Here is a 56813-nt window from a genome sequence, read left to right on the forward strand (position 1 = left end):
CTACACACTCACTGGTGATCAGTGGCGGAAGTGGCGCATGCCGGTAAACACCATCGCGATGCCAGCTTCGTCGGCAGCGGCGATGACTTCAGCATCACGCATCGAACCCCCTGGCTGGATAACCGCGGTGATACCGACTTTAGCTGCATTGTCGATGCCATCACGGAACGGGAAGAACGCGTCCGAGGCCATGACCGCACCCTGCACCTGCAGGCCAGCATGCTCGGCCTTGATTGCAGCGATACGGGCCGAGTTGACGCGGCTCATCTGGCCGGCGCCGACGCCGATGGTCTGGCGCTGCTTGGCGTAGACGATGGCGTTGGATTTGACGAACTTGGCCACTTTCCAGGCGAAGATCAGGTCGTGGATTTCTTGCTCGCTCGGCGCGCGCTGGGTGACGATCTTCAGGTCGTCAGCGCCAATCATGCCGATATCGCGGCTCTGTACCAGCAGGCCGCCGTTGACGCGCTTGAAGTCCCAACCGGCAGCACGCTCGGCTGGCCACTCGCCGCACTCGAGCAGACGCACGTTCTGCTTGGCCGCGACCACGTCACGGGCAGCTTGGGAGATTTTCGGCGCGATGATCACTTCGACGAACTGACGCTCGACGATGGCTTTGGCGGTCTCGCCATCGAGCTCGCGGTTGAAGGCGATGATGCCGCCGAAAGCCGACTCGGTGTCGGTGGCGTAGGCCAGCTCGTAGGCCTGGCGGATGCCGCCTTCGTTTTCCGGGACCACGGCAACGCCGCATGGGTTGGCGTGCTTGACGATCACACAGGCCGGCTTGACGAAGCTCTTCACACATTCCAGCGCGGCATCGGTGTCGGCGACGTTGTTGAACGACAGCTCTTTGCCCTGCAACTGAACGGCAGTCGAGATGCTCGCCTCGCCCTTGTTCGCTTCAACGTAGAACGCCGCGCTCTGGTGCGGGTTCTCGCCGTAGCGCATTTCCTGGGCTTTGACGAACTGGCTGTTGAAGGTGCGCGGGAAGGCGCTGCGCTCTTGCGTCGACAGGGTGTCTTTGGCCTGGTCGATGGTGCCCATGTAGTTGGCGATCATGCCGTCGTAGGCGGCAGTGTGCTCGAATGCCTTGAGCATCAGGTCGAAGCGCTGGGCGTAGGTCAGGCCACCGGCCTTGAGGCTTTCGAGTACTTGGCTGTAGTCGCTGGCGTTGACCACGATGGCCACGTCTTTGTGGTTCTTGGCCGCCGAGCGGACCATGGTCGGGCCGCCGATGTCGATGTTCTCGATCGCGGTCGGCAGGTCGCAGCCTGGCTTGGCGATGGTGGCTTCGAACGGGTACAGGTTGACCGCAACCAGGTCGATCGGCTTGATGCCGTGCTCGTTCATGATGGCGTCGTCAGTGCCGCGACGGCCGAGGATGCCGCCGTGGATTTTCGGGTGCAGGGTCTTGACCCGGCCGTCCATCATTTCGGCGAAGCCGGTGTAGTCGGCCACTTCCACCGCGTCGACGCCGTTGTCCTTGAGCAGCTTGTAGGTGCCACCGGTGGACAGGATCTCGACACCGAGCTGTTGCAGCTCACGAGCGAATTCGAGGATACCGGTCTTGTCGGAGACGCTGATCAGGGCGCGGCGGATCGGCAGGCGGGTAGTCTGGTCGGTCATTTCGGATTCCATAACGCGGTGGAGTCAGCAAAAAAGGCGCCTCCTTCGGGAGCCGCCTTTTCTGATTGGGATTCTGGCTTTACAACAAGTCGTACTGCTTGAGCTTCTTGCGCAGGGTGCCTCGGTTGAGTCCGAGCATCTCGCTGGCCTTGGTCTGGTTACCCTTGACGTAGTTCATCACACTTTCGAGCAGCGGCGCCTCGACCTCCGAGAGCACCAGGTTGTACACGTCCGTGACGGAAGCGCCTTCGAGGTGGGCGAAGTAGTTATGCAGCGCCTTCTCGACGCTGTCGCGAAGGGTCTGGCCCTCCTCGCTTGGCGTATTGAGGTGCTGTTTGAGGTTGGCGTTGTCGCTCACGGGCGTTGTTCCACTCACTAAAGTCTCGGTCATCATCGTCATGCGGCCACCCCTTGTTCGTCCTTTGTTTCAAGGCTCTGTCGACATTCGCGAAAGAACTCGCGAACGTTGGCGCACTGCGCTTGTGTCTCATCCAAAGCGTTGAACCGGGAGCGAAACTCCTTGCCGCCGGGTCGTGTTGCCAGGTACCAGCCAACGTGCTTGCGGGCGATACGTACGCCCATCACATCGCCATAGAAGGCATGCAACGCGGCCAGGTGCTCCAGCAGAATGCGTTCCACCTCGTCCAGCTCGGGAGCTGGCAGGTGTTGGCCGGTCCGCAGGTAATGCTCGATCTCGCGGAAGATCCACGGCCGCCCTTGGGCGGCACGGCCGATCAGCAGGCCGTCGGCACCGGTGGCGTCGAGCACCAGTCGGGCCTTTTCTGGCGAGGTTACATCGCCGTTGGCAAACACCGGGATCGACACCGCCTGCTTGATCGCAGCGATGGTGTCGTACTCGGCTTCGCCGGTGTACAGGTCGGCGCGTGTGCGGCCATGCACCGCAAGCGCCTGGATGCCAGCCTGCTCGGCGATCTTCGCCACGTTCAGGCCGTTCTTGTTCGCCCGGTCCCAGCCGGTACGAATCTTCAGCGTCACCGGGACCTCTACTGCGCCGACCACGGCATGGAGGATCTCGCTGACCAAGGCTTCATCTCTCAATAAAGCAGAGCCTGCGGCCTTGTTGCAGACTTTTTTTGCCGGGCAGCCCATGTTGATATCGATGATCTGGGCGCCCGCCTCGACATTGGCCAGGGCCGCCGCTGCCATCATCTGCGCATCACCGCCGGCGATCTGTACCGAGCGTGGCTCGGGATCGCCTTCATGGATGCGGCGCAGACGCGACTTGCGGCTGTCCCACAGGCTCATGTCGCTGCTGACCATTTCCGAGACCACCATGCCTGCGCCGAGGCGTTGGCAAAGTGTGCGGAAAGGTTGGTCCGTAACCCCGGCCATGGGCGCAAGGATCAGGTTGTTTCGCAGTGTATAAGGGCCGATGCGTACCGCCGACATAGGTGTTCCCTGTTGTGGGGCCGAATCATTGGAGTTCGAAAAAGGGTTGGCATAATACCCGCTCTCGATGACCGGATAAAGATGAATCTGGATAAAATCTGAACAGCTGCGGCCTTATGCCCCTGGGTTTGGGACAGCCCTCCGGCGCCGGTAAACCGGCGACCGGGTAGGGTGGTTATTCCGGAGAGCGGAAGCTGAGGCTGTAGTTCACCGCCTTCGGGCCTGGGTCGAGGATATCCAGGGCGATGTGGATGGGCGTCTGGCTGGGCATTTCGCCACGACCGGCCAATTCGCCGGAGAGGTATTCGCTGGGTTTGAAGCGACGGCTGGCAATCAATTGACCGTTGAGGTCGGCGAAGCGCAGCTCCAGCAGCGGGAAGGGCTGGGAGAATGGCGCGCGGTTGTAAATGATTGCATCGACGATCAGGGCACCTTTGAAGTCCGGGTGGCTGCGTACTACCAGGTTACTGCTCTTGATCCGGGCGATATCGACCCGAGTGGGCACTTGGCAGCCGACCAGCGGACACAGCTGCTGGAACCACGGGCGGTACTGATCCTGACGGGCCATCTCGTCGAAATGGAACCAGACATACTGGAACGCCAGCAGCCCGGCAGCGAGCAAGGTCAGGGTGCCCCACAGCAGGCGCTTGGCCCAATTGGCCTTGGGCTTTTGCCAGTCCAGTTGCAACGGGTCGTCGACCACATCGATCAACGGCTCCTTGCGCCGCGTGGCGCGGGCACTGAGGCCGGGTTCGATGCGTTCGTTGCGTTCGTTGCGAGCTGGGTCGAGGTCGTCGTCGGCATGGGCCGAGAGGTGCTCGCTGCGCATTTCTTCGTCGAGCGCGGATATGCCTTTTTCCGTCAGCTCGTCGTCATCGCGCGCGGCCAGCCGGTCGTGCAGATGGAGTTCAGGCTCAGGCTCTTTCAGGGCAATGGTCGGTTGCTGACGAGCCGGTTCGTCGTCGGCTTCCAGGTCCAGGCTCAGGGTTGGCTCGGTGCGTTCGCCGGGGGCCGGTTCCAGGTCCAGTGGTTGTGCCTCGATCAACGGCGGCTGTGGCTCGAGCAGCGCCGGGAGCTCTTGCGCGGGCTCGTCGGTGGCATTGCCGAACGGCTGGTCGTGGTGTTCGTCCAGGCTGTGATCGTCACGCCGGGCTTGCAGCGCATCGTTGCGGGCTTCGGCCTGGCCTTCTACCGGCTGGTCACGGCGCTCCAGATGAGCCAGCGCCTGGTCCAGGTCGAGGTCATCAAGGGCTTGCGAGGTGGCCGCCCAGTTGTCGGCGGTTGGCGCGTCGACAGGCGCCGGTGCTGGCGCGTCGACAGCTTCTGGCGTCGGCGCGACGGCCGTCGCCGGAGCGGGCTGGGCAGTGCCGGCACGGTTCTGCTCAAGCAACTGCTTGGCGGCGTTGAACACCTGTAGGCACTGGCCGCAACGAACCACCCCACGGGCCACGCTCAACTGATGATGAGTGACGCGAAAGCTGGTCTGGCAATGCGGGCACTGGGTGACGAAACTGTCGGTCATGCGGCAATCCGGGGGTTGTGCAAGGAATTATTCTAGGCCGACCGAACGACGGCGACCACTGATGCGCACCCAACCGTCGCGTTCAGCGATCGGATCCAGGTCGAAGTCCTTGGTGTAGGCTGCGGCGACTTCCTCACCTTGTTCGGCGAGGATCCCCGACAACGCCAGCAGGCCACCGGGGCGAACCAGCCCGGACAATTGCGGGGCCAGCGACACCAATGGGCCTGCGAGAATATTGGCGACCAGCACGTCGGCCTGCATGGCCGGCATGTGTTCCGGCAGGTACAGCGGGAAGCGCTCTGCGCCTATGCCATTGCGCCCGGCGTTGTCGCGCGAAGCTTCCAGCGCCTGTACGTCGATGTCGGTGCCGACCGCTTCGCGGGCGCCGAGCAGCAGCGCGGCGATGGCCAGAATGCCCGAGCCGCAACCGAAGTCCAGCACCTGGCTGTCCTGGAGCTGTTGGCCATCGAGCCATTCCAGGCACAGTGCGGTGGTCGGGTGGGTGCCGGTGCCGAAAGCCAGGCCCGGATCGAGCAGCAGGTTCACTGCATCTTTTTCCGGCGCTTCATGCCAGCTCGGCACGATCCACAGGCGACGGCCGAAGCGCATCGGCTGGAAGTTGTCCATCCAGCTGCGTTCCCAGTCCTGGTCCTCGATCACCTCGGCGTGGTGCTCGGGCAGTTCGGCGTTGGTCAGCAGGCGCAGGTGGGCGAATACCTGCTCAGGCTCGGCATCGGCTTCGAACAAGGCCAAAAGGTGGGTGTGCGACCACAGCGGGGTGGTGTTGAGGTCCGGCTCGAAGATCGGCTGGTCCTCGGCGTCCATGAAAGTCACCGAGACAGCACCCACTTCCAGCAGGGCATCTTCGTAGGTTTCGGCTTGTTCTGGGCTGATGGCCAGGCGTACTTGCAGCCAGGGCATGGCGGGTACCTTTGATGAATCGAGTTGGGGGCAGCACTGGGCTGCGCGAAGGGGTGCAGTTTACTTGAGTGCGTGGGGTTTGTGCGATTTGCTGCTAGTGGCAGAGTGGATGATGGCGCACCAGGCAGATGGCGTTTTTGCTCTGGCGCGCGTTGAATCAACAGCGCACGGGCTACAGCGCGGGGCAGGGCTCACACCACCTGCTCGAGCCAATCATTGAGGTTGGAGTAATGACTTATCCGGGCAATCTTGCCGCAGTGGATATAGAAGAACGCCCCGGCCGATAGCACATAGGTCTGCCCTTTGGCCGGGGGCAACCCAGGGGCATCGGCAAGATACGCCCCATGCACGGTAAATTCGGCCGCTGCGCGAGTGCCTTCGGTATTTTCCATGACCACCAGATCGGCCAAGCGCTCGCTATAGCAGCGGTTGAAGTTGTCCAAGAACGCGGCAAACGCTCGCTTGCCCATCTGCCGCTCGCCTTGGTTGATGTCATGGATCACATCTTCGCTGAGCAGGGCGAGCAAGGCTGGCAGGTCCTTGGCGTTGAGGGCGCGGTAGTAGGCGTTGACCAGTTCAGTAGCGGTCATGGCAATGTTCCTGTCGTGTTCGGGAAAGGAGGGGGCATGCAAGCGATGATAGGGTCTTGACTCAGGCCCGGCTTAGCCGAGTACGTCATCCACATCGACAAAACGACCGCCCCGCATGGAAATCCGCCTGCTGCACGGCGCCGCGATTGCGCCTTACATCGATGACCTCGCTCGCCTGCGCCTGACGGTGTTTCGCGAATTTCCCTACCTCTATGATGGCACCCTGGAGTCTGAGGCCGACTACCTGGCCATTTACGCCCGCTCTGGGCGTAGTCTGGTGGTCCTGGCCCTGGACGATAGCAAGCTGGTTGGTGCCTCGCTTGGCCTGCCGCTGGTCGATGGATCGAGCCAGTTGCAGCAGCCGTTCCTGGCGCAGGGGCGCGATCCGGCAAGCGTTTATTACTTTGCTGAGTCGGTGTTGCTACCCGCCTATCGAGGCAGGGGCCTGGGGGTGCGCTTTTTCATCGAACGCGAGTCTTATGCGCACAAGCTGGCTGAATTCGACTATTGCGCGTTCTGCACGGTGGAGCGCCCGAATGGTCATCCACTAAGGCCGACGGACTACAAGCCACTGCACGGGTTCTGGCGCAACCGGGGGTTTCTTGACGAGCCATCCTTGCGCAGCTCACACGCCTGGCGCGATCTGGATGAGCAGGCGGAATCGGCCAAGATCATGTCGTTCTGGCTCAAGCCGCTGCCGCTATGAGCGTCAGGCGCCCTGAAGGCTGTGTAGAGAGGCTACTAATTCGAGGAAATGCGCCGTGCAACCACGGCGAATAATGCTGTTCACTTAAGATTTTGGGGCCGCTTTGCAGCCCTTCGCGGGCAAGCCCGCTCCCACAGGTACGGCGCCGACCGTCAGAGCGGCGCCGTACCTGTGGGAGCGGGCTTGCCCGCGAAGGGGCGCAAAGCGGCCCCAAAGCAGGCGACAAGAGCCTTAAGTGGACAGCATTAGCTCAAGATCAATCCTGGTTAGCCAGTTTGTGCTCGAGGTAATGGATGTTGACGCCACCTTTGCAGAAACCTTCATCACGCACCAGGTCGCGGTGCAGTGGGATGTTGGTCTTGATGCCGTCGACGACGATCTCGTCCAGGGCATTGCGCATGCGCGCCATGGCCTCGTCGCGATCCTTGCCGTAGGTGATCAGCTTGCCGATCAGCGAGTCATAGTTCGGCGGAACCGAATAGCCGCTGTACAGGTGCGAATCGACCCGCACGCCATTGCCACCTGGGGCATGGAAGTGCTTGACGGTACCTGGGCTTGGGATGAACTTCTTCGGGTCTTCGGCGTTGATCCGGCACTCCAGCGAGTGACCGCGGATCACCACGTCTTCCTGGGTGAACGACAGCTTGTTGCCAGCGGCGATGCTGAGCATCTCCTTGACGATGTCGATACCGGTGACCATCTCCGAAACCGGGTGCTCCACCTGAACACGGGTGTTCATCTCGATGAAGTAGAAACGACCGTTCTCGTAGAGGAACTCGAAGGTGCCAGCGCCACGGTAGCCGATCTCGATGCAGGCATCGACGCAACGCTTGAAGACTTCCTGGCGGGCCTGCTCATCGATGCCTGGGGCCGGAGCCTCTTCCAGCACCTTCTGGTGACGGCGCTGCAAGGAGCAGTCGCGATCGCCCAGGTGGATGGCATTGCCTTGGCCGTCGGACAGCACCTGAACTTCCACGTGACGTGGGTTGGTCAGGAACTTCTCCAGGTAGACCATCGGGTTGCCGAAGGCTGCACCGGCTTCGGTACGGGTCAGTTTGGCCGAGGAGATCAGATCCTCTTCCTTGTGCACCACGCGCATACCGCGACCACCACCGCCACCGGCGGCCTTGATGATCACCGGATAACCGACTTCGCGAGCGATCGCCAGGGCGGTTTCTTCGTCTTCCGGCAGTGGGCCGTCAGAACCCGGAACGGTCGGCACGCCGGTCTTGATCATCGCGTCCTTGGCCGAAACCTTGTCGCCCATCAGGCGAATGGTGTCGGCTTTCGGGCCGATGAAGGCGAAACCGGATTTCTCCACTTGCTCGGCGAAGTCGGCGTTTTCCGCGAGGAAGCCGTAGCCAGGGTGGATTGCGGTAGCGCCTGTCACTTCGGCAGCGGCGATGATCGCCGGGATGTGCAGGTAGGAGTCTTTGGACGAAGCAGGACCAATGCAGACCGACTCGTCTGCCAGGCCCAGGTGCATCAGTTCACGGTCGGCCGTGGAGTGCACGGCGACGGTCTTGATGCCCAGCTCTTTGCAGGCACGCAGGATCCGCAGGGCAATTTCCCCACGGTTGGCGATCAGGACTTTTTCCAGCTTCCCAGACATCGTTGGCTCTCCGCGAATCAAACGATGGTGAACAGCGGCTGGTCGAACTCAACCGGCTGACCGTCTTCTACCAGGATGGCGTCGATGACACCGCCGATTTCGGCTTCGATGTGGTTCATCATCTTCATCGCTTCGACGATGCACAGGGTGTCGCCCTTCTTGATGCTCTGACCGACTTCAGCGAAGTTCGGCGAGGTCGGCGAAGGCTTGCGGTAGAAGGTACCTACCATCGGCGAACGGACCACGGTGCCTTTCAGTGCGGGTGCGGCGGCAGCGGCTTCAGCCACTGGTGCGGCTGCAACTGGAGCGGCGGCGACGGGCGCTGCGTGCATCGGTTGTGGAGCGAAGTACTGCTGGGCAGCTGGGGTCTTGCTGTGACGGCTGATGCGAACGGACTCTTCGCCTTCCTTGATCTCCAGTTCGTCGATGCCGGACTCTTCCAGCAGTTCGATCAGCTTTTTGACTTTACGGATATCCATTAATCAGCAACTCCCAAGGTTCGGTCGGGGACGTAATTTGAAAACGTGTCGAAAACGTTTCTCTATGGCCTCGGCCCCAAGGGGCCAAGGCCTTGTGTCATCAGGGCTGTGCGTTGGCAGCCAGGTGTTCCAGCGCAGACTCCAGGGCCAACCGGTAACCGGTGGCGCCCAAGCCGCAGATCACCCCTACAGCAACATCGGAAAAGTAGGAGTGATGACGGAACGGTTCACGCTTGTGCACGTTGGACAGGTGCACTTCGATGAATGGGATGCTCACTGCCAGCAATGCGTCACGTAATGCGACGCTGGTGTGGGTGAAAGCAGCCGGATTGATCAGGATGAAGTCGACGCCTTCGTTACGCGCGGCGTGGATACGGTCGATCAGTTCGTATTCGGCATTGCTCTGCAGGTACTGCAGATGGTGGCCTGCGGCGCGGGCACGCTGCTCCAGGTCCTGGTTGATCTGGGCGAGGGTGGCGGCACCATAGTGACCTGGCTCGCGGGTACCGAGCAGGTTGAGGTTGGGGCCATGCAGCACCAGTAGGGTTGCCATCTGCGGGTTCCTTGGTCTTGTAGGGCAATTCGACATGCGCGGCGACTATGCCGCAAAGCGACCACGAGTGTCCAGTTCCCTGCAATAGCCAGCACGATGTCCGAGATTCGCGCAAAGTATGTGACCAAATGATTAATTTTGGTCACCTATACAGAGAAAAGTCCCAGTCAGCGGGAAGTTATAGACCGAGTTTGCCGCGCACGCGCGTGAGAATGTCTGCAAATTCGCCGGCGTTTATTTCGCCAACGACCCGATCGCTGGTCATTTCGCTGCCGTTCGCGGCAAAGAACAGCAGTGCTGGCGGGCCGAACAGCTGGTAACGGTCGAGCAGACCGCGCTGCTCGGCGTTGCTTTCGGTGATATCGAAACGCAGCAATTTGAAGGTGCCCAGCTGAGCTTGCACCTGGGGTGCGCTGAGCACTTCGTGCTCGATCACCTTGCAGCTGATGCACCAGTCGGCGTACCAGTCGAGCAGCACCGGCTGGCCTGCCGCCTTGGCCTGAGCCAAGGCCGCATCCAGCGCTGCGGGGGTGGTGATGGTCTGCCAGGCATCGGTCTTGCTCACCGATGTGCCTGCGCTTGTCGCCACTGCGGCGTGCGGCAGTGGCCGCAACGGATCGCCCTGGCCGCTCAAGGCGCCGTACCAGCAGGCCAGCGCATACACCAGCAGGGCCAGGCCCAGCAGTTGCGCCAGACGTTCCCGGGGCGTCTTGATGACAAACTCCAGCGCGCCAAGGAACAGCGCTACGCCTGCCGCCAGCAGACCAATCAGCAGCAGCGTCACTGGGCCTGGCAAGACTCGGCTGAGCAGACCGATCGCCAGGCCCAGCAGCAGTACGCCAATCGCGTTCTTGACGGTATTGAGCCAAGCACCGCTCTTGGGTAGCCAGGCTGCACCGCCGGTCGCCACCAGCAACAGTGGCGCACCCATGCCCAGGCCCAGGGCGAACAGCTTCAACGCGCCGCCCAGCGCATCACCACTGGCGCTGATATACAGCAGGGCGCCGGCCAGCGGCGCCGAGACGCAAGGCGAAACCAGCAGGCTGGAGAGTACGCCGAGCACCGCCGCGCCCAGCAGCGAGCCACCTTTGGTGCGGTTGGCGACGCTGTCCAGGCGATTGCTCAAGGCTTGCGGCAGCTTCAGCTCGAATAAGCCGAACATGGCCAGGGCGAAGATCACGAAGAACAGCGCAAACGGCACCAGTACCCAGGCCGATTGCAGGCGTGCCTGCAGGTTCAGGCTGGCACCGAAGACGCCCATCAGCGCACCGAGCACGGCGAAGCAGGCGGCCATCGGCAGCACATAGGCCAGCGACAGGCTCAGGCCACGCCATCCGCCCACCTGACCGCGCAGGACCACCCCAGAGAGGATTGGCAGCATCGGCAGTACGCAGGGGGTGAAGGTCAGGCCGATCCCGGCGAGGAAGAACAGCAACAGCGATTTCCAATTCCAGCCGGCGTCAGCTGAGCCTGGGACTACGCCACCCTCGCCAGTGATCGGCAGTCGCGCGGTCTCCGGCGGATAGCACAAACCCTTGTCGGCGCAGCCCTGGTAGCCCACCAGCAGGGTGAAGGCACGTTGATCGGCGGCTGGGCGTGGGAGGGTGATGTCGAGGACGCCGTGATACACCTCGACATCGCCGAAGAATTCGTCGTGCTTGGCCTCGCCAGGCGGGATCTGCGCTGCGCCCAGGGCGATGTCGGCCGGCTCGCTGCGGAACTGGAAGCGGTGGCGATAGAGGTAGTAGCCGTCGCTGGCAACGAAACGCAGCTTGATGGTGTGCGCGTCGCTACTGACCAGGCTGAGCTTGAAGGCCTCGTGCACCGGCAGGAAGTCGGCGCTGTTGCTCAGCGAAGACGCGCCGAGGGTGGCGCTGGGGCGGTTATCGAGCAGGCCGCTGGCGAAGGCGGGGCTTGCCAGCAGCAGGAACAGCAGGAAAAACAGGCGGCGCATGGCGGACTCGCGAGGTGGAACGTGGGGGCATGATAGCGGAGTTGCTCGTGATTGGGGCTGTACCAGGCTGTGGCGCGACACATGGCCGCTGGGGTTGTGCTGCCTGCACCATCGCTATCGCGGGGCAAGCCCGCTCCCACGTGTAACCCCTTGCAAGGCGCTATCGCGGGGCAAGCCCACGTGTAACTCCTGGCAAGGCGCTCGGCGTGGGAGCGGGCTTGCCCCGCGATAGCGTCGGTACGGGCGACGCCCCCTCAGAGCCTGAACGCCCGCACCGCGCTATTGAGCTGCCCACCCAGCTTGAGCAGTTGCTCACCCTGCTCGCGGCCTTCGCCAATGCGCTGCAGGTTGTCTTCGCCCAGCTCATGGATTCGCTCACTGTGATCCCTGATTTCGCTCACTGCCCCTGTCTGCTGGGCGGTGACATCGGCAATTCGCACGGCGGTATCGGAGATGGTCCGAATCGCACTGACAATCTCATCCAAGGCGCCGTCGGCAGCCTGCGCCTGGCTGGCGGTCGCCTCGGCATGCTCAAGCTGGATGCGCATGCCATTGACCGATTCGCGCGCAGCCTGTTGCAGCCGGTCGATCAGCGCCTGGATCTCACCGGTAGCGCCGGTGGTGCGCTGGGCCAGCGAGCGCACCTCGTCGGCCACCACGGCAAAGCCGCGGCCCATCTCGCCCGCTCGAGCGGCTTCGATGGCGGCGTTGAGGGCCAGCAGATTGGTTTGTTCGGCAATCGAGCGAATCACTGTCAGGACGCCGCCGATGGTCGCCGACTCTTCGGCCAGTTGCTCGATCATCTGCGCATTGCCCTGCACTTCATCGACCAAGGCACGTAACCCGGAAAGGCTTTGGCCAATCACCGCCTGGCCATGCTCGACGGCGCGCCCGGCATCGTGGCTGGCATCGGCCGCGGAGCTGGCGTCGCCCGCCACCTGTTGAATGGTCGCCTCCAGCTCGCCCAGGGCATCGCGGATCTGCGCAGTGTCGCCGGCCTGGCGCTCGGCGCCATCGTGCAGGGCGCTGCTCATGCTGGCCAGGGCATGGCTGCTGCCGGCCACTTGCTCGGCGTTGGCGCGCAGGGTGCCGACCAGTTCGACCAGGTACAGGCGCAGGCGGTTGAGCGACTCCTGGATATCGTGCAGTTCACGGTTGGTCTTGCCCAATGCAATGGCTTGGCCGAAGTCGCCCTCGGCCCAGCGTGACAGCGCTGGCGCCAGGTGGGTCAGGGTGCGGGTGAGGCGGCGCTGGAGGGTGTCGATGAGCAGCGCGATCAGTAGGATCAGGCCGATCATCAGGCCTTGGATGATGCGCACCTCGCTGGCGATCTGGCCATGTTGCGCACGTACCTGCGGCTCTAGGGCGGCGATGGCCTGTTGCACCGCATCCAGACGTTCGCCGGTGCTGGTGGCCAAGGCTGCGTGGCGCTGGATCTGTTCGCGGGTGCGTTGCAGTTCGCCAGGATAACGACTGAGCAGGCTTTGTAGCTCGCGCTTGAGGCCTACGGCAACGTCTTCCTGTTGCTCGCTGGCCTGGGTTTGCAGGCCCATCAGCGCGGCGAAGTCGTCGGCGTTGGACTCGGCGCTGCGGGTCACCCCGAGCAGGGGTAGGGCGTCGATCGCCTCGGCCTGGGTGCGGATCAGCTGCAGTTCGCGCTCGACTTCGTCGGCCAGCTCTGCTCGGCCACTGCTGACCAGTTTGTCGCGCGCCAGTGACAAGCGCCCCAGGTGTACGGCGGCGTCCAGCACGGGAGCAAGATAGCGAGGGGCATCGCTGCTGCCGCTGTCACGGGCGTAGCTTGCCAGTTGTTCGAGGTTGGCCCCTAGCTCACGTTCGGCTTGCAGCAGCAGGGCTTGCGGATCGCCTGCAAGCTTGCCGGCGGCAAGGAGCTCGTTAGTGGTGAAGGCCTGCAAGTTATCCAGGCTCGGCCGCAGTTGTTCAGCCAGTGGCTGCGGCCATTGGGCTAGCGCCTGGTGCAATTGTTGATTGGCTTCGGTGGCGGCTGCGTGGCGCAGGGCGTCGCCACTGGCCAGATACGCCTGGATGTTGCGCGCGGCTTGGTTCTGGAACTGCTGCGACAGGCCCAGGTAGCGCTCCATCAGTTGATAGGGGCGCTCGAGGGCGCGTTGCGACCACCACAAGGTTGCGCCCAGGGCAATGCACACGGTTACCAGCAAGAGGGTATTGAAATTGGTCAGCCACTTCAGGCGCATGGCGCGAACTTCCGGCGGGAGTGGAGAGATAGGTGCCTGAAGTTATTGCGATTTTGTGACGCGGTGATGACGGCGGAGGGTTGGCGCCATAAAAAAGTGGCTATTTGCCTTTATCTCGGTGTTGACCGCTTTGTTGAGGCGCCAAAGCGCTAAGGCGAAGGCGCTACGGCTCTACTCGCACCACACAGTTACGTCCCGCATGTTTGGCTCGGTACAGCGCCTCGTCTGCGGCACTGGCCATGGTCAGCGCATCATGCTGTTCATCCAGTTGCACCACCCCGGCGCTGAAAGTGCAATGCAGGTCCTGCGGCTGGGCTGGATAGAGAATCTCGGAGAACCTCCGACGAATTTCGTCGAGCACCTTATGCGCTGCCGCCAGGTGGGTATTGGGCATGACAATGGCGAATTCTTCACCGCCATAGCGGCCGATATAGTCGGTCTTGCGCAACCGTTGCTTGAGAAACAACGCCAGGCTCTTGATCACCCGATCGCCCATGGGGTGGCCGTGGCGGTCGTTGATCTTCTTGAAGTGGTCGATATCGAGCATGGCAAAGCTCAGCGGCAGTTCTTCGCGGCGGGCGCGAAAGCTGCAGTCCTCCAGCAGTTGGAGAATGTGGGTGTGGTTGTACAACCCAGTCAGGCTGTCACGAACCATCCGCGCCTTGAGATGGCGCGCACGGGCGGCGCGGTTGCGCACGGTGGTGATCAGGTGGCGCGAACGGATCGGCTTGGTCAGGAAGTCATCGCCGCCCTCGCTCATGGCATCGAGCTGCTTGTCCAGGTCATCCTCGGCCGACAGGTAGATGATCGGCACACTGACATAGCGGTCGTTGTGGCGTATCACTTTGGCCAGCTCAGTGCCGGTGCAATCGGGCATGTACATATCGAGGATGATCAGGTCGGGCTGAAAATCGGCAAGCTCGGCCATGGTGCGGATCGGTTCGGTGAGCGTGCGAGTGATCATTCCGGCGCCGTTGAGCAGGCGTTCGGTGTGCATGGCCTGGGCGCGCGAATCGTCGATGATCAGCACCCGAAACGGGTCGTACTGGGCGGCGCTGGTCAGCAGTTCGACTTTCTCCAGCAGGCTGGAGGCTTCCAGGGTGCCGGTGAGAAATTCCTGGCCACCGGCGCGCACCGCGGCCAGGCGGGTAGGGGTGTCGGTTTCGTGCAGGCTGAAAAACAGCAGCGGGATGTGCTGCTCCAGGCCCTGCTGGGCCTTGGCCGCTAGCTGCAAGCCGCAACCTGGGCCGCTGAAGTCGACGTCCATCACGATCGCCGCAGGCAGCCGTTCATTCATCGACGAGCAGAACGCCTCGGCGCTGAACAAGGCCTGCACGCCCAGGCCAAAGAATTCCAGCTGCTGGGCCAGGCGCTCGGCGCGATCGTGATCTTGTAGCAGGATATATACCGGCTTGCGCAGTGGTGGCAGCGGCACGTTATCGAGCTGATCACCTTTGCGCAGGCCGGTGCGCGACAGGCGCTGCATCAAGCGGTTGAGCTCAGCGATCGACTCGGAGTTGAGTCGCGCACTGTTGGCTTCGATGGCGCGCAAGGTCTGCCCGATCGCCACTGACAGGCTGCCATGCTCTGGCTGTTCGAAGCGCTCGGCGTACCGTTGCAGGCGCAGGTTGGCCTCGCTCAGCTCGCCCAGGTCGCTCGCCGACCACTCGCCACGTTGCAGGCGCTGCCAGATCTCGAGGATCTGTCGGGCCTGGTGGATGACCCGCTGGGCGAAGTGCTGCTTGAGGCGCTCGTGGCTGGGCTCTGCTGGCTGGGTCATGTCCTGACTACTTATAGATTGGGAATATGCAGGTGCGATGATGGCTCTATGCTAGCACCGCTTTTCCGACAAGCGAGTGCTTCGTGTCAACAAAGCGTTCAAGTCTGCTTATTCAGTTGCTGACCGATTGGTCGCTTATGCGTAAGGCGGTGTCTGCTTTATAGTGCTGCGACGCGGGCTTGCCGTGGCACCCTGGGGCAGACCTGAGGTCCAAGCCCTCAACCGTCGTGACAAATTAAGGACAAAGCCATGCTGGACTGGAAAAACCGCGAGGCCAAAGCTGAGCCCCGCGAGCGGGCCGACACCCGTGGCGCTGCTACTCGTAGCTACCTTGGTGGCCTTTGGAGCCGTGCCCTGGGCACCCTGATTGGGCTGTACCTGCTGGTATGCATCGGCCTGGGTTGGTACTGGAGCCAGGAGCCGGAGTTGTTCCCGGTGCAGCAAAATGCCCAGGCCGCCTCCGAGCGCACTGGCCACAAGATGGTCGTCGGCTACACCACCATCGAAACCCTCAAGACTGTCGCCGGCACGCTGCTCGACAAGCCCGGTGGCTACATTTCCAACGACCGTTTCCCACCTGGCTTGTGGATGGACAACATGCCGAGCTGGGAATATGGCGTGCTGGTCCAGGTGCGTGACCTGTCGCGTGCGCTGCGCAAGGACTTCGCCCGTTCGCAGTCGCAGTCCACCGAGGATGCTGACCTGGCCAAGGCCGAGCCGCGCTTCAACTTCGACAACAAGAGCTGGATCCTGCCGTCGAGCGAATCGGAGTTCGAAGAAGGCATCAAGTCGCTGAACCGTTACCAGGCGCGCCTGGCCGCTGGTGACCAGGGCGCGATCTTCTACACCCGTGCCGACAACCTGAACAACTGGCTGGGCGACGTCGCCACGCGTTTGGGCTCGCTGTCCCAGCGCCTGTCGGCCAGTGTTGGCCGGGTCAAGCTCAACAGCACCCTGAAGACCGAAACGGTGGTTGCCGGCCAAGCGCCGCAGCTCGATGAGGAACTGGTCGAGACGCCGTGGCTGCAAATCGACAACGTGTTCTACGAAGCCCGTGGCCAGGCCTGGGCGCTGTCGCACCTGCTGCGTGCGATTGAGGTCGACTTTGCCGACGTGCTGGCGAAGAAGAACGCCACGGTCAGCGTGCGCCAGATCATTCGTGAGCTGGAAGCTTCGCAGGAAGCGCTGTGGAGCCCGATGGTGCTCAATGGCAGTGGCTTTGGCATGTGGGCCAACCATTCGTTGGTGATGGCCAACTATATTTCCCGCGCCAACGCCGCTGTGATCGACCTGCGTCAGTTGCTGTCGCAAGGCTGAGTATGCCCATCACCCCAGCCGAGGCCGCCCACCGCGCGGCCTCCGACCTTGAGCAGATTGCCTGGGTCGATGACGCCGACCAACTGCTCGGGGCATTGCCCCGGGCCGAGTTGCGCGAGCGTGGCTTGATCGGTCGTGGCACCTTCATTCTGCTGTTCAACAGTGCCGGCGAGCTGTGCATCAACCGCCGTTCGTTGAGTAAAGCCGTGTATCCGGGGTATTGGGACGTGGCGGCAGGTGGCATGGTCGCGGCCGATGAGAGCTATGCCGAGTCGGCGGCCAGGGAGCTTGAAGAAGAGCTCGGCGTTTGCGGCGTCGAGTTGCGGTTTCACGAGAAGTTCTTCTTTGACCAGCCGGGTAACCGGCTCTGGTGCGCGGTGTTCTCGGCGGTCTGGGATGGCCCGCTGCGGTTGCAACCGGAAGAAGTCATCGAAGCCCGCTTTGCCAACCTCGAGCAGGTCGAGATCGATCAGCGGCAGCTGGCGTATTGCCCGGATTCTCTGGCCGCGTTGCAGCGCTACCGGCAGCGCTTGGCCTGACGTCGCGAATGCTTCGTAAAATGGCGCATTCCAGTACTTAGCAACCGGCGCATTTATCGTTACACTGCGCGCCCTTTTCGGGCTGTCGCAAGATCTGCGTCAGTAGCGCCGCCCCTGCCAGAGTGGGGCTTCGCGGTCGGTTCCAGGCAATGGCGTCGACCAGTTTTTGTCCTCAGCAAGAGGAACAAAAGTGGCCAAGAAAGCTTCTTCCTTCTCCGCCCTTGGCGGTCTCGTGTATTCCACCGATGCCGGTCGGCATTGCCCAGCGTGCGGCAAGCCGGCGGACGCCTGCATCTGCAAGCAGCACGTCATCCCCGAAGGTGACGGAATCGCCCGCGTGCGCCGCGAAAGCAAAGGTCGCGGCGGCAAGACCGTGACTACGGTCAGCGGCGTACCGCTGGCCCTCGAACAGCTCAAGGAGCTGGCCACCAACCTCAAGCGTCGCTGTGGCACGGGCGGAGCGCTGAAGGATGGGGTCATCGAGATTCAGGGCGACCACGTCGAGCTGCTGCTCGGCGAGCTGACCAAGCTGGGCTTCAAGGCGAAAAAATCCGGCGGTTGATCCGCCTGGACGCATTTTTCCCCAGGGCTTTCTAAACTCGTTTCCGTAGTCAGGGTCTATCCCTGGACATGGACGAACCGTCATTTTCAGTTTCTACACTGCCAGCGCCCTTTCGGTAGGGCAGTGTCTTCGACTTTTCTACAGGGGACTTGAATGTCCGTACGACGCACACGCAAAGACGATGGTAGCCAGTGGACCGTGGCCGATAGCCGCAGTGTTTATGGCATCCGCCATTGGGGCGCAGGGTATTTCGCCATCAATGAAGCCGGGCGCGTCGAAGTGCGCCCCAATGGCCCCAACAGCGCGCCGATCGACCTGTTCGAGCAGGTCGACGAACTGCGTCAGAGCGGCCTGTCGCTGCCGCTGCTGGTGCGCTTCCCCGATATTTTGCAGGACCGCGTGCGCCAGCTGACCGGCGCCTTCGACGCCAACATCGCGCGCCTGGAGTACCAGAGCCAGTACACCGCCCTGTACCCGATCAAGGTCAACCAGCAAGAAGCGGTGGTGGAAAACATCATCGCCACCCAGAACGTCTCGATTGGCCTGGAGGCCGGCTCCAAGCCCGAGCTGCTGGCCGTGCTGGCGCTGGCACCCAAAGGCGGCACCATCGTCTGCAACGGTTACAAAGACCGCGAGTTCATTCGCCTGGCGCTGATGGGCCAGAAGCTTGGCCACAACGTGTTCATCGTCATCGAGAAAGAATCCGAAGTCGCCCTGGTGATCGAGGAAGCCGCTGAGCTGAAGGTCAAGCCGCAAGTGGGCCTGCGCGTGCGCCTGTCGTCGCTGGCGTCGAGCAAGTGGGCCGATACCGGTGGCGAGAAGTCCAAGTTCGGTCTGTCTGCGGCCCAGCTCATCTCGGTGGTCGAGCGCTTCCGTGGCGCCGGCCTGGACCAGGGCATTCGCCTGCTGCACTTCCACATGGGCTCGCAGATCGCCAACCTGGCGGACTACCAGCACGGCTTCAAGGAAGCTATCCGCTACTACGGCGAGCTGCGCGCCTTGGGCCTGCCGGTCGATCACATCGACGTCGGTGGCGGCCTGGGGGTCGACTACGACGGCACTCACTCGCGCAACGCCAGCTCAATCAACTACGACATCGACGATTACGCCGCAGTCGTGGTGGGCATGCTCAAGGAGTTCTGCGATGCCCAAGGCCTGCCGCACCCGCACATCTTCTCGGAAAGCGGCCGCGCCCTGACTGCGCACCACGCGATGCTGGTGGTGCAGGTCACCGACGTCGAGAAGCACAACGACGAAGTGCCGACCATCGAAAACAAGGAAAGCCTGCCGGAGACCGTGCAGTGGCTGGTCGACCTGCTCGGCCCGACCGATATCGAGATGGTGACCGAGACCTACTGGCGCGCTACCCACTACATGGGTGACGTGGCCGCGCAGTATGCCGACGGCAAGATCAGCCTGGCCGAGAAAGCCCTGGCCGAGCAGTGCTACTTCGCTGTGTGCCGCCGCCTGCACAACTCGCTCAAGGCTCGCCAACGTTCGCATCGCCAAGTGCTCGATGAACTCAACGACAAGCTGGCCGACAAGTACATCTGCAACTTCTCGGTGTTCCAGAGCCTGCCGGACACCTGGGCGATTGGCCAGGTACTGCCGATTCTGCCGCTGCATCGCCTCAACGAAGAGCCGCTGCGCCGCGCCGTGCTGCAGGATCTGACCTGTGACTCGGATGGCAAGATCAACCAGTATGTCGATGAGCAGAGCATCGAGACCAGCCTGCCGGTGCATGGCATCAACGAAGGTGAAGACTACCTGTTGGGGATCTTCCTGGTCGGTGCTTACCAGGAGATCCTGGGCGACATGCATAACCTGTTTGGTGACACCGATTCGGTGAACATCTACCAGAATGCCGATGGCAGCGTGTACCACGCCGGGATCGAGACCCATGACACCATCGAAGACATGCTGCGCTACGTGCACTTGTCGCCGGAGGAGTTGATGACGCATTACCGTGACAAGGTCGCCAGCGCCAAGATCACTGCGCGTGAGCGTACCCAGTATCTGGATGCGTTGCGCCTTGGCTTGACCCGCTCTTCCTACCTGTCGTCGTAAGCTTCAATGGCTTGGGTGTAATCCAGATCTTGGGGCCGCAAGGCGGCCCCAAGATCTTGAGAACATCACTGCACTCAGGGCACCCACTGTCCCTGCCGCTCCAACCGCCACCCCAACCACCCCAGCGTCACCGCCCGCAACCCCATGAAGCCGAGAAACGCCAACCACAATCCATGGTTGCCGAACCCACTCGCCATCCACGCCAACGGGCAAGCCAGCACCACGCTGAGCAGCATCGCATTGCGCATTTCCTGCGCCCTGGTCGCGCCAATGAACAAGCCATCGAGCAAATAACTCCACACCGCCACCAGCGGCAGCAACGCCAGATAGGGCAAGAACGGATACGCCGCCGCACGTACGCTTTGGATATCTGTCTGCAAGTCGATGAACAGATGCCCGCCAAGCAGGAACAACAGCGCAAAGCCGATACTCACGATCAACGACCAGCCGCCCGCCACCACCAGCGAGCGGCGCAGGGTCTGGCGATCACGCGCGCCGATGGCGTGGCCGCATAACGCCTCGACCGCATGGGCCAGGCCATCCAGGGCATAAGCCGTCAGCATCAGCCCATTGAGCAGCAAGGCATTGGCCGCCACTGTCGCCTCGCCCAAGCGCGCGCCTTGTACCGTCAGCAGCAGGAACACCAGCTGCAAGGCCAGGCTGCGCAAAAAGATATCGCGGTTAACCGACAGCAACGGCCGCCAGGCCTGCCAACGTTTCAACGCCGCCCAGGCGATCTGCCCAGGGTAGGCGCGCAACGCCGGGCGGGTGAGGGCCAGGCCCAGCAGCGCAGCACTCCACTCAGCGATCACCGAGGCCCGCGCCGAACCGACCACGCCCCAGTCCAGGCCAAGGACGAACCACAGGTTCAGGGCAATGTTCAGCACGTTGGTAGTGAGCAGGATGGCCAGCGGCGCGCGGGCGTTCTGCGTACCGAGGAACCAGCCGACCAGGGCGTAGCTGGCCAAGGCTGCCGGCAAACCCAGCAAGCGCGTGTGGAAAAAATCTTCGGTGGATTGATGCAGCGCCGCGCTCGGCTGCATGGCGTGCAACGCCAATTGGCTGAAGGGCAAGGCAAGCAGGCCGATGACGATGGCGAAGCCCAGCGCCAGCAGCAGCCCTTGCACCAGCACCTGGCGCAACGCTGCACCGTCGGCGCGCCCTGCAGCCTGGGCAGCGAAGCCCGTTGAGCCCATGCGCAGGAAGCCCATCAGCCCGACCATGAAGGTGAACAGGGTGGCGCCCACCGCCACCGCGCCGAGCTGGTGAGCATGCGGCAGATGGCCGATGACGGTGCTGTCGACCAGCGCGACCAGGGGCACCGAGATGTTGGACAGGATCATCGGCGCGGCCAGGCCCCAGACCTTGCGGTGGCTCGGGCGATCACGCCAGTCGGCGATAAGAGAAAACATGCGAAGTCCTGGAAGTGGAACTGCTTGTAAGACTATTCCGGGTAAGTAGTACATTTGCCCGACGGCATTGTAGCGGCCAGGCAACCAAACTGCGCGAACGCGGTCTCACTTGCCGCTCCATACCGGGTGCGGCGCTCGCGGTTGCGCTATAGTTGGTGCCCTTACGAACACGCTGCCGAAGAGTCCCCTCTCTCATGCTCAACAAAGGATTGTTGCTGGCCTGCGCGCTGGCCCTGCTCAGTGCCTGTGATTCCTCCTCCAAGGACACCCCTGCACCCGCGGAAAAACCGGCGGCCACTGCGCCTGCCGAAGCTAAACCGGCCAAGCGCGAAGACCCCGCCGTTCTCGCAAAACGCTATGCCGGTCGCGAGCTGACTGTACTGGATGTCTCGGAAACCCAGGTCGACGGTGCCAGTGCGTTGTCGATCAGCTTTTCCGCTCCGCTGGATGCCAGCCAGGACTTCGCCGCCAAGGTGCACCTGGTCGATACCGTCAAAGGCAAGGTCGATGGCGCTTGGGAGCTCTCGGACAACCAAATGGAGCTGCGCCTGCGCCACCTTGAGCCGCAGCGCAAGCTGGTCCTGACTGTCGACAAGGGCCTGCTGGCAGTCAATGGCAACGCGCTGGCCAGTGAATCGGTCAGCCGCCTGGAAACCCGCGACATGCAGCCGACCATCGGCTTCGCTAGCCGTGGCTCGTTGCTGCCCACCCGCCTGGCCGAAGGCCTGCCGGTGATCGCCCTGAACGTCGACAAGGTCGATGTGGAGTTCTTCCGCATCAAGCCGGAAATGCTCTCGACCTTCCTGGTCAACTGGGGCCGTAACAGCAGCTTGTACTACTACCAGTCCAAGGAAACGTTGCAGATGGCCGAGCTGGTGTACAGCGGCCGCTTCGACCTCAACCCTGCGCGCAACACCCGCGAAACCGTGTTGCTGCCCATCGCCGGGATCAAGCCACTGCAAGACCCAGGCGTGTACCTGGCCGTGATGCGTGCCTCCGGCACCTACGACTACTCGCAGCCGGCGACCCTGTTCACCCTCAGTGACATCGGCGTCTCCGCGCACCGTTACCGTGACCGTCTGGACGTATTCGCCCAGGCCCTGGAAGGCGGCAAGGCGCTCAACGCGGTCAACCTCGAACTGCACGATGACAAGGGCAAGCTGCTGGCCCAGGCCAAGACCGACAGCGACGGCCATGCGCAACTGCCGATCACGGCCAAGGCCGACACCCTGATCGCCACCCAAGGTGTCCACACCACCTTGCTGCGTCTGAACACCGCTGCCCTGGACCTGGCTGAATTCGATATCACCGGCCCTCAAGCCAACCCGCTGCAGTTCTTCATCTTTGGCCCGCGCGACTTGTATCGTCCGGGTGAAACCGTGTTGCTCAATGGCCTGTTGCGCGATCAGGACGGCAAGCCCATCAAGGTCCAGCCGGTGAGCGTGGAAGTGCGCCGACCGGATGAGCAGGTCAGCCGCAAATTCGTCTGGGAGGCCGATGCCAATGGCCTTTATCAATATCAGCTGCAATTGGCCACTGAGGCGCCTACCGGTCGCTGGCAACTGCTGCTGGACGTGGGCGGTGGTCGCAAGCAGGTGTACGAATTCCTCGTCGAGGATTTTTTGCCCGAGCGTCTGGCGCTTGAGCTCAAGGGCAGTAGCACGCCGCTGAGCCCTGAGCAAACCGCACACATCCAGGTCAACGGCCGCTACCTCTATGGCGCGCCTGCTGCCGGCAACCGCCTGAGCGGCCAGGCCTATGTGCGGCCGCTGCGTGAGGCAGTGCCGGCGTTGCCGGGTTATCAGTTCGGTTCGGTCACCGAGACCGAGCTCAATCAGGATCTGGAACTGGACGAAGTCACCCTCGACCAGGCCGGCAAGGCAACAGTGGACATCGAGAGCCGCTGGGCCGAGGCTCGTTCGCCCCTGCAACTGACTGTGCAGGCCAGCCTGCAAGAGTCGGGTGGTCGGCCGATTACCCGCCGCTTCGAACAACCGATCTGGCCGGCCGAGCGCCTGCCGGGCCTGCGCGGGCTGTTCGAGGGGGAAGAAACCGACAGCGACGGCCCAGTCGAATTCGAAGTGCTGGTGGCCGACCGCAATGGTAAAAAGCTCGCAGTCGATAACCTCAAGGTGCGCCTGATCCGCGAGCGTCGTGACTACTACTGGAACTACTCGGACAGCGACGGCTGGAGCTACAACTACAACGAGAAGTTCCTGACCCAGAGCGAGGAGACTGTCAGCGTCAAGGCCGGCTCCACGGCCAAGCTCAACTTCCTGGTCGAGTGGGGCCCATACCGGGTCGAGGTGGAAGATCCGCAGACTGGCCTGGTGTCCAGCGCACGCTTCTGGGCTGGCTACCGTGCCCAGGACAACGCCGAAGGCGGCGCGGTACGTCCCGACCAGGTCAAGCTGGCGCTGGACAAGAAGTCCTACGCCGATGGCGCCACTGCCCAGGTCACCGTCACCCCACCGGCCGCCGGCAGTGGTTACCTGATGGTCGAATCCAGCGACGGTCCGCTGTGGTGGCAAGAGATCGATGTGCCTGCCGAGGGCAAGACCTTCGACGTCAAGCTCGATAGCAAGTGGGCGCGCCACGACCTGTATATCAGCGCCCTGGTGATCCGCCCCGGTGAGCGTAAGGCCAATGCCACGCCCAAGCGCGCGGTTGGCGTACTGCACCTGCCGCTCGATCGCGCCGAGCGCAAGCTGGCGGTGACCTTGCAAGCGCCGGAGAAGATGCGCCCCAAGCAGCCGCTAACGGTCAAGTTCAAAGCCGCCAATGCCGATGGCAGCGTTCCCAAGCAGGTGCATGTGCTGCTGTCGGCGGTGGATGTCGGCATCCTCAATATCACCGACTTCAAGACCCCAGACCCCTTCGCCAGCCTGTTCGGCCGCAAGGCCTATGGTGCTGACCAATTGGACATCTACGGCCAGCTGATCGAAGCCGGCCAAGGCCGTCTGGCGAGTTTGGCGTTCGGTGGCGATGCGGGCATGGCCAAGGGCGGCAAGCGCCCCAATACCACAGTGACCATCGTCGCTCAGCAGAGCCTGCCGGTGACCCTCAACGACAAGGGTGAAGGCGAGGCCACTGTCGACATCCCCGATTTCAACGGTGAGCTGCGGCTGATGGCCCAGGCCTGGAGCGACGAGCACTTCGGCATGGCCGAAGGCAAGACGGTGGTCGCCGCGCCGCTGATCGCCGAGTTGTCGGCGCCACGCTTCCTGGCCGGCGGCGACCGCACCAACCTGGCGCTGGATTTGGCCAACCTGTCCGGTCGCGCCCAGCAACTGACTGTGCAACTGAGCACCGAAGGTCAGCTTGGCCTGGTTGCCGCCAATCAGCAAAACATCACCTTGGCCGAAGGCCAGCGCAGCACCTTGATGATTCCGGTTCAAGCCCAGGGTGGCCTGGGCCAGGGCAAGGTCCATGTGCAGGTCAACGGCTTGCAACTGCCAGGCGAGCCTGCCATGGCCTTCGAGCGTGAATGGACCTTGGGCATTCGCCCGGCCTACCCGGCGATGCTCAAGCACTACCGGGTGGCACTCAAGGATCAACCCTGGAGCTTGCCGGAGAGCGATCTGGCCGAGTTCGAACCAGCGGGCCTGGAAGCCAGCCTCGCCCTGTCGAGCCGCCCGCCATTGAACCTCGCCGAGCAGATCCGTGCGCTTGAGGCGTATCCCTATGGCTGCCTGGAGCAGACCACCAGCGGCCTGTATCCGTCGCTCTACGCCGACGCCGAAAGCCTCAAGCGCCTGGGCATCAAGGGCGAGCCGGCCGATGTGCGCAAACGCAAGATCGAGATGGGTATCGAGCACCTTTTGGGCATGCAGCGCTACAACGGCAGCTTCGGCCTGTGGAGTTCGGACAGCGAGGAAGAGTACTGGCTGACCGCCTATGTCACCGACTTCCTGCTGCGCGCTCGCGAGCAAGGTTACGGCGTGCCGGCCGAAGCTTTGAAGAAAGCCAACGAGCGCCTGCTGCGTTATCTGCAAGAGCGCAACTTGATCGAAGTGAACTACAGCCAGAATTCCGAGCACACCCGCTTCGCGGTGCAGGCCTACGCTGCGCTGGTGCTGGCCCGCAGTCAGCAGGCGCCACTGGGTGCCTTGCGCAGCCTGTTCGAGCGCCGCAGTGACGCCCGCTCCGGTCTGCCCCTGGTGCAACTGGCGGTGGCGCTGGACAAGATGGGCGACAAGCCGCGTTCGCAGCAGGCCTTGCAGGCCGGCCTGGGCATTGGTCGCAGCGACGGCTGGATGGCCGACTATGGCAGCGCGGTGCGCGATCAGGCGCTGATCCTGGCGTTGCTGCAGGAGAACAACCTGGCCAGTAACCAGGTCGACCAACGTCTGTTCGCCTTGTCCGATGAGTTGGCGGCCAATCGCTGGCTGTCGACCCAAGAGCGCAACGCGCTGTACCTGGCTGGCCGTGGTCTGCTGGGTAAACCCGAAGGCAAATGGCAGGCGCGTCTGGACAGTGCCGGTGAGATTCGTGAGCTGGACAACGCGGAATCTGGCATGAAGCTCGAAGGCCCTCTGCTGGCATCGCCATTGACGGTGCAGAACCAAGGCAGCGAGACCCTCTACCAGCAACTGACCTTGTCCGGTTATCCGCGCCAGGCGCCTGCGCCAAGTGGCAATGGCATGGAGATTCGTCGCGAGTACCTGGGCATGAACGGCCAGTACCTTGATCTGCGTAATCTGCGCAGTGGTGATCTGGTCCTGGTGCATCTGGCGCTCAAGGCGCACAGCCAGGTGCCGGACGCGCTGGTCGTCGACCTGCTGCCTGCGGGGTTGGAGCTTGAGAACCAGAACCTGGCCCAGAGCGCGGCCAGCCTGGAAAACGCCAGCAGCGCGGTGAAGCAGTGGCGCGAGTCGATGCAGAACGCCAACGTGGTTCATCAGGAATACCGTGATGACCGCTACGTAGCGGCGCTCAAGCTCGATAGCTACGGCACCACGCACCTGTTGTACCTGGCGCGTGCGGTCACCCCGGGCACCTATCGGGTGCCGCCACCGCAGGTCGAGTCGATGTACCGGCCGAACGTGCAGGCGGTGGGCGAAAGCCAGGGTGAGTTGGTGGTCAAGGCGCGCTAGGGGCGGCTGTCCTCATCGCGGGGCAAGCCCGCTCCTACAGGGCAGGCCCATGTAGGAGCGGGCTTGCCCGCGATGAGGACCGATCCTGGATCAATGAATGATCCAGCTCAGCACCCACAACCCCAACACCAACCAGATGATCCCAAGGATGATCGAAGCGCGCATGAAAGCGCGGATCGCCGAGTACAGCAGCAACAGGCCGACGATCAGGGCCAGGATGCTGACCAACGAGGTGTCCATGCCCAAGGTACGCGCCAGACCATCGATAAAGTTGCCGCCGGCATTGGCCAGCAGGTTGAACAGCCCGCTCAATGCGTCGACGATAAAGCGGATCAACGCGCCCAATGCCTGGCCCAGCCAATCGAAAAAACCTTCTACATGCATAATCGCTTCCTGATGATCAATCCAAGGCTTTGGCCATCACCTGGCCAGGTCGGTTCCCGATGCCAAGCTTAGTACGCCCACATAGCCGTGCGGGACGGCTACTGCGCGGCATTGTCGTGGGCTGCCTGCTGGCGATGGGCCTGCTGTGGTTGGCCGATCGTATCTGGCCATTGCCGATGCCCGCCGATGACCTGGCGCGGGTGGTCCTGGCCGAGGATGGCACGCCACTTTGGCGTTTTGCCGATGCCGATGGCGTCTGGCGTTATCCCATCAGCCCCGATGAGGTGTCGCCGCTGTATTTGCAGGCGCTGCTGACCTACGAAGACCGCTGGTTCTACCGCCACCCTGGGGTCAATCCGCTGGCGCTGGTGCGCGCGGCCTGGCTTAACCTCAGCGGTGGCCGGGTGGTATCCGGGGGCAGCACCTTGTCGATGCAGGTGGCGCGTTTGCTCGACCCGCACGAGCGCACCTTGCTGGGCAAGTCGCGCCAGCTGTGGCGAACGTTGCAGCTGGAGTGGCACCTGTCCAAGCGCGAGATCCTCCAGCTGTATCTCAATCGAGCACCGTTTGGCGGCACCCTGCAAGGCGTGGCGGCGGCCAGTTGGGCGTATCTGGGCAAATCCCCCAAACACCTCACCCCAGCGGAGGCGGCCATGCTCGCCGTATTGCCGCAGGCGCCCAGCCGTTTACGCCCAGACCGCCATCCGCAACGGGCCCAGGCGGCTCGCGACAAAGTCCTGCAGCGCTTGGTCGAGTATCAGGTGTGGCCCGCGCAACAGGTCGATGAGGCGCGCGAGGAGCCCTTGCTGCTGGCGCCGCGCCAGGAACCGGCGCTGGCTCCGCTGCTGGCGCGAAGGCTCAATAGCGCCAACAGCCCACCGCTGATTCGCACCACCGTCGATGCCTCGTTGCAGCGGCGTCTGGAAGATTTGCTGCTGGGCTGGCGCGCCCGGCTGCCCGAGCGCACCTCGGCGGCGATCCTGGTGGTCGATTCGCAGACCATGGCGGTGCGCGCCTACCTGGGTTCGATCGACCTCGCCGACGAGCGCCGCTTCGGCCATGTCGATATGGTTCACGCGCTGCGCTCGCCCGGCTCGACGCTCAAGCCGTTCCTTTACGGCATGGCCTTGGATGACGGCCTGATCCATTCCGAATCGCTGTTGCAGGACGTACCGCGCCGCTATGGCGACTACCGCCCGGGCAACTTCTCCATGGGCTTCAGCGGGCCGGTCTCGGCCAGCTCAGCCTTGGCCCTGTCGCTCAACTTGCCGGCGGTGCAATTGCTGGAGGCCTACGGCCCTAAGCGGTTCGCTGCGCAACTGCGCATGGGCGGCATGCCGCAGATACTGCCGCCATTGGCCGAACCGAACCTGTCGCTGATTCTGGGCGGTGCTGGCAGCCGTCTGGAAGATCTGGTCGGCGGCTATGCGGCCTTGGCCCGCGCCGGGAACAGTGCACGTATCCGGCTGCAACCTCAGGACCCGTTGCTCGAACGCCGGCTGCTCTCACCTGGGGCGGCGTGGATTATCCGGCGTATTCTCAGCGGCCAGGCGCGCCCGGACCGCGACCCGCACGCAGAACTGGTACAGCGCCCGCAGCTGGCCTGGAAGACCGGCACCAGCTATGGCTTTCGTGATGCCTGGGCGGTGGGGGTAGGACCACGTTATTTGATCGGGGTGTGGATTGGCCGCCCCGATGGCACTCCGGTGCCTGGCCAGTTCGGCCTGGCCTCGGCGGCGCCGTTGATGCTGCAAGTGCACGACCTGTTGAGCAATCGCGACAGCCAGCGGGGCATCAGTGCGCCTGTCGAGCAGGTGCCAGCGTCGGTTGGCGTTGCCGCGATCTGCTGGCCGTTGGGCCAGCCGATGAATCGGCAAGACCCCAATTGCCGGCGCCAACGCTTTGCCTGGACCCTCGACAACACCACCCCGCCGACCTTGCAGGCGGCTGACCAGCCGTTGGGCTTGAGCCTGCGCGAAACCGTCTGGGTCAATGACCAAGGCTTGCGTGTCGATGCCAGCTGCGCCGGTGCCAAGGCGCAGGACATCGCCCTCTGGCCGGCCCCATTGGAACCTTGGCTGGCCCGGGTCGAGCGGCGTGCAGCGCGTCTGCCGCGAGTCGATCCAGCCTGCCCGCCGCAGGTTCCGGCCAGCGCGCCACCGCTGTCGATCGTCGGCGTTCGCCCCGGTGATAACCTGCGTCGCCCGGCGACCAGCAGCGAGCCTTTGCAGCTGCATGTTTCGGCGTTAGGTGGCGCTGGCCTGCGCTGGTGGTTCGTCAATGGCCAGCCGCTGGGTGAAACCCGCGGGCAGGACAGCATGCTGCTGCGTTTCGAACAGGCCGGGCGCATCGAACTCAGTGCCTTGGACGAGAGCGGCGAGACGGCGCGGGTAGAGTTCCAGGTCAGCGAATGATTCACCGGCGCCAGGCGCGTACAAGGTTCGACGTTTACTGGGCCAGCGCCTAGGCTTTGCACGTGACGGGGCGGCACTTGCGGCCCTTATCCACGGGATCATGGAGTGTCCGAATGCGCCCTCTGGTCGTGTCCCTGCTGATGCTGTCCTGGGCGGGGCTGGCCGGGGCCCAGCCTTTGCCCAGCTTTCTCAACAGCAACGACATCGAGCGACGCCTACCCAGCGCGAATGTGCCGGTCGACGCCTATCGTCCTAACGTGCCGGTAATGCACGTTGCGCCGATAGCTGTCGGTCAGCCACATGCACTGCCCCTGAGCAGCCGGTTCGAGCTGCGCAAGGTCCGCTTCGAGGGCGGTACGGTGTTCCCCTTGAGTGATCTGCGCGAGCATTACCGGCCATTGATCGGTCGCAGGGTCACGTTGGGCGAACTGGTCGAGTTCACCCAGCGCTTGACCCAGCGCTATCAGCAGGATGGTTACCTGCTCTCATACGCCTACCTGCCACCCCAGGACTTTGCCGATGGCCGGGTGCGCGTGGTGCTGGTGGAAGGTTATATCCGTGATTACCAGATAGAGGGCGACATCGGTCCGGCTGCCACCTACCTGGACACCCTGTTGGGCAAGCTCAAGGCCGAGCGTCCGCTGACCCGGACCACCTTCGAGCGCTATACCAGCCTGATCAATCGCATCCCGGGAGTGAGCTTTGCCGCGCACTTGGCTGCGCCAGCCAGCGCTGATGGCGCTGCGCGGCTGGTCGCCCAGGCCTCGCGCAAACCGCTTAGCACTTCCGTGCAGGTCGTCGAGGGCAGTCGCGATGATCCACAAGCGCTGATTGCGCTGACCAGCAATGGGCAAACCCGCTTCGCCGAACAGCTCTCGGCCAGCGCACTGGTGCCACCTGGAGAGGATGAGAGTCATTATGGCCGGCTGGATTATGGCCAGTACCTGGATGGCGAGGGCAGCCGCCTGCTGCTTTCGGCTGCGCGCTACCGCAGCGAGCCCAGTACGCGGGTACGCCTGGACAATGGCATCGATCTAACCCAGCAGCGCGAGACTGATCGCTACTCGGTCGGTATCAGCCAAACCCTGATCGCCTCGCCCAGGCAATGGCTGGACGTGGTTGGACGCTTCTATGTGGTCAAGGACCGGATCGACTACCAGCGGGTTGGCTCTGGGCTGAAGTCAGATAGCCAGACCCACCTGCGTGCGCTGTCCTTCGAGGGCGACTGGCGCCAGGCCGACCCTGGCCGCCTGCGGATTGTCAGCGCCGGGGTGTACCAGGGGTTGGACTATTTCGGGGCGCGGACCAATGCCGACTATGACTTGGACTTTCTCCGTCTGCGCCTGTCTGCGTTGCAGAGTGATCAGTGGTTCGACAACTGGCAAGGCGTGGCTTCGGCGGCGTTGTCCTGGAGCGGTGACAGCCTGCCAGACAGCGAGCGCGTGGTGTTTGGTGGGCAGGGCTTCGGCCGTGGTTACCCCAGTGATCAAGCCTGGGGCGACAAGGGCTGGGGTGTGGCCTATGAGCTGAACTACAGCTTCAAGCGAGAAGGCCATTGGCTGAAGGTGCTGCAACCCTACGTCGTGTTGGACGCCGCCCGCACCTGGTTCAACGAGGTTGATATCCGCGAGGCACGCCTGTCATCGGCAGCGCTCGGCGTGAGGCTGGGTGATGCGCGCTACTACAACGTTGCCCTGGAAGTCGCCAAGCCGCTATCGGACATCGCCCTGGACAGCCTCGATCGGCGGCCGCGGATGACCTTGAGTTTCAGTTGGCAGTTGTGAGTTTCAGAGAAACGCCTGACGCACGCTGTCGAACGTCGTCTGATAGCCCCAACAGATGTTTGTTCTTACCCTTGGAAGCGTTGCCAGCGGGTTGCCCTTGCCGAGGAGATTGGAGTTGAGTTTTCGTTTATTTCGATTAGGGTCAGGTGATATTGGCATGGCAATGGGAAATACAGTCATGAGCATATCCCGCAAATCTGACTTTCCACAGGCTCGAGAGATCGCTGCAGCGGTACAGGGGCAGCGAGCGCTCGCCGCATTTCTCTGCACCAAAGAAGATATGCAGCGAATCGAAATCTACGATGAGAAAAACAAGGCACATGCAGTTGAATTGCCGACGAGCGCTTTGCGCTTGCTGATGGATGTATTGGGTGAACTGGCGCTAGGAAATTCCGTACGTGTGGTGCCGGTTCATGCCGAACTGACTACTCAGGAAGCCGCAGACTTACTGAGTGTTTCACGGCCTCATCTGGTCAAGCTGCTGGAGGAGGGGGCACTGCCTCACCACAAGGCTGGCCGCCATCGAAGAGTGTTTTTTTCCGACCTTATGGCCTACAAGCAACAGCGTGATGACGCCAGACACAAGGCCTTGAATGAGTTGACGAGCCTGTCTGAAGAGCTTGGGTTGGGCTATTGATGGGCACACGACGAAGAGTGGAAGCGTAACCTTCTACGCAATAGGGAGGACCTGAGCAGGGAACAACTCGATCGGGTATCTAGGCTAATGGAGGCCGCGATTCCCGATGCTTTAGTTAAAGGCCATGAACAACTCCTCGACTCGATCGAGCTGCCAGATCCGGATGATGCTCATGTTCTGGCTGCCGCCATCAGAAGCAGCGCGGAAATCATCGTCACGTTTAATTTGAAGGATTTTCCGTCCTCGACGCTCGATGCGTTCGATGTGCAAGCGCAGCATCCTGATGAGTTCATCATGGATCTTTGGGACCTGGATCAAGCTGCGGTAGCTGAAATGCGCCAAGCCCTGGTGCGCTCGCCCTATACCGCTTACGCCCTGATCGAGTGTTTACTCAAGCAGGGGTTGCCCCAAACGGCGGGCATGTTGCGTGGCTACGCCATGCTCATCTGAGCGATGTACGTTACTGGCGAACCACCTGCATCCTCGGTGTGGGAAACAGGTTCTCCAGCGTCTCCAGCAGGCGGGCGTGGAAGATCGGCTTGCGAAACAGATCCAGTACCTGCAAGCGCAGCAGGTCGCTGACATCTTCCAGATCGGCATGCCCGGACATGACGATCACCGGCAGGTGTTGGCGGGAGGTGTGGTCGCGCAGGCGCTTGATCAGGCCGATGCCGCTTTCTTCGGGCATGCGCAGGTCGGTGATGACCAGGGCGACGTCAGGGTAGCGCGTGAGTTGCTGCAGTGCGGCTTTGACTGAGGTGGCGGTGTGGCACTTGAAACCTTCGTTTTCCAATAATTCGGCAAGTTCGAGCAGTGCCTCTTCCTCGTCGTCGACTAAAAGGATCTGTTGACGCAAGGAAGAGGTTGGCATCGTCGGCTCCTGACGGGTAGGTAGCGCAGGGCATGCGTGTGCGGCTTTCGATCAAGGCGTGATGGCGGTCTGGATGGTGCCCATCATGGTTTTGATCTGTGCGGAGATCGGATCGACGAAGGCCGCCAGTGCTACGGCAACCATTGCCGCAATGACTGCGTATTCGATACCGGAGGCTCCGTCCTTGCGTTGCAGGAAGTTCTGGCAGTGGATGAGGATCTTGAGCAGCAACATGGCACATCTCCTTGCGCGGGCGGCGCCGGTTTGTGGGGCGTAATGCGGTGATGCCCCTTTGCTATCACAGAATCGTCAAGCTACGCCGGAGTGCAAATGTAAGAAGGCATTAATTACAAAGTATTAGGTTGGTTCAGCGACGCTAAGCGCCTGTTTTGTCTCAGCGTCAAATTCATGGCTGGAAAAACTTAGTATCGCTCATGGCGATTTAGCCGCTCTGAACTACCGTGCAATAGCGAAATAGTTACTTTTTGCCATCATGGGTTTCAGGTGCGGGAGAGCGGTAATGAGCAGTCGCTTGACCATGATCCTTGCCGGGCTGTTTCTGGTTGCGGCATTGCTTGCAGGGTATTGGGGGTTGGTGCTGAGTCGACCGCCCGCGCCCGTCGCTGCGCCGCCGAGTGTCGAGGTGACGGCTCAGCCAGTAACCGCTCCGGCGCCGATTCAGGTGGAGGAACCGCGCCGCTCGCCCATCGTCGTGTTGCGCCGCGACGTGGCCGCCAATACGCCTCTGAGCGAAGACGATCTGCTGATCGAGCGCTTGCAGGTGGTGCCTCAGGGCGCTTTCCAGCACATCGAGCAAGTGCTTGGCCGGCGCAGTGAGCGCGCCTTGGCTCAAGGGGCTTGGCTCGACGAACACAGCTTCCAATCAGGTGGCCCGCTGGCGCGGATGATCCGCAGCCACGAGCGGGCGGTGGCTGTGGCAGTCGATGATGTCGTTGGCGCGGCAGGGCAGGTGCGCCCCGGCGACTATGTGGATGTGCTGCTGTTCTTGCGTGAAGAAAACCACAACCCGCAGTCCTCCGCCCAGGTCATCTTGCCTGCGCTGCGGGTATTGAGCGTCGGTGAGCAGACGGGCTTGGCCAATGACGGCCGCCCGGCGCAAACCGCCGAAGAGCAGCAGGGGCGGCATGACCCGATCGGCACTGGCAATCGCACCGTGGCCTTGGCCGTGCCTGAAGCCTTCGCCAGCCGCCTGATGCTGGCAGCCCAGGCCGGCACCCTGCGCTTGGCCGTGCGTAGCGCCGATGAGCAGCTGCTGGCGGGCTATTGGGCCAATCCACAGGCCAAGCCCCAGGTCGAAACTGCCAGTCGCGATCTGTTTCGCTTTAGCCAATTGTCCCAGGTGCCTATCGCTAACGTCGCGCCTGCGGCGGGCAACCCAGGTATGCAGATCATTCGCGGCGCCCAGAGCAACGATTCAGTCAAGACACCCTGACCCAGCAAGGATGCAGCCATGCGTAGTTCCGCGCGGATATTCACCCCGTTGTGCCTCGCCCTGTCGCTGATAACGAACCTGCCCATGGCACAGGCGGCGGAAAAGGGCTGTCCGGCGTTTGCCGACTTGCCCTCGGTGATCGAGATGGACCAGGGCCTGCAACAAGAGCTGCGCCTGCCGGTGACTATCAGCCGGGTGGCGGTGGGCGAGCCGAAGGTCGCCGATGTCCAGGCGAGTGGCGAGCGTGCGGTGCTGCTCACTGCAGTGGGGCCGGGGAGCACCACCTTGATGCTGTGGACCGCCTGCGCCCCTTCGCCGCATCGGGCAATGCTGTTCGTCAAGGGCAGGGCCAGTGCCGACATGGCCGAAGACGCGCTGCTGCCTTCGCAGGATGAGCAACTGCCGACCCAGGTGCAGGCCGATATCCGTTTCGTCGAGGTGCGCCGGAGCAAATACAAGGAAGCCGGCGCGCGGTTGTTCTTCAAGGGCTCGAACAACAGCCTGATCGGCTCGCCCAATACCGTGCCCAATACCGCTGTCACCCCTGGCAACGTGCCTATCGCGCGTCCTGCCATACCGCTTGATGACAGTGTGTTCAATATCGTCTGGGGCGGCGGCAGCAGCCGCTTCTTGGCTGCGATCAACGCGCTGGAAAATAGCGGCTTTGCCTACACCCTGGCGCGCCCGAGCCTGACCGTGCTCAGCGGCCTTACCGCGAGCTTCCTGGCCGGTGGCGAGATTCCTATCCCGGTGCCCAGTGCTGGCAGTGACAACGTCTCGATCGAGTACAAGGAGTTCGGCGTACGCCTGGCCCTGACCCCGACGGTGATCAGTCGCGACCGCATTACCCTCAAGGTGGCGCCGGAAGTCAGCGAGCTGGACTACAACAATGCGGTGACCATCGCCGGGACCCAGGTGCCTGGCTTGAGCGTGCGCCGCACGGATACCAGCATCTCCCTGGCCGACGGCGAGAGCTTCATCATCAGCGGTTTGATCAGCAGCAACACCCGCTCTTCGGTAGACCGTCTGCCCGGGCTGGGCAGCTTGCCGATACTGGGCGCGTTCTTTCGCCAGTCGGCCTTGGTCCGCGATGAGACCGAGCTGCTGATGATCGTTACCCCGCACCTGGTCCAGCCATTGGCTGCCAACGCCCGCCTGCCCGAGCTGCCGGGTGAGCACCTGCGCACCTACGACCCCAGCTGGGGCCAGCTGTTCTTCCTGGAAAACGGCAATTTCGATGGCCGCAGTGGGTTATCACGATGAACGAGAGCCTCAACCAGACGTACCTGGCGATCACCCGCAACGAGCAAGACCTCAACTGGTTGCAGGGCGCTTTGGCCCAGCAGGGCCAGGTGATCGGCGCCAGTGGCGGCAGCCTCGACGAGTTGCTGGCGCTGGTCGACGTGACCTTCAGCAACCTGGTGTTCATTGGCTTGGACCGCGAGCAGTTGGTCACTCAGTGCGCCTTGATCGAAGGCGTTTTGGAGGCCAAGCCGATGTTGGCGATCGTCGCCCTCGGCGATGGCATGGACAACCAGTTGGTGCTGCATGCCATGCGTGCTGGCGCTCGCGACTTCGTTGCTTACGGCTCGCGGGCCAGCGAGGTGGCTGGCCTGGTCCGGCGTCTGGGCAAGCGCTTGCCAGCGGTGACCAGCAACCCCAGCCTGGGTGGCCTGACCGTGCTCTACGGCGCCCAGCGCGGTGCCGACGGTGCGCTGCTGACCACTCATCTGGCGCGGGTGGTGCAGGACAGCGGCCAACAGACCCTGCTGCTCGACCTCGGTTTGCCGCGTGGCGACAGTCTGGCCTTGCTGGGCTTGGAAGCGTCGTTCTTCTTCGGCGACGCCTTGCGCCATTTGCGTCGGCTGGACGCCACGTTGATCGACAGCGCCTTCACCCGCGACAAGAGCGGCCTGCGCATTCTGGCCTATGCCGAAGCCGACGAGCCGCTGCGCAAGACCAGTGCCGCCGAGCTGTACATGTTGCTCAGCGCGCTGCGCCAGCACTTCCAGCACATTGTCCTCAACCTCACCGGGCAGACCGACAGTGAAGCGTTGCGCACTATCGTCAGTCATTGCGACAAGCTGATTCTCTACACCGATCAGAACATCCTCGATTGCCGGCGCAACCTGCAAGTGCTCGATCAATGGCGCGACCGCGGGATCAAGCTGGAGCACGCCAGCTTGCTGGTGGACCGCTACCTCAAGCATGTCGCGCCAGACGCCGAGGCCTTGGCCAAACGTTATGGGTTGCCGTTGCTCAAAGTCATGCCGTACAGCCCTGAGGTGCGTCTGAATGCCAAGAACCAAGGCCTGAGCCTGTTCGAACTGGCCCCGCGCGAAAGCCTGACACAAGCCTTGCAGGGCCTGGGCGAGCGCCTGGCGCAGCGTTCGCAAAGCCTTGAAACGCCCACGCTGACCTGGCTGCGACGCCTGTGGGGGAGCAAATGAGCGGCGACGAACCTTTTGGCGGTCAACGCCATGCTGCGGCTGAGCCGCAAGCGCTCAAGCGCGCCTTGCACCGGCACGTCATCGACAGTATCGAGGACAGCGGGCGCAACTTGCTCGAAGGTGCCCGGCCAGCCCTGACGCAGTTCGTCTTCGAGCAGGTTGGCGACTATGTGGCGCGTATGCGCCTGGCCCTGTCGCGCTACGAAATGGAGCGCATGGCCGAGGAGCTGGTCGACGAACTGACCGGCTATGGCCCACTTGAGGTACTGCTACGCGATCCCAGCGTCACCGAAATTCTGGTCAACGGCCCGCACCGGGTGTTCGTCGAACGCGCCGGTTTGTTGCAGCTGACGGACCTGCGTTTTATCGACGCGCACCATGTCGAGCGGGTCATGCAACGCATCCTGGCGCCCTTGGGGCGGCGCCTGGATGAGTCTTCGCCGATGGTCGATGCGCGCCTGCCCGATGGCAGCCGGGTCAATGCCATCATCCCGCCGGTGGCCTTGGACGGGCCGTGTCTGTCGATCCGAAAATTTCGCCGCGACATGCTCAAGAGTGCCGACCTGCTCGCGACCCGGGCGATCGATCAGGCCATCTTCGACTTTCTTGAACGCGCGGTGGGGCGGCGCTGCAATATTCTGGTCAGTGGCGGCACCGGGACCGGCAAGACCACCTTGCTCAATATCCTCAGTCTGATGATTGCCCCGCAGGAGCGCCTGGTGACCATCGAAGACGTCGCTGAACTGCAGCTCAATCACCCTCATGTGGTACGCCTGGAGACGCGCCCGCCGAACGTCGAGGGGCATGGTGAGATCAAGGCCAGCGAGCTGATTCGCAACGCCTTGCGGATGCGCCCGGATCGCATCCTGCTGGGTGAGATCCGCGGCGCCGAAGTGCTCGATGTGCTCACGGCGATGAACACCGGTCATGATGGCTCGATGAGCACCGTGCATGCCAACACCGCCCAGGACGCCTTGCTGCGCCTGGAAACCCTGGTCGGTCTGAGCGGCCGGCAGATCGCCGAGAAGACCTTGCGCCAGATGATCTGCGCGGCGCTCGACGTGGTGATTCAGTTGACGCGGCTGGCCGATGGCCGTCGCTGCGTCAGCGAAGTGCTGGAAGTGGTGGGGGTGCGCGACGATGTGTACGTGACCAACACGCTGTTTCGTCTCGACCGCCGCGGCGGCACCAGCTTTCTGCGCGAAGCACCGAACCCGGCTGGCGCCAAGTTGCGCAACGACGGTGTGCTGTGACTGGCGCCCTGCTGCTGGCGCTGTCGCCGCTGTTGCTCGGCGTCGCCCTGCTGCTGTTTCGCCTGGCCCTGTACAAGCGCGGCGAGGAGCGCATTCTGCAGCGCCTGGGCCGAGCCTATCGCTCGGTGCGCAGCGGCAAGGCGCGGCGTGAATGGTTCGACCCGCTGCTGCAACGGGCAGGCGTGGATACTGCCGCGTTCAATCCCAGGCCATGGCTGCTGGCGTGGGGCGGATTGGTCATGGCTGGCCTGCTGGCCTCTGGCTGGGCGTTCGGCTTGATGGTGCTGTTGAGTGTGCCTGTGCTGGGCTATCTGTACTTGAGTTGGCGATATCGGCTGCGCGTGCGCCAGATCATCCAGCAACTGCCGGGCCTGTTGGACTACAGCGTGCGTAGCTTGAAGGCCGGGCGGACGCTGAACGATTCGGTGCTGGGCGGAATCGATGGCACTCGCGAACCGCTGCGTTCGGCCATGGAGCGGGTGCGGCGCAATGTCCGCCTGGGGGTAGCGCTGGAGGTAGCGGTCAGCGAGCTGGCCGAACTCTATGATCAGGACGAAATGCGCCTGTTCGCCCTTGGTCTGCGGATCAACCAGCAGTATGGCGGCAATGCCAGCGAGTTGATGGAGAACCTGATCAAGCTGATCCGCGAGCGCGAACAAGGCACGCGCCAGCTCAAGGCCTTGACCGGTGAAACCAGGGTCACCGCATGGATTCTCGGGGCGCTGCCGTTGAGCATGGTCGGCTACTTCCTGCTCGGTAACCCCGGCTACTTGCTGGGTATGTGGCGCGACAGCCAGGGGCAGATGCTGCTGTTACTGGCCTTTGCCTTCCAGGCGCTTGGTTGCCTGGTGCTATGGCGCATGATGAGGAGCCTGTGAACATGGCCTGGCTGATCTGCGCGGTGTTCCTGCTGGCTGGATTCGCCTTGCTCGGCATGCAGGCCTTGAAGCAGTTGCGCGGACGTTTGCTGATCGCGCGGCGCTTGCAAGGTCAGCTGGCACGCGAGGAGCGGTTGGGCGACTGGCTGCACTGGCTAGGCAGCAGCAACCTGGGGCGGCGCTTGCAGCGGCTCGATGGCGAAACCCAGGCGCTGCTTGATCGTGTGGGTTGGCGGCGCAGTCGCCAGCGAGCGCTGTTTGCCGCTGTCCAGTTGGGGCTGCCGCTACTGGCAGTGGGCCTGACGCTGCTGTTGCAACACGGATTGATGGGCGCCTGGACTGGCCATTGGTTGGTGCTGCCGTTGTGTGCCTTGGGGGTCGGCTATCTACTGCCCAAGCGCCTGCTGGCGCTGGCGGCTGCGCGTCGTCAACAGCGCATCGCCCTGGAAGTGAGCTTGCTGATTCCCTTGTTACGCATCCTCTTTGAAACCGGCCTGGCCGTCGAGCAAGCCCTGCGGGTGCTCAGTCACGAAGGGCGTACCTTGGTGCCGGAGATCAGCGAAGAGCTGCGCCTGGTCCTGCAACGGGTGGACTCCGGCCTGGCCCTGGCGCCTGAGCTGGAAAAGACTGCGAAACTGCTGGCGGTCGATGAGCTGATCGACACCTGCGTGATCCTGCGCCAGCTACTGGTGCAGGGCAGTGGGGCGATGAAGTCGCTGCAAGCCCTGAAGACCTTGCTCGATGACCGCCGGATGACCCGTTTGCAGGAGCGGGTGTCGAAGATGTCGGCGAAGATGTCGGCGGTGATGATGATATTTCTGTTTCCGGCCCTGCTGATTGTCTTGGCCGGACCTGGCTTGACCGCGTTGGCGCGGGCCTTGGGATCGTGAGGGGAGGGTGGGGATGAGATCAATATTGATAGCCCTGGGGCTGTTGCTGCTTAGCGGTTGCGCCGGGCACTCGCCGCAGGGCCTGGCGCAGGTGTTCGCTGGCAACACATGCGGCAAGCCCGACGCTGACCAGCAGTTGGCCCTGAACCTGGCGGATGAAATGCTCAACGACGGCCGCCCGCATGCCAGCCTTGCGCATTTGCAGCAGTTGCCAGATGAACTCGACCAGGTGCGCCTGCGCAAAGCCAAGGTCCTGCGCCTGCTCGGGCGTAGCGAGGCCGAGCCGCTGTACCGCAGCCTGCTCGGCGGTTGTCTTGCCTCTGAAGGCGAGCACGGCCTTGGCCAGCTGGCATCGGCCCGCGGAGACGACGCCCAGGCCCTGCGCAATTTGCAGCGGGCTGTGCGCCTGGCGCCGACCGATGAAAAGGTGCGTAACGATTTGGGCGTGGTGCTGATGAACCTTGGCGATCATGAGCAGGCGCGCTTTGAGTTTCTGACGGCGATTGAGCTCAAGGATGATAACCCACTGCCGGCGGTCAACCTGGTGGCCTTGTCGTTGCTGCAGGACAACTGGCAGCAGGCGGCAGATCTGGTGGCCCGTCTGCGGCTTAAGCCTGCGCAATTTGCCGAGGCCCAGGCGCGCGCCAGGCAGTTGAAGTCGACCGGGCGGGGTGTTCTGCCGGTCAGTTGAAGGGTCGGCCAGCGAGCCTTGTAGGCGCTGGCTTGCCTGCGATGGGCCGCAAAGCGGCCCCAATCCACGCAACAGGAGGCACTTTCCGATGCTCAGATCCTTAATTCTCCTGGCCTGCATTCCCCTGGCAGCAGTGGCCGAAGAACCGCCACGCCAGCCGCCAGCGCAAACCGCCACCGAAGCCCTGTTGCGCGTGCAATCGAGCAACCAACAAGCCTCGACCAAGCTCCAGCGGCAAACCGCCAGCGAGCGCGACCAATCGATGTACCGCTGGCTGGAAACCTACAAGTACCCGATCCCCGACCATTTCCGCTGGGTGAAGATCAGCACTGAGAACAACTAGAGCCCCGTTTCAACGCAGTATGGGCGAGTGCGGAAGCAGTTCGTACAGAGCCTAGTGGGTGGTAAAACGCTGGTGCAGGGGTGATGAGCGTGGCGTCAGGGCCAGCGCCAGCTGGGTGCGGTTGTGCATGTGGGTCAGGCGCAGCACCTGCGACACGTACAGCTTCACAGTGTTCTCGGTGATGCCCAGCTCACAGGCGATCTGGTAATTGGTCTTGCCCTTGCTGACCAGCTTGGCCACTTCCAGCTGACGTGGCGAGAGTTTCTCGAACACTGCCGGCAGTTCACCCTCTGGCTCTTCGGCATCGGTGGCGCGTCGGTGCACACCTTGGCCGCGGGCCTTTTCCAGATCCTGGTAAAGGTCGTCGATGGAGTCCGCCAGATATTGCAGGCGTTGGTTCAGGCTGCCCAGCTCGCGGAAATTGCGCCGCCGCTCCAGCAGCGCCTGCTCCTGTCGACGTACGCCTTCGAGCAGTTCGTTGAGGTCCATGGGCTTTTGATAGTAATCGGCAAACCCCTCGCGCAGGGCACGGATCACATCCTGTTTGTCGGCGCGGCCCGTGAGCATGATCGCTTCGAACATGCGCTGGCGGCCAGCAATCTCTTTCAGCGCCCGGACCAGTTCGATGCCATCGCGCCCGGGCATATGCAAATCGCAAAGCACCAGGCCGATTGCGTCTTCGGCTTGGTAGCGTTCGATCGCTTCGCCAGTCGAGTGGGCGGCAACGCACACATAGCCTTGGCTTTCGAGAAATTCACATAACTCTTCGACAATTACCGCCTGGTCATCGACAACCAGAATCTTCACCTCACTCACGGTCTTGTTCACGATCAACTCCCTGTTCGATTCGCCCCGCTCCCGTGCCAGACGCACTGACGCTTAAGAAAGTAGTCGCACTTTGCGGTTATGTACAAGGGCTGTACAAGTTATCCGACCGCATGGTCACTCATTGGATCCATACCGCGGTCAATAAAAAGCCCACCAGTACATAGGGAGCGAAGGGCTGTTTGTCGCCGACCTGTTCGGCCAGGACTTGTAGGCGTTTCTTGACCTTGGGGTTGAGCAAGGTCCATAGCCGGCGTCGGCTGAGCATCCACAGCAACACGGCAATGCCGGCACCGATGAAGGTGCCGAGCACGTATTGATGACTGGTCGCCAGCGCCAGCGCGCCCAACAACTTGACGTCGCCCGCGCCAAAGCGCCCAAGCATGTAGCCAGGCAGGGTGAGCAGCATGACGATGGCCAGCGCCCAGCCCGCATCACTGGGCTCGGCGCCGATCCAGCTGTGGCCGGTGGCGAATAGCCAGGCCAGGGCGCAAGCGGCAGCACCCAGCGTCAGGGTGTTGGAAATCTGCCGTTCACGGACATCTTGTTCAGTACACAAGGCAAGCCACATCAAGAGAACAATGCTGTGCATTGGCAAATTGCCATCCCTATTCGTTGAACGGTTCTATGCTGTCAGTCAGGTTTCATAGTCAGGGTAGACGCGATCATGCAAGCAGGCCTGGCAGGACGGCAAAAAGGCGCAGCAGCCATCGAATTTGTCGCGGTATTCATGGTGTTTTTTGCGGTGTTCTATGGCCTGGTCAGCTATGCGCTGCCGATGCTCATGTTGCAGTCGTTCAACCAGGCCAGCAGCGAGGCGGTGCGCCGCTGCGTGGCGCTCGATCCGGCTACGGCCAACTTTCAGGCGCAGGCGCAGACCCTGGCGCGCCAGGTGGTGGCTCAGCAACTGGCGTGGATGCCCAAGTCGTTGGACTTCCAGGCCAACGATACCCAGGTAAGCCTGGTCGATGACTTGCTGACCGTGACGATCACCTACCCCAAGCAACGCCTGACCGCCGTGGTCCCGGTGTTGGTGCTGCCGGTAATCGGTGAGGTACCACGCTTGCCTGCGCAGTTGAAGGCCCAAGCGAGTTTGCAACTGTGAGTGGCCTGTTCGATCGTTGGCGCACAGCGCCACTGCCTGTCACCGAGGCTGCGCCGCCGGTGGCCATCGGGCTACAGATCTGGCTGGACGATCAGGCGCGGGTATTACGTCTGTCCGGCCCGCTGCGCAGCGCACTGGCTTTGCCTAGCCACAGCGGTGCGCGGGTCCATGACTATCTAGAGCGACACAGCTGGCTGGTGCTCGAAGGTGAGCCTGCCGATTGGCAGGGGTTGGCCTTGGACCTGGATTTTCATACCGTGCTTGGCCATGTCTTGCATACCCGCGGCTGGTTGCTACGCCAGGGCGAGGGCTGGATGCTGCAACTGTTCGACATCGGCGATCTGCTGCATGAGCGTGACAGTGGCCGCCACGAGCATGCCGAACATCAGTTGGCGGTTCAGATCGGTGATGCCCTGCGCGAAGCCGGCGAGGCGCATCTGGTGCAGGCAGCGACCGAACAGTTGCAACGGCTAGCCGAGCACTGGCAAGCGGCGTCGTTGCGATTGATGCTGCATGAGGGCGGACAATGGCGCAGTTACGCCAGCAGTGATGACTGGCCTTGGCCCGAGCAGCAGCGGCTACAGTCCTGGTTGGAGCAGTTACCGCCGCACGCGCTGCTCGACACGCGTGCTTACCCTGATTGGTTGACCCGTAGCGCCGGTGCCACGCTTTGCCTGTTGCCTTACCGGCAGGGCGCGCAGGTGCAGGCCTGGTTGCTCTGCGCTGGCGTCAAGCAAAGGTTGCAGCTGGAGTCGGCAGAGCCGTTGATGCAGGCGCTAGCCCAGCCGTTGGTGAGCCGTTTGCATCAGGCCCAGGCGCAGCGCCTGGCGTGTCATCTGGATCAATTGCAAGGGCAGCTGGGTGCCGGTTGGTGGCAATGGCCACGACAAGAGCCGCTGCAGTTGGACCCGAGTCTAGCCGCCAGCCTTGGCTTGCCGCGCGTGCTGAGCCAGGCGCAATGGCTGGCACTTGTGCACCCCGCTGATCGCGAGCCTGCACAGCTGGCCCTGGAACAGGCCTGGGCAGGGCGCGAGCTGAACCTCAGCCTGCGCTTGGTGCACGCCGAGGTACCGCGCTGGGTGCATTGGGCAGGTCAACTGCACGCTGGCCAGTTACGCGGATTTCTACTCGATATCAGTGCGCTCAAGGAGCAAGAGCAGCAGGCCGGCGCTGCACGTGAGCGGCTGGAGAACCTGATCGCCAGCTCTCCGGCGGTGATCTACGTTCAGCGCTGCGTCGAGGGTGCCTTGCTGGGCGAGTTCTACAGCGCCAGCCTTACGCCCCTGCTGGGATGGGCCAACGACAGTGAGCAGGCGCGCCAGCCCGGGCTGGCGGTGCATCCCGATGATCATGGCCTGTGGTTGCAGCGCACCCGCAGTCTGCTACGTGACGGCCAGGTACGCTGTCGCCTGCGTCTGCGTGACAGCCTTGGCGGCTATCACTGGATCCTCGATGAAGCGCGCCTGCTGCGTGACGACCTTGGCCAGCCGCGGGAAGTGGTCGGGCTGTGGCTAGACGTCAGTGAGGCGACCGAAGCGGCTGAACGGGTCCGTCAGAGTGAGGAGCGCTACCGGGTGCTGGTGGAAGATTCACCGGCGATGATCTGTCGCTACCGTCCAGATTTGAGCCTGGTTTTCGGCAATCGGCCCTTGGCCGATTACCTGCACTGTAGCCCTGAGCAGCTGGTCGGCTTGAACTTGGGCCAGTGGATGTCCCAGGGTCAGCGCGATGAATTTCTCCAGCGCTTGCAAGCGCTGACGCCGCAGCAGCCGATGAGCAGCGCGGAAATCTGTTTGCAGTTGCCTGGGCGTGAGCATGCCTGGTGGATCTGGGCCGACCGCGGCCTGTTCGACGAACAGGGCCGGTTACTGGAAGTCCAGGCGGTAGGCCGGGACAACACCGAGGTGCGGCGCAGTCAGCGGCAATTGTTGCAGGGGGCCAAGATGGCTACCTTGGGCGAGTTGGCCACAGGCTTGCTGCACGAAATCAATCAGCCGCTCAACGTCATGCGCATGGCGACGGCCAATGCGCTCAAGCGTCTGCAAAATGGCGATGCAGACCCGGCCTACCTGGAGCAGAAGCTGCAGCGTATCGAGGCACAGATCGAACGTACGGCGCGCCTGGTGGACCACATGCGGGTATTTGGCCGGCGCTCGGAGGTCGAAGGCACGCGCTTTGCCGCCTGGTCGGCGGTGCAGGGGGCGGTGGCACTGCTCGAGGAGGGACTGCAAGGCAAGGGCGTGACCCTGCAGGTTGAGCAGCCCAGCGATCAGCCGCAGGTGATGGGCCATGCGGATCAGTTGGAGCAAGTGCTGATCAACCTGATGGTCAACGCCCGTGACGCGCTGATGGACAAGCGCGGCGGCCAAGGCAAGCTCTGCATTCACCAAACCCTCACAGCCGGGCAGGTATTGCTGTGGGTGCAAGACAACGGCGGTGGTATCGACCCACTGCTACTGGAGCGGATCTTCGAGCCGTTCTTCACCACCAAAGCAGCCGGTGTCGGCACCGGGCTTGGCTTGTCGGTAAGCCATGGCATCGTGGCCGCCATGGGCGGCAGCTTGAGCGTCGACAACCGCAATGGCGGTGCCTGTTTCTGCATCAGCTTGCCGTGTGCCTAGATCAGCAGCTCTGGCCGGCCGCTCTGGCAGCTGAGGTGGGCGTCGATGGTGACTGCGTTGAGATCGATGCCCAGCAGTGCCAGCAGGTTGTTGACCAGCGGATCGAGCAACGAGCCCAGCAGCCCACCGATCAGCCCGGTGATGATATTCAGCAAGGCGCTCACCAGCGGTATCTGTGGTGAAAGCTCCAGCCCACCGAGCGTCGCGCCCAGGCTGGCAACGATGTTCTTGGTGTCCATGGTGCGGCTTGCCGGGGGTGACTGGTCGATATTCGGCGGCTTGAGGTAGTCGTAGGTTTCCGCCTGGGAAAACACCGGCGAGTTGGCGCCCAAGCCGACATCGAGGCCCAGCAACGGCACGCGCAACAGCACCAACGGGCTGGCGGTTACCGGCTGGTTGGAAAAGAACTTGCTGTTGTCGATGGTGCCGATCATCACCTTGGCGGCAGCGCCGTCGTTCTTCACGCGCAGGCGTTTGCTCGATGCGCTGCTGCAGTCGTAGCCGCGTACATGGCTGCTGGCGCTGGCCACTTCCAAGCCCACGTCCAGGCTGGGGCTGGGCACCAGTTGGATGATGCCTAGGTTGAGCCCGCCCAGCAGCGGGCCGAGATTGACCTGGATAAGAATCCGGGTCTGCGCGGTGCGCACATAGATCTGCCCGGCTGCCATCGGGTTGGTTTGCGCCAGCGAAGGGTCGCCCAGGGCAGAAAACTGCGGCGGCTCGATGATTTTCAAGCGCGTGGTGATGTTGGCCAGCCCCAGCACACTGACCGGCAACGTGGTTTCTACGGCGTGCTTGCTGTTGGCCAGCTGGATGGTGCCCTGGACCAGTTGCAGCACCTGCAAGGTTGCATCCAGGCCTGCATGGGTGCCGCCGTTCTGGATGTTGAGTAATTCGCCCAAGACGATCCCGCCCGCATCCTTGCCTGCGACGGCCAGATCCACCAGGCCGCTGACATTCACCAGCGGATTGTCCTGCGCGGCCACTTCGGCCATGACGTCGAGTACATCGCCCACTTTCAAGGTTTTGTTCAGCAGGTCGGTGTAGTTGCCGGCGGCAACCTTCGCCTCGATGGCGAGCGCGTCGAGAAAACGCAGCAGATTGAGATCAGCGTCGAGCAAGCCCTGCCATTGCGCCACGCCCAGGTTGATCTGTGTCCCCAACAGGGCGCCGAGCAGCTTGTTCAGTTGATCGCTCTTGGCCGTGTTGATGGTCAGCAGGCTGCTGCGAATCGACAGTCGCGCCAAGGCCGGGCCTGTGCGCCCCGCTGTTGCTTGGGCTTGCAGGCGGGTTTTGCTCTGCAGGCCGTTGCCGTCGGCCAGGGCCCAGACCTCTGCGGCAATGCTGGTCGCCACCTGGTGCGTAGCGGTGACGCGGATGGCCTGGGTCTGCTGCGGATCAACGGTGAATGCCCGGATACCGTTAGCCGCCGCTTTGACACTGCCGCATTCGACCAAGAGGGTTCTATCCGGAGAATCAGCATGGCCGTTGCGCAGCGCCGCGCGACGGGCCAGGGCATTGGCATCAGCGACACCGGCAACACAGCTGCCGCCGCCATTGAGCGCTTCCAGGGCGGCCATGTCAGCGATGCGCTGGAGCTTGCGCTGTTCCAGGTAGAGCCGGCCGCTATCGACCACCAGCAGCATGAACAACAGCGCCATACCCAGGGTAATGGCGGCCATCAGGCCAATCGCGCCGCGCTGGCGGACAACGGAACGAACAACCACGGGCACTCCTTTGCCGGCCATGGCCATACAGCGTGGCGGCGGTCAAAGGAGTGTAGCCAAGGTGATGGCAAGTTGCCTTGATTGCGCTTCAGTGCGGTGGGTACTGGCTCAGCACCTGGGCGACGGTTTTCTGGATGGCCGCATTACGCTCCTGTGGGCTGGGCGGGTAGTTGTTCATGATCTGCTCGGCACTGCCGCGCCAGACCAGTTTGCCGTCGCGGCTATCGAACATGTCGACCTGGATGGTGGCCACCTTGTAGTCGACGCTTCGGGTTTCGTTGTACATCGGCCCACCCCAGTAGCCGCCCCAGTAACCTCCCCAGCCGCCGCCGTAGTTGGTGGTGATCTGCTGCTGGCGCTGCTCGACGATCAGGTAGGCGCGCACGTTGACGTCGGCCTGGGCATTGCCTTGTACCGGGCGTAGGCCGCGCTGGTCGAGTTGGCCGGCCACGGCTTGGCGAATGCGTTGCTCGGTGAGGTCGCTCTTGATCCGCGGGTCGTCCGGGCGGTACTGCAATCCAGGTTCCTGCCAGGTCCAGCTGCGATAACCGGCGAAATCGCGACTGGCGTCGAAATCCTGCTGAACGTTGTTGCTTGAGCAGGCGGCAAGCAGCAGCGCGAATGACAGCACAACGAGACGGCGCAACATGATGGTTCTCCGTTAAGCGTTAACTGGGAGGATAGCCGCTGAGGGCCTTGTGCACCGACTCGCGCAGGGCGCTCTCGCGATCGCGGGGTGAGTCCTTGTCGCTGCCGCTTTCGGCACTGGCACTCCACACCGGTTGGCCGTCGCGCGCATCGAACAGGTCGATACGCACGACCATCACCTCGACTTCATAGGTGCGCACGATCGGCACGCTGCCATAGGCGCCATAACCATTGCGGTAGCCGCCGTAACCGACGCTGCCGTAGGGGTAGGGGCCATAGTAGGGGTCGTAGTCATAATCGCGCACTTGGCGCAGGCGGCGCTCGAGGCGCAGGTCAGCGCTTACCAGCAGGTCTGCGCCGTTATCGCGCGCGGGGCGAAGCCCGTGCTGGTCGAGCGCGCCGCTTATCGCGTCGGCCAACTGCGCCGGATCGGCATTGGCGCTGCCGCTGGGCAACTGGCCGTTGCGCCAGCTCCAGCTGCGATAGCGGCCGTAGTCGCGAGGCGGCGCTGGGTAAGCGCTGCTATCGAAGGTGCTGGCTGCCTGGGCCGGTGCAGGCGGGATCGGGCGGCCGCTGGCGACATAAGGGTTGCTGCCCTGGCAGCCAGCCAGGGCAACGGGAAGCAGGGCCAGGCACAGCAGACGATACGGCATGTAGTCCTCCCGGCGGGCAGGGTCAGCGTGGTCGGCAGATCCAGTGCAGGTAGCGGCCCAGCCCGGCGAAGCTTGGATGACGGCGGTGGGCCAGTTCCATTTCCAACAGGTCGAGCAACTCGGCCTTGGCCTGGAACTCCTTGGGCATGTAGTCGTGGAACACCCTGACCCCACTTTCGCTTTCGACCGTCCACATGGGTTCAAGTTGCGCCTTGAGTTCACGCGGATCAAGCGGTTTTTGCGGGGTCAGGCTCTGCTTCTCACCCGCCAGGAGATTGCTGCGCAACTTGCGGAAATGGCCCTTGAGCAGATTGCGATACACCAGCGCATCGCGGTTGTAGAACGCCAGTGACAGCCAGCCGCTTGGCGCGGTCAACTGATGCAGGACCGGCAGGATGCTCTCGGGCTCGGCGAGCCACTCCAGTACGGCGTGGCATAGCACCAGGTCATAGGGCTCGGTCAGTTGGCCGAGCAAATCCTGCCAGGGCGCTTGAATGAAGGTCGCTTGCTGGCCGGCTTCGGCAAAACGCGCTCGGGCACCGTCGAGCATGGGCGCGGCCGGCTCGGCGAGGGTCAGCTGATGGCCGCGCTGGGCCAGCCACAGGGCCATGTGGCCGAGGCCCGCGCCGATATCGAGAATGCGCAGCGGACGATCCGGCAAGGCTTCAGCGAGGTCTGCCTGGAGCACCGCCAGGCGAATCGCGCCTTTGGCGCCGCCGTAGATTTTCTCGGCGAAGCGGGTCGCCAGTTGATCGAAGTGACGGTCGTTCATACGGCGAAGCGCCTTTCGCTGTCGGCCAGCTTGGCGCGTACCACCTGCTCCATGTCCAGCCCCAGCTCACTGCACAGCAGCAACAGGTAAAGGACGATGTCGCCGACTTCCTGGCCGGCATGGGCGAGTTGTTCCGGCGGCAGCTGGCGCGACTGGTCCTCGCTCAGCCATTGGAAGATTTCCACCAGCTCGGCCATTTCCACGCTGGCCGCCATGGCCAGGTTCTTCGGGCTGTGAAAACCGCGCCAATCATTATTGTCGCGGATCTGGTGCAGGCGTTCTGTCAGTTCTTGCAAGTTCATCGGGGCTCTCCTCATGGCGCATAGCTTCGGACGAGCCCCGGCGTAAAGCAAGTGAACTACATGTGCGGTAACGCTCAGAGCGAACGCCAGTGGCCGACCATGTGCAGCAACTCGCCATGCCCGTCCAGGCGCAGCTCACCTTCGGGCCCGGCAGGGCTCGCGCTGAGGATCACTTCCGACGGTAAGCGCACTGGTTTGCGGAAATCGACGGCGAACTCAAACCCTGCACGCGGCAGATGCCCACCCAAGGCGGCCAGGCTCATGGCCTTGCTCCACATGCCATGGGCAATCGCCTTGGGAAAACCAAACAGCCGTGCGCTGGGAGCGCTGAGGTGAATCGGGTTGTAGTCGCCACAGACCTTGGCGTAGCGCCGGCCAATATCGCTGTCGGCGTACCAGCGGGTGGCTTCGGCCAAGTTGCCGGGCTCGACCTCGACCTCTTCGTTGGCCCCGCCGTCCAGCTTCAAGCCTCGCACCAGCATGCGGCTGGTCTCGCGCCAGATCAGGCCGAGGCCGTCTTCAGCTTCGGTGATCAGGTCGAAGGTGCCGCCTTTGGCATGCGCTTGCAGGTTGTCGGCATATACCGCAAAGCGCAGCCCATCGATGCCGCCCAGCGGCCGCAAGACCTGAATGCTGTTGTGCAGGTGAACCAGGCCGAGGAGCGGGAAGGGGAAGTCACGGCCGGTGAGCAACTGCAGTTGCAGGGTGAATGCCATGACATGGGGATAAGTGCCGGGCAGGCGGCCGTCGTCAGCGAAATGACAAAGCCGTCGATACGCCGCCACATGCTCGGGATTGACGCGCAGGAAGCAGCGCAGGCCTTGCGCGGGGAGGCTGGCGCCGCTGATCTTGCGCTTGCTGGCGGCGCGCAGGTAGAGGCTGGCGCTTGAGTCGGGGCTGTGCAGGTCGTGCCATTGGCGTGTCATGGTCAGGCTCCCATCAAGGCCTGGCCACACACCCGCAGGACCTGGCCATTGACGGCACCGGAGCCAGGTTGGCTCAGCCAGGCGATCGCCTCGGCGACATCCTGGGGGCGACCTCCCTGGCCCAGCGAGCTCAGGCGCCTGCCAGCCTCGCGCAAGCCCATGGGCATGGCGGCGGTCATGTGCGTCTCGATAAAACCTGGGGCCACGGCGTTGATGCTGGCGCCGCGTTCAGCCAGCTTTGGTGCCCACGCCTGGGCGAAGCCGATCAGGCCGGCCTTGCTCGCCGCATAGTTGGCCTGGCCGCGATTGCCGGCGATGCCGCTGACCGAAGCCAGCAGGGTGATCCGTGCCTGCTCGCCCAGAGTGCCGGCGTCAAACAGTGCCTGAGTCAGAACCTGCGGCGCCTTGAGGTTGACTGCCATGACTGCGTCCCAGTACTCGGGGGTCATGTTGGCCAGGGTTTTGTCGCGGGTGATGCCGGCGTTGTGCACAACGATGTCGATGCCGTCGGGCAGGGCTTCGATCAGTTGTGCAGCGGCATCATTGGCGCAGATATCCAGCGCCAGTGCTCGGCCACCCAAGCGGGCGGCGAGGCCATCAAGGTCCTTCTGCGCCTGGGGAACGTCGAGCAGCACCACATCGGCGCCATCTCGGGCCAGGGTTTCGGCTATAGAGGCGCCGATGCCGCGAGCGGCACCGGTCACCAGCGCCCGCCGTCCCGCCAGCGGCCGGGTCCAGTCCTGAACCTGGCTGGCGCAGGCTTCCAAGCGCAGCACCTGGCCGGAAACAAACGCGCTTTTAGGCGAAAGGAAGAAACGCAGGGCGCCTTCGAGTTGATCCTCAGCCTGCGGGCTGACATACAGCAGCTGCGCGGTGGCTCCATTGCGCAGCTCTTTGCCCAATGAGCGGCTGAAACCTTCCAACGCGCGTTGGGCGACGCTGGCCAGCGGGTCATCGATGCGCTCGGGTGCGCGACCAAGAATCACCACGTGGGCGCAGGGGGCCAGGCTGCGCAGCAGCGGCTGGAAAAATTCTCGCAACTGGCTGAGCTGGTCGCTGTCGGACAAGTGACTGGCATCGAACACCACCGCCTTGAGCTTCGGTCCAAGCCCTGCGACCCAGGCCGGTGCTTGCAAGTCGTTGCCGGCAAAGCTGTAGAGCTCATCGGTCAGGCGCGGGGCAATGGCTTCGAGCTGGTTCGCCAAAGGCCCGCCGCCCAGCACCAGGGCGCCTTCTACCGGGCGCAGCCGGCCTGCCTGCCAGCGCTCCAGCGGTGCCGGGTGCGGCAGGCCCAGAGCGTCGACCAGGCGGCGACCGAGGTTGGAGTTGGCAAAGCCGAGATAGCGATCACTCATGTGCGGGTCTCCCTGAAGGCAAGCATGCAAGTGTGGACCAAGTTTATGTAACGGTCGTTCGAATGCTTTAAAAAGACCTAGGCTGTACGGATCAAATTGTTTCAGGAGGAACCTACACATGCGTTCACCTCGCCGGGTCGCGATCCTGGGTGGCAACCGAATTCCCTTCGCCCGTTCCAACGGCGCCTATGCCAACGCCAGTAACCAGGCGATGCTGACTGCCGCCCTCGAAGGCCTGATCGAGCGCTACCGCCTGCATGGCCTGCGTTTGGGCGAAGTGGTCGCAGGCGCTGTGCTCAAAGCCTCGCGGGACATGAACCTGACTCGCGAGTGCGTGCTGGGTTCGCGCTTGTCCGCGCAAACCCCTGCCTATGACATCCAGCAGGCGTGTGGCACCGGTCTGGAGGCCGCCTTGCTGGTGGCTAACAAGATCGCCCTGGGGCAGATCGACAGCGGCATCGCAGGCGGCGTGGACACCACCTCCGATGCGCCAATCGGGGTTAACGAAGGCTTGCGGCGTATCTTGTTGCAGGCCAATCGCGGCAAGAGCCTGGGCGAGCGGCTGAAACCGTTTTTAAAGTTGCGACCCGGTCACCTGAAACCTGAACTGCCGCGCAACGGCGAGCCGCGTACCGGGCTGTCGATGGGCGAGCATTGCGAGCGTATGGCGCAGACTTGGCAGATCGAGCGGGCGGCGCAGGATGAGTTGGCTTTGCTCAGCCATCAGAACCTGGCCGCGTCCTTTGCCGAGGGCTGGCACGATGACCTGCTCACCCCCTACTCGGGCCTGAGCCGGGATAACAACCTGCGCACGGATCTCACGCTGGAACAGTTGGCCAAGCTCAAGCCGTCGTTCGATCGCAGCGGTCTGGGCACCCTGACGCCAGGCAACTCGACGCCGCTGACCGATGGCGCTTCGCTGGTGTTGCTCGGTAGCGAGCAGTGGGCCGAGCAGCAGGGGTTGTCGGTGCTGGCCTATCTGGTCGATGGCGAGACCGCAGCCGTGGATTTCGTCAAAGGCCAAGAGGGGCTGCTGATGGCCCCGGCGTATGCGGTGCCACGCCTGCTGGCGCGCAATGGCCTGAGCCTGCAGGACTTTGACTACTACGAAATTCATGAGGCATTTGCCGCGCAGGTGCTGTGTACCCTCAAGGCTTGGGAAGATGAAGCGTTCTGCCGCACGCGGTTGGGGCTGGCTGCGCCGCTGGGCTCGATCGATCGCAGCAAACTCAATGTGAAGGGCAGCTCGTTGGCCGCCGGGCATCCGTTTGCCGCTACTGGCGGGCGGGTATTGGCCAATATGGCCAAGCTGTTGGCTAGCGCGGGCAAGGGGCGCGGGCTGATTTCGATTTGTGCGGCGGGTGGGCAGGGGGTTACGGCGATCGTGGAGCGCTGAGAGGCGCCGGCTTGCCCCGCGATGAGGCCGGGACTGACACCCTGGCAAACCTGATACGCTTGTCTGATCACAACTACAAGATTAGGTCATGCCGAGCATCGGACAACTTTCAGCGCCCCGTCCCATTCCGAATCTGGAGCAGTTACCCAGGCCAGTCTATGCCCGCGCCGAAAGCCTCGGCGCAGGCTCCTGGACGACCCGCCATCGCCACGACTGGGTGCAGTTTTCCTACGCGATCAGCGGCGTGCTCGGTATTTACACCAGCGACGGCAGTTATTTCGCGCCGCCGCAGTGGGGCGTATGGATCCCTGCTGATACCGAGCATGACGTCGCCAGCTCGATGCAGGCGGAAATGCGCAGCCTGTACGTGCGGCGCGACGCTTGCCCATGGGCGCCAGATCATTGCCGAGTGCTTGAGGTAACCCCGCTGGCGCGTGAGCTGATCAAGCAGTTTTGCCTGTTGCCGGTGGAATACCCGGAAGGCGACAGCGCCGAGGCGCGTTTGGTGGCCGTGCTGCTTGACCAGTTGCAAGCGCTGCCGGAGGTGGGGTTTTCCTTGCCGCTGCCGCGTCATCCCGGGCTGTTAAAGCTGTGCAACGGGCTGATTGCCGCGCCCGACCTGCCGCAGACCCTGCAACAATGGGCGCTCGAACTGGGTTGCTCGGAAAAGACCCTGATGCGCCTGTTCCAACGTGAAACGGGCCTGAGTTTTCGCAGCTGGCGCCAACGCATGCGCCTGCTGTCGTCGCTGGCCCTGCTGCAGTCGGGCGAGAGCGTCACTGAAGCGGCGCTGGGCTGTGGTTACGACTCGACCTCAGCCTATATCGCCGCATTCAAGCAGCTCTTCGGTTTCACGCCCGGAGAGCTGCGGCTGTAGCGTTTAGGTGCGGAAACGCCGCACCAGGGTATCGAGCTCATTGGACAGGCCGGCCAGGCTTTCCGAGTCCTGGCGCGCCGCATGGGCAAGCTCTGCTACCAGCTGCGCATCCCCGTGGATCTGGCTGATATGGCGGTTGATGTCTTCGGCGACCTGGTGTTGCTCTTCGGCGGCAGTGGCGATTTGGGTGTTCATGTCGCGGATGATGTCCACCGATTCGCGGATCTGGCCGAAGCTGTCGCGGGCCAGGCCAATGCGGCTGACCGACTGCTGTGAGACATCCAGGCTGGCGTGCATCTGCTGGGCGACTTCAGCGGTGCGGCTGGCCAGGTTGCCGAGCAGGCCGTCGATCTCGGCGGTGGAGTCGGCAGTGCGCTTGGCCAGGGCCCGGACTTCATCGGCGACCACGGCAAAACCACGGCCTTGCTCGCCGGCGCGGGCGGCTTCGATGGCCGCGTTGAGGGCGAGCAGGTTGGTCTGCTCGGCGATCGAACGGATGGTGCCGAGGATCGACTGGATGGCATTGCTGTCGCGTTCCAGTTGCTGGATCGACTGCGCCGATTGCTCGATTTCCTGGCTCAGACGGTCGACGCTTTGCACTGCGGCGTCGATCTGCTGCTGGCCTTCACGGGCTTGCTGCTGGCCGCTGTCGGCCGATTGTGCGGCCTGGCTGCATGAGCGGGCCACTTCGTTGGCGGTGGCGACCATTTCGTGGAAAGCGGTCGAGACCATATCCACGGCTTCGCGCTGACGTCCGGCGGCTTCGGACATGTCGGCCGACACCTGGGTCGAGCGGCTCGAGGTGCTGAGGATCTTGCCGGCGGCCGAGCCGATATGCTGGATCAGGCTGCGGATGGCGCCGAGGAACTGGTTGAACCAGCTGGCCAGTTGCGCGGTTTCATCACGGCCGCGGATTTCCAGGCTGCGGGTCAGGTCGCCTTCGCCCTGGGCGATGTCTTCCAGGCCGCTGGTGACGCTGTTGATCGGGCGCACGATGAGTTTGGCGAATGCAGCGCCGACGATGGCGAACACCGCGGCCAGCACCAGGGCGATGATGCCGATCAGCCAGGTCAGGCGGGTGGTGGTTTGCATCACTTCGTCTTGCTGGATCAGGCCGATGAAGGTCCAGCCCAGTTGCTCGTCAGGGTAGACGTTGGCCATGTAGCGCTCACCGTTGAGCGTTACTTCAACCAGGCCTTTGCCTGCCTTGGCCAAGTCGACATAGCCATCGCCAAAGCTCGCCAGCTGCTTGAAATTGTGGCTGGCGTCACGCGGGTCGACCATCACGTTGCCGCTGTTTTCCATCAGGATCAGGTAGCCGCTTTCGCCTAGCTTGATCTGTTTGACGATTTCGGTCAGGCCTTTGAGCGACACGTCGATGTTGACCACACCGCCTGGGTTACCCAACTGGTTGGCCACCGCGCGTACGGTGCTGACCAGCACGGCATCATCGCCGGCCCAGTAGTAGGGCGCGGTGCGCAGGGTCTTGCCGGGGTTGGCCATGGCTGTCTGGTACCACGGGCGGGTGCGTGGGTCGTAGTTGGCCATTTTCGGATCGCCAGGCCAGAAGGCGTAGCCGCCGTCTGCCAGGCCATAGGAGACATAGGCGTAGTCGGGGTGACTCTTGGCCAGGCGGCTGAAGAAGTCGAACAGCGTCTTGTCCTGGTCATTGGGGGCAATTTGTGCGGCGTCGGCGGCGAGGTGTTTTTTCACGTTGCCGTCTGCCTCGGCGATCAACGGCTGCGCGGCGAGATACTCGACGTTTTGGGTGATGCCCTGGAAGAAGATGTTCATCGCGTTGCTGACCTGACGAATCTCTCGGCTGCTGTTGTCGAGAAAATCGTCGCGGGCTTCACCGCGCAGGTTGAGGACCACCAGGGTGGCCACGAGGACGATGGGCAAGCCGGCGATAACGGCAAAGGCCCAGGTCAGTTTTTGCTTGATGTTCATCCACGCTCCCGGAATTTTTCTTGTCGATGCATGAGGCAGGTACTAGGGCATCGGCAGGATTCGGGATTGTTGTAGAAAAAAAGCCCGTATTTATTGGGCGAGGGCGGGTTTGGTGACTATTCGGTCGTGTCGGGGCTAATATGGCATACCAAAATCAGGCGGTGCGGTGTTGGGGCCGCGAAGCGACCCCTATACACGTCAGTGGCAACAGCTTTTGCCATTGGCCAGATCCTTGAGGATCGGACAGTCCGGCCGGTCGTCGCCCTGGCAGTGGGCGACCAGCTCGCTCAAGGTATCGCGCAGGCTCACCAACTCTTCGATCCGCTGGTTCAGGGCCTGGATATGCTCGGTGGCCAGCGCCTTGACGTCGGCGCTGGCGCGTTGCCGGTCCTGCCACAGGGTGAGCAGTTTCGCCACCTCATCGAGCGAGAACCCCAGGTCGCGGGAGCGTTTGATGAAGGCCAGGCTGTGCAAATCTTCTTGCTGGTACAGTCGATAGCCGCTGTCGCTGCGCTGAGCCGGCTTGAGCAAGCCAATCGACTCGTAGTAGCGAATCATCTTGGTACTCAGCCCACTGCGGCGGGCTGCCTGGCCGATGTTCATGGCGCCTCCTGCTGGTCGTCGCTAGGTTTCCAGGTCTTCAGCCACAGGGCATTACTCACTACGCTGACACTCGACAGCGCCATGGCCGCGCCGGCCAGTACCGGATTGAGCAGACCAAAGGCGGCCAGCGGAATGCCGATCAGGTTGTAGATGAAGGCCCAGAACAGATTCTGACGGATTTTCGCGTAGGTCTTGCGGCTGATTTCCAGCGCCGCCGGCACCAGCCGTGGATCGCCGCGCATCAGGGTGATGCCCGCCGCCTGCATGGCCACATCGGTGCCACCGCCCATGGCGATGCCGATATCGGCGGCGGCCAGGGCCGGGGCGTCGTTGATGCCATCGCCGACCATCGCGACCACGCCGTCGCGTTTGAGCTGGCCGACCGTGGCGGCTTTATCGGCTGGCAGCACTTCAGCGTGCACATCATCGATGCCCAGTGCCTCGGCGACCACCTTGGCGCTGCCGCGGTTGTCGCCGGTCAGCAAGTGGCTGCTGATACCTTTGCCATGCAAGGCGCGAATGGCGTATTCGGCGCCGGGCTTGAGGCTGTCGCCGAAGGCGAACAGCCCGAGCACCTGGGGTTTAGGGGCCTGTTCGATGAGCCACGACAGGGTGCGGCCTTCGGCCTCCCAGGCCTGCGCCT

General features: G+C 63.0%; 48 protein-coding genes and 3 pseudogenes (1 of these 51 running past the window's edge). 22 read left to right on the forward strand and 29 right to left on the reverse strand.

The features are described from left to right. Nucleotides 1-18: 18 nt before the first annotated feature. From purH to AAZU54_RS18840, 6 genes are all read right to left on the reverse strand, one after another. Nucleotides 19-1626, reverse strand: a complete 1608-nt coding sequence (gene purH / locus AAZU54_RS18815) for a bifunctional phosphoribosylaminoimidazolecarboxamide formyltransferase/IMP cyclohydrolase (RefSeq protein ID WP_186555540.1) — start codon at nucleotides 1624-1626, stop codon at nucleotides 19-21. 79 nt (nucleotides 1627-1705) lie between these two features. Further along, complete coding sequence (gene fis / locus AAZU54_RS18820; RefSeq protein WP_101316071.1) at nucleotides 1706-2026, reverse strand: DNA-binding transcriptional regulator Fis; 321 nt, start codon at nucleotides 2024-2026, stop codon at nucleotides 1706-1708. Beyond that, complete coding sequence (gene dusB / locus AAZU54_RS18825; protein WP_186555539.1) at nucleotides 2023-3036, reverse strand: tRNA dihydrouridine synthase DusB; 1014 nt, start codon at nucleotides 3034-3036, stop codon at nucleotides 2023-2025. The genes fis and dusB overlap by 4 nt, the downstream gene beginning before the upstream one ends. A gap of 175 nt (nucleotides 3037-3211) precedes the next feature. Then, a complete protein-coding gene (locus AAZU54_RS18830; protein WP_434727504.1) occupies nucleotides 3212-4558 on the reverse strand; it encodes a DUF3426 domain-containing protein in 1347 nt (448 codons plus the stop codon). Between the two features lie 27 nt (nucleotides 4559-4585). Continuing rightward, nucleotides 4586-5479 carry a 50S ribosomal protein L11 methyltransferase gene (gene prmA, locus AAZU54_RS18835; protein ID WP_186555537.1) on the reverse strand — a complete coding sequence of 298 codons (894 nt, stop codon included), beginning with the start codon at nucleotides 5477-5479 and terminating at the stop codon, nucleotides 4586-4588. 191 nt (nucleotides 5480-5670) lie between these two features. Beyond that, nucleotides 5671-6069, reverse strand: coding sequence for a ketosteroid isomerase-related protein (locus AAZU54_RS18840; protein WP_186555536.1), 399 nt, complete (start codon nucleotides 6067-6069; stop codon nucleotides 5671-5673). A gap of 115 nt (nucleotides 6070-6184) precedes the next feature. On the opposite strand from AAZU54_RS18840, the gene AAZU54_RS18845 reads away from it, so the two are divergent. Beyond that, nucleotides 6185-6775 carry a GNAT family acetyltransferase gene (locus AAZU54_RS18845; protein ID WP_312153905.1) on the forward strand — a complete coding sequence of 197 codons (591 nt, stop codon included), beginning with the start codon at nucleotides 6185-6187 and terminating at the stop codon, nucleotides 6773-6775. A 256-nt stretch (nucleotides 6776-7031) separates the two neighbouring features. Here AAZU54_RS18845 and accC read toward each other — a convergent pair whose 3' ends face one another. The 6 genes and pseudogenes from accC to AAZU54_RS18875 all read right to left on the reverse strand — a co-directional run bounded on the left by accC (nucleotide 7032) and on the right by AAZU54_RS18875 (nucleotide 15369). Continuing rightward, nucleotides 7032-8387, reverse strand: coding sequence for an acetyl-CoA carboxylase biotin carboxylase subunit (gene accC / locus AAZU54_RS18850; RefSeq protein ID WP_186555534.1), 1356 nt, complete (start codon nucleotides 8385-8387; stop codon nucleotides 7032-7034). 17 nt (nucleotides 8388-8404) lie between these two features. Further along, a complete protein-coding gene (accB, locus tag AAZU54_RS18855; RefSeq protein WP_186555533.1) occupies nucleotides 8405-8866 on the reverse strand; it encodes an acetyl-CoA carboxylase biotin carboxyl carrier protein in 462 nt (153 codons plus the stop codon). Between the two features lie 100 nt (nucleotides 8867-8966). Then, a complete protein-coding gene (gene aroQ, locus AAZU54_RS18860; protein WP_011535870.1) occupies nucleotides 8967-9419 on the reverse strand; it encodes a type II 3-dehydroquinate dehydratase in 453 nt (150 codons plus the stop codon). Nucleotides 9420-9597: 178 nt separating this feature from the next. Then, complete coding sequence (locus tag AAZU54_RS18865) at nucleotides 9598-11373, reverse strand: protein-disulfide reductase DsbD (RefSeq protein WP_434727505.1); 1776 nt, start codon at nucleotides 11371-11373, stop codon at nucleotides 9598-9600. Between the two features lie 254 nt (nucleotides 11374-11627). Further along, nucleotides 11628-12143, reverse strand: a pseudogene (locus AAZU54_RS18870) (methyl-accepting chemotaxis protein); the annotation flags it as partial. Nucleotides 12144-13752: 1609 nt separating this feature from the next. Beyond that, nucleotides 13753-15369 carry a response regulator gene (locus AAZU54_RS18875; protein WP_264235564.1) on the reverse strand — a complete coding sequence of 539 codons (1617 nt, stop codon included), beginning with the start codon at nucleotides 15367-15369 and terminating at the stop codon, nucleotides 13753-13755. A gap of 249 nt (nucleotides 15370-15618) precedes the next feature. Between AAZU54_RS18875 and AAZU54_RS18880 the strand changes: the two genes are divergently transcribed. The 4 genes from AAZU54_RS18880 (at nucleotide 15619) to speA (ending at nucleotide 19854) form a co-directional block, all read left to right on the forward strand. After that, on the forward strand, nucleotides 15619-16686 hold the full coding sequence (locus tag AAZU54_RS18880) for a DUF2333 family protein (protein ID WP_186555529.1): 1068 nt from the start codon (nucleotides 15619-15621) through the stop codon (nucleotides 16684-16686). A gap of 2 nt (nucleotides 16687-16688) precedes the next feature. Further along, nucleotides 16689-17225, forward strand: coding sequence for an NUDIX hydrolase (locus AAZU54_RS18885; RefSeq protein ID WP_434727506.1), 537 nt, complete (start codon nucleotides 16689-16691; stop codon nucleotides 17223-17225). Nucleotides 17226-17415: 190 nt separating this feature from the next. After that, entirely contained in the window at nucleotides 17416-17787 is a 372-nt protein-coding gene (locus AAZU54_RS18890; protein WP_186555527.1) for a translation initiation factor Sui1, read from the forward strand. Nucleotides 17788-17940: 153 nt separating this feature from the next. Further along, a complete protein-coding gene (gene speA / locus AAZU54_RS18895; RefSeq protein WP_186555526.1) occupies nucleotides 17941-19854 on the forward strand; it encodes an arginine decarboxylase in 1914 nt (637 codons plus the stop codon). Between the two features lie 74 nt (nucleotides 19855-19928). On the opposite strand, the gene AAZU54_RS18900 is transcribed toward speA, so the two are convergent. Then, entirely contained in the window at nucleotides 19929-21266 is a 1338-nt protein-coding gene (locus AAZU54_RS18900) for an MATE family efflux transporter (RefSeq protein ID WP_312154209.1), read from the reverse strand. A 194-nt stretch (nucleotides 21267-21460) separates the two neighbouring features. Here AAZU54_RS18900 and AAZU54_RS18905 point away from each other — a divergent pair, with 194 nt between their 5' ends. After that, a complete protein-coding gene (locus AAZU54_RS18905) occupies nucleotides 21461-26362 on the forward strand; it encodes an alpha-2-macroglobulin family protein (RefSeq protein ID WP_434727507.1) in 4902 nt (1633 codons plus the stop codon). Between the two features lie 90 nt (nucleotides 26363-26452). Here the strand turns inward: AAZU54_RS18905 and AAZU54_RS18910 are convergent, their stop codons facing one another. After that, nucleotides 26453-26746 (reverse strand): hypothetical protein, encoded by a 294-nt coding sequence (locus AAZU54_RS18910; protein ID WP_186555523.1) that lies wholly within the window; start codon nucleotides 26744-26746, stop codon nucleotides 26453-26455. Nucleotides 26747-26805: 59 nt separating this feature from the next. On the opposite strand from AAZU54_RS18910, the gene pbpC reads away from it, so the two are divergent. The 4 genes and pseudogenes from pbpC to AAZU54_RS18930 all read left to right on the forward strand — a co-directional run. Beyond that, nucleotides 26806-29160 carry a peptidoglycan glycosyltransferase PbpC gene (gene pbpC, locus AAZU54_RS18915; RefSeq protein ID WP_434727508.1) on the forward strand — a complete coding sequence of 785 codons (2355 nt, stop codon included), beginning with the start codon at nucleotides 26806-26808 and terminating at the stop codon, nucleotides 29158-29160. 113 nt (nucleotides 29161-29273) lie between these two features. Continuing rightward, entirely contained in the window at nucleotides 29274-30944 is a 1671-nt protein-coding gene (locus AAZU54_RS18920) for a ShlB/FhaC/HecB family hemolysin secretion/activation protein (RefSeq protein WP_186555521.1), read from the forward strand. Nucleotides 30945-31122: 178 nt separating this feature from the next. Further along, nucleotides 31123-31581: a helix-turn-helix domain-containing protein gene (locus AAZU54_RS18925; protein WP_186555652.1), complete on the forward strand. Its 459-nt coding sequence runs from the start codon at nucleotides 31123-31125 to the stop codon at nucleotides 31579-31581. Between the two features lie 33 nt (nucleotides 31582-31614). After that, a pseudogene (locus AAZU54_RS18930) lies at nucleotides 31615-32031 on the forward strand (PIN domain-containing protein); the annotation flags it as partial. 10 nt (nucleotides 32032-32041) lie between these two features. Here the strand turns inward: AAZU54_RS18930 and AAZU54_RS18935 are convergent. Together AAZU54_RS18935 and AAZU54_RS18940 are read right to left on the reverse strand one after the other, a co-directional pair. Then, complete coding sequence (locus AAZU54_RS18935; RefSeq protein ID WP_186555520.1) at nucleotides 32042-32452, reverse strand: response regulator; 411 nt, start codon at nucleotides 32450-32452, stop codon at nucleotides 32042-32044. Nucleotides 32453-32503: 51 nt separating this feature from the next. Continuing rightward, nucleotides 32504-32686 carry a Flp family type IVb pilin gene (locus tag AAZU54_RS18940; protein ID WP_186555519.1) on the reverse strand — a complete coding sequence of 61 codons (183 nt, stop codon included), beginning with the start codon at nucleotides 32684-32686 and terminating at the stop codon, nucleotides 32504-32506. A gap of 286 nt (nucleotides 32687-32972) precedes the next feature. On the opposite strand from AAZU54_RS18940, the gene cpaB reads away from it, so the two are divergent. The 8 genes from cpaB (at nucleotide 32973) to AAZU54_RS18980 (ending at nucleotide 40410) form a co-directional block, all read left to right on the forward strand. Next, nucleotides 32973-33905 (forward strand): Flp pilus assembly protein CpaB, encoded by a 933-nt coding sequence (cpaB, locus tag AAZU54_RS18945; RefSeq protein ID WP_186555518.1) that lies wholly within the window; start codon nucleotides 32973-32975, stop codon nucleotides 33903-33905. A gap of 18 nt (nucleotides 33906-33923) precedes the next feature. Further along, nucleotides 33924-35168 carry a type II and III secretion system protein family protein gene (locus tag AAZU54_RS18950; protein WP_434727509.1) on the forward strand — a complete coding sequence of 415 codons (1245 nt, stop codon included), beginning with the start codon at nucleotides 33924-33926 and terminating at the stop codon, nucleotides 35166-35168. Beyond that, nucleotides 35165-36355, forward strand: a complete 1191-nt coding sequence (locus AAZU54_RS18955; protein ID WP_312155858.1) for a pilus assembly protein — start codon at nucleotides 35165-35167, stop codon at nucleotides 36353-36355. The genes AAZU54_RS18950 and AAZU54_RS18955 overlap by 4 nt, the downstream gene beginning before the upstream one ends. Next, nucleotides 36352-37608: a CpaF family protein gene (locus AAZU54_RS18960; RefSeq protein ID WP_186555515.1), complete on the forward strand. Its 1257-nt coding sequence runs from the start codon at nucleotides 36352-36354 to the stop codon at nucleotides 37606-37608. Before AAZU54_RS18955 ends, AAZU54_RS18960 begins: the two co-directional genes overlap by 4 nt. Continuing rightward, the gene (locus tag AAZU54_RS18965) at nucleotides 37605-38486 is read left to right on the forward strand and encodes a type II secretion system F family protein (protein ID WP_186555514.1); all 882 of its coding nucleotides are present in this window, start codon (nucleotides 37605-37607) and stop codon (nucleotides 38484-38486) included. The genes AAZU54_RS18960 and AAZU54_RS18965 overlap by 4 nt, the downstream gene beginning before the upstream one ends. 2 nt (nucleotides 38487-38488) lie before the next feature. Next, the gene (locus tag AAZU54_RS18970; protein WP_312152763.1) at nucleotides 38489-39376 is read left to right on the forward strand and encodes a type II secretion system F family protein; all 888 of its coding nucleotides are present in this window, start codon (nucleotides 38489-38491) and stop codon (nucleotides 39374-39376) included. 13 nt (nucleotides 39377-39389) lie between these two features. Continuing rightward, on the forward strand, nucleotides 39390-40067 hold the full coding sequence (locus AAZU54_RS18975; protein WP_186555512.1) for a tetratricopeptide repeat protein: 678 nt from the start codon (nucleotides 39390-39392) through the stop codon (nucleotides 40065-40067). An 88-nt stretch (nucleotides 40068-40155) separates the two neighbouring features. Next, complete coding sequence (locus AAZU54_RS18980; RefSeq protein ID WP_186555511.1) at nucleotides 40156-40410, forward strand: DUF3613 domain-containing protein; 255 nt, start codon at nucleotides 40156-40158, stop codon at nucleotides 40408-40410. 51 nt (nucleotides 40411-40461) lie between these two features. Here the strand turns inward: AAZU54_RS18980 and AAZU54_RS18985 are convergent, their stop codons facing one another. Beyond that, entirely contained in the window at nucleotides 40462-41244 is a 783-nt protein-coding gene (locus AAZU54_RS18985) for a response regulator transcription factor (RefSeq protein ID WP_189661855.1), read from the reverse strand. Nucleotides 41245-41356: 112 nt separating this feature from the next. Beyond that, the gene (locus AAZU54_RS18990; RefSeq protein WP_186555509.1) at nucleotides 41357-41827 is read right to left on the reverse strand and encodes an A24 family peptidase; all 471 of its coding nucleotides are present in this window, start codon (nucleotides 41825-41827) and stop codon (nucleotides 41357-41359) included. Nucleotides 41828-41902: 75 nt separating this feature from the next. On the opposite strand from AAZU54_RS18990, the gene AAZU54_RS18995 reads away from it, so the two are divergent. Continuing rightward, complete coding sequence (locus AAZU54_RS18995) at nucleotides 41903-42340, forward strand: TadE/TadG family type IV pilus assembly protein (RefSeq protein ID WP_434727510.1); 438 nt, start codon at nucleotides 41903-41905, stop codon at nucleotides 42338-42340. After that, the gene (locus tag AAZU54_RS19000) at nucleotides 42337-44961 is read left to right on the forward strand and encodes an ATP-binding protein (protein ID WP_434727511.1); all 2625 of its coding nucleotides are present in this window, start codon (nucleotides 42337-42339) and stop codon (nucleotides 44959-44961) included. Before AAZU54_RS18995 ends, AAZU54_RS19000 begins: the two co-directional genes overlap by 4 nt. Here AAZU54_RS19000 and AAZU54_RS19005 read toward each other — a convergent pair. From AAZU54_RS19005 to AAZU54_RS19035, 7 genes are all read right to left on the reverse strand, one after another. Then, nucleotides 44958-46688: a pilus assembly protein TadG-related protein gene (locus tag AAZU54_RS19005; protein WP_434727512.1), complete on the reverse strand. Its 1731-nt coding sequence runs from the start codon at nucleotides 46686-46688 to the stop codon at nucleotides 44958-44960. The two genes, AAZU54_RS19000 and AAZU54_RS19005, sit on opposite strands and share 4 nt — an antisense overlap. Before the next feature lie 88 nt (nucleotides 46689-46776). After that, nucleotides 46777-47337: a DUF4136 domain-containing protein gene (locus AAZU54_RS19010; protein WP_186555506.1), complete on the reverse strand. Its 561-nt coding sequence runs from the start codon at nucleotides 47335-47337 to the stop codon at nucleotides 46777-46779. Nucleotides 47338-47356: 19 nt separating this feature from the next. Next, the gene (locus tag AAZU54_RS19015; protein WP_186555505.1) at nucleotides 47357-47989 is read right to left on the reverse strand and encodes a DUF4136 domain-containing protein; all 633 of its coding nucleotides are present in this window, start codon (nucleotides 47987-47989) and stop codon (nucleotides 47357-47359) included. 22 nt (nucleotides 47990-48011) lie between these two features. Then, nucleotides 48012-48761: a methyltransferase gene (locus AAZU54_RS19020; RefSeq protein ID WP_434727513.1), complete on the reverse strand. Its 750-nt coding sequence runs from the start codon at nucleotides 48759-48761 to the stop codon at nucleotides 48012-48014. Next, nucleotides 48758-49063, reverse strand: a complete 306-nt coding sequence (locus AAZU54_RS19025; RefSeq protein ID WP_186555503.1) for a MazG-like family protein — start codon at nucleotides 49061-49063, stop codon at nucleotides 48758-48760. Before AAZU54_RS19025 ends, AAZU54_RS19020 begins: the two co-directional genes overlap by 4 nt. Before the next feature lie 74 nt (nucleotides 49064-49137). Then, the gene (locus AAZU54_RS19030) at nucleotides 49138-49989 is read right to left on the reverse strand and encodes a MaoC family dehydratase (RefSeq protein WP_312156067.1); all 852 of its coding nucleotides are present in this window, start codon (nucleotides 49987-49989) and stop codon (nucleotides 49138-49140) included. A 2-nt stretch (nucleotides 49990-49991) separates the two neighbouring features. Further along, on the reverse strand, nucleotides 49992-51344 hold the full coding sequence (locus tag AAZU54_RS19035) for a 3-oxoacyl-ACP reductase (protein WP_434727514.1): 1353 nt from the start codon (nucleotides 51342-51344) through the stop codon (nucleotides 49992-49994). Between the two features lie 118 nt (nucleotides 51345-51462). Here AAZU54_RS19035 and AAZU54_RS19040 point away from each other — a divergent pair, with 118 nt between their 5' ends. Both AAZU54_RS19040 and AAZU54_RS19045 read left to right on the forward strand, forming a co-directional pair. Further along, the gene (locus AAZU54_RS19040) at nucleotides 51463-52740 is read left to right on the forward strand and encodes an acetyl-CoA C-acetyltransferase (RefSeq protein WP_186555500.1); all 1278 of its coding nucleotides are present in this window, start codon (nucleotides 51463-51465) and stop codon (nucleotides 52738-52740) included. Nucleotides 52741-52828: 88 nt separating this feature from the next. After that, entirely contained in the window at nucleotides 52829-53617 is a 789-nt protein-coding gene (locus tag AAZU54_RS19045; RefSeq protein WP_186555499.1) for an AraC family transcriptional regulator, read from the forward strand. Between the two features lie 3 nt (nucleotides 53618-53620). Here AAZU54_RS19045 and AAZU54_RS19050 read toward each other — a convergent pair whose 3' ends face one another. The 4 genes and pseudogenes from AAZU54_RS19050 to AAZU54_RS19065 all read right to left on the reverse strand — a co-directional run. Next, nucleotides 53621-54388: a methyl-accepting chemotaxis protein gene (locus AAZU54_RS19050; RefSeq protein WP_372353319.1), complete on the reverse strand. Its 768-nt coding sequence runs from the start codon at nucleotides 54386-54388 to the stop codon at nucleotides 53621-53623. A 90-nt stretch (nucleotides 54389-54478) separates the two neighbouring features. Then, nucleotides 54479-55567, reverse strand: a pseudogene (locus AAZU54_RS19055) (HAMP domain-containing protein); the annotation flags it as partial. Between the two features lie 198 nt (nucleotides 55568-55765). After that, complete coding sequence (cueR, locus tag AAZU54_RS19060; protein WP_186555497.1) at nucleotides 55766-56170, reverse strand: Cu(I)-responsive transcriptional regulator; 405 nt, start codon at nucleotides 56168-56170, stop codon at nucleotides 55766-55768. After that, on the reverse strand, nucleotides 56167-56813 hold the final stretch of the coding sequence (locus tag AAZU54_RS19065) for a heavy metal translocating P-type ATPase (protein ID WP_405130263.1). The gene runs 1753 nt beyond the window's last position; only the last 647 of its 2400 coding nucleotides appear in the window; its start codon lies beyond the right edge, outside the window; the stop codon is at nucleotides 56167-56169. Before AAZU54_RS19065 ends, cueR begins: the two co-directional genes overlap by 4 nt.

It is taken from the genome of Pseudomonas sp. Je.1.5.c (genome assembly GCF_051129895.1).
Classification (GTDB): domain Bacteria; phylum Pseudomonadota; class Gammaproteobacteria; order Pseudomonadales; family Pseudomonadaceae; genus Aquipseudomonas; species Aquipseudomonas urmiensis.

Bases quoted from the DNA above. Each gene is read 5' to 3' on its own strand.
- purH (WP_186555540.1), bottom strand. From the start codon at position 1,626: ATGACCGACCAGACTACCCGCCTGCCGATCCGCCGCGCCCTGATCAGC.
- fis (WP_101316071.1), bottom strand. From the start codon at position 2,026: ATGACGATGATGACCGAGACTTTAGTGAGTGGAACAACGCCCGTGAGC.
- dusB (WP_186555539.1), bottom strand. From the start codon at position 3,036: ATGTCGGCGGTACGCATCGGCCCTTATACACTGCGAAACAACCTGATC.
- AAZU54_RS18830 (WP_434727504.1), bottom strand. From the start codon at position 4,558: ATGACCGACAGTTTCGTCACCCAGTGCCCGCATTGCCAGACCAGCTTT.
- prmA (WP_186555537.1), bottom strand. From the start codon at position 5,479: ATGCCCTGGCTGCAAGTACGCCTGGCCATCAGCCCAGAACAAGCCGAA.
- AAZU54_RS18840 (WP_186555536.1), bottom strand. From the start codon at position 6,069: ATGACCGCTACTGAACTGGTCAACGCCTACTACCGCGCCCTCAACGCC.
- AAZU54_RS18845 (WP_312153905.1), top strand. From the start codon at position 6,185: ATGGAAATCCGCCTGCTGCACGGCGCCGCGATTGCGCCTTACATCGAT.
- accC (WP_186555534.1), bottom strand. From the start codon at position 8,387: ATGTCTGGGAAGCTGGAAAAAGTCCTGATCGCCAACCGTGGGGAAATT.
- accB (WP_186555533.1), bottom strand. From the start codon at position 8,866: ATGGATATCCGTAAAGTCAAAAAGCTGATCGAACTGCTGGAAGAGTCC.
- aroQ (WP_011535870.1), bottom strand. From the start codon at position 9,419: ATGGCAACCCTACTGGTGCTGCATGGCCCCAACCTCAACCTGCTCGGT.
- AAZU54_RS18865 (WP_434727505.1), bottom strand. From the start codon at position 11,373: ATGCGCCGCCTGTTTTTCCTGCTGTTCCTGCTGCTGGCAAGCCCCGCC.
- AAZU54_RS18875 (WP_264235564.1), bottom strand. From the start codon at position 15,369: ATGACCCAGCCAGCAGAGCCCAGCCACGAGCGCCTCAAGCAGCACTTC.
- AAZU54_RS18880 (WP_186555529.1), top strand. From the start codon at position 15,619: ATGCTGGACTGGAAAAACCGCGAGGCCAAAGCTGAGCCCCGCGAGCGG.
- AAZU54_RS18885 (WP_434727506.1), top strand. From the start codon at position 16,689: ATGCCCATCACCCCAGCCGAGGCCGCCCACCGCGCGGCCTCCGACCTT.
- speA (WP_186555526.1), top strand. From the start codon at position 17,941: ATGTCCGTACGACGCACACGCAAAGACGATGGTAGCCAGTGGACCGTG.
- AAZU54_RS18900 (WP_312154209.1), bottom strand. From the start codon at position 21,266: ATGTTTTCTCTTATCGCCGACTGGCGTGATCGCCCGAGCCACCGCAAG.
- AAZU54_RS18905 (WP_434727507.1), top strand. From the start codon at position 21,461: ATGCTCAACAAAGGATTGTTGCTGGCCTGCGCGCTGGCCCTGCTCAGT.
- AAZU54_RS18910 (WP_186555523.1), bottom strand. From the start codon at position 26,746: ATGCATGTAGAAGGTTTTTTCGATTGGCTGGGCCAGGCATTGGGCGCG.
- pbpC (WP_434727508.1), top strand. From the start codon at position 26,806: ATGCCAAGCTTAGTACGCCCACATAGCCGTGCGGGACGGCTACTGCGC.
- AAZU54_RS18920 (WP_186555521.1), top strand. From the start codon at position 29,274: ATGCGCCCTCTGGTCGTGTCCCTGCTGATGCTGTCCTGGGCGGGGCTG.
- AAZU54_RS18925 (WP_186555652.1), top strand. From the start codon at position 31,123: ATGAGCATATCCCGCAAATCTGACTTTCCACAGGCTCGAGAGATCGCT.
- AAZU54_RS18935 (WP_186555520.1), bottom strand. From the start codon at position 32,452: ATGCCAACCTCTTCCTTGCGTCAACAGATCCTTTTAGTCGACGACGAG.
- AAZU54_RS18940 (WP_186555519.1), bottom strand. From the start codon at position 32,686: ATGTTGCTGCTCAAGATCCTCATCCACTGCCAGAACTTCCTGCAACGC.
- cpaB (WP_186555518.1), top strand. From the start codon at position 32,973: ATGAGCAGTCGCTTGACCATGATCCTTGCCGGGCTGTTTCTGGTTGCG.
- AAZU54_RS18950 (WP_434727509.1), top strand. From the start codon at position 33,924: ATGCGTAGTTCCGCGCGGATATTCACCCCGTTGTGCCTCGCCCTGTCG.
- AAZU54_RS18955 (WP_312155858.1), top strand. From the start codon at position 35,165: ATGAACGAGAGCCTCAACCAGACGTACCTGGCGATCACCCGCAACGAG.
- AAZU54_RS18960 (WP_186555515.1), top strand. From the start codon at position 36,352: ATGAGCGGCGACGAACCTTTTGGCGGTCAACGCCATGCTGCGGCTGAG.
- AAZU54_RS18970 (WP_312152763.1), top strand. From the start codon at position 38,489: ATGGCCTGGCTGATCTGCGCGGTGTTCCTGCTGGCTGGATTCGCCTTG.
- AAZU54_RS18975 (WP_186555512.1), top strand. From the start codon at position 39,390: ATGAGATCAATATTGATAGCCCTGGGGCTGTTGCTGCTTAGCGGTTGC.
- AAZU54_RS18980 (WP_186555511.1), top strand. From the start codon at position 40,156: ATGCTCAGATCCTTAATTCTCCTGGCCTGCATTCCCCTGGCAGCAGTG.
- AAZU54_RS18990 (WP_186555509.1), bottom strand. From the start codon at position 41,827: ATGCACAGCATTGTTCTCTTGATGTGGCTTGCCTTGTGTACTGAACAA.
- AAZU54_RS18995 (WP_434727510.1), top strand. From the start codon at position 41,903: ATGCAAGCAGGCCTGGCAGGACGGCAAAAAGGCGCAGCAGCCATCGAA.
- AAZU54_RS19010 (WP_186555506.1), bottom strand. From the start codon at position 47,337: ATGTTGCGCCGTCTCGTTGTGCTGTCATTCGCGCTGCTGCTTGCCGCC.
- AAZU54_RS19015 (WP_186555505.1), bottom strand. From the start codon at position 47,989: ATGCCGTATCGTCTGCTGTGCCTGGCCCTGCTTCCCGTTGCCCTGGCT.
- AAZU54_RS19020 (WP_434727513.1), bottom strand. From the start codon at position 48,761: ATGAACGACCGTCACTTCGATCAACTGGCGACCCGCTTCGCCGAGAAA.
- AAZU54_RS19025 (WP_186555503.1), bottom strand. From the start codon at position 49,063: ATGAACTTGCAAGAACTGACAGAACGCCTGCACCAGATCCGCGACAAT.
- AAZU54_RS19030 (WP_312156067.1), bottom strand. From the start codon at position 49,989: ATGACACGCCAATGGCACGACCTGCACAGCCCCGACTCAAGCGCCAGC.
- AAZU54_RS19035 (WP_434727514.1), bottom strand. From the start codon at position 51,344: ATGAGTGATCGCTATCTCGGCTTTGCCAACTCCAACCTCGGTCGCCGC.
- AAZU54_RS19040 (WP_186555500.1), top strand. From the start codon at position 51,463: ATGCGTTCACCTCGCCGGGTCGCGATCCTGGGTGGCAACCGAATTCCC.
- AAZU54_RS19045 (WP_186555499.1), top strand. From the start codon at position 52,829: ATGCCGAGCATCGGACAACTTTCAGCGCCCCGTCCCATTCCGAATCTG.
- AAZU54_RS19050 (WP_372353319.1), bottom strand. From the start codon at position 54,388: ATGTCCGAAGCCGCCGGACGTCAGCGCGAAGCCGTGGATATGGTCTCG.
- cueR (WP_186555497.1), bottom strand. From the start codon at position 56,170: ATGAACATCGGCCAGGCAGCCCGCCGCAGTGGGCTGAGTACCAAGATG.